This window comes from Pseudomonas halotolerans, assembly GCF_039581215.1.
GTDB lineage: Bacteria > Pseudomonadota > Gammaproteobacteria > Pseudomonadales > Pseudomonadaceae > Aquipseudomonas > Aquipseudomonas tehranensis.
Genome location: NZ_JBCNTJ010000006.1, coordinates 230686 through 288356, shown reverse-complemented (window position 1 = coordinate 288356; position 57671 = coordinate 230686). Strand labels below are relative to the sequence as shown.

The window sequence follows — 57671 nt, the reverse complement described above, 5'->3', positions numbered from 1 at the left end:
ACCTGGCCGGTGGGGCTGATGGAGCGCATGTTGCCCCGGCACATGCAGATCATTTACCTGATCAACGCCCAGCACATCGATTCGCTGCGGTCCAAGGGGGTGCACGATTTCGACGTGCTGCGCGCGGTGTCACTGATCGAAGAAGACAACGGCCGTCGGGTGCGCATGGGCAACCTCGCGTTCCTCGGCTCCCACAGCGTCAACGGTGTATCCGGGTTGCACACGCAACTGATGCGCAGCACGGTGTTCTCCGAACTGCACAAGCTCTATCCCGAACGGATCAACAACAAAACCAACGGCATCACGTTCCGCCGCTGGCTGTTTCAGGCCAACGCTGAACTGACCTCGATGATGGTCGATGCCCTGGGCCCGAGCGTGCTCGACAACCCCGAAGAACGCCTGATCGAGCTGGAGCCGTTCGCTGATCAGCCGGCGTTTCGCAAGCAGTTCGCCGAACAGCGCCTGCACAGTAAAAAGGCCTTGGCGCATCTGATTCACGAGCGCTTGGGTGTGGCCGTGAACCCGGCGGCGATGTTTGACGTGCAGGTCAAACGGATCCATGAATACAAGCGCCAGTTGCTTAACCTGATGCACACGGTGGCGCTGTACCAGGCGATCCGCGCCGAGCCGGAAGTGGACTGGGTGCCACGGGTGAAGATCTTCGCGGGCAAGGCTGCCGCCAGTTATCACCAGGCCAAGTTGATCATCAAGTTGACCAACGATATCGCCCGTGTGGTGAACAACGACCCGACCGTGCGCGGCCTGCTCAAAGTGGTGTTCCTGCCCAACTACAACGTCAGCCTGGCCGAGAGCATCATCCCGGCGGCGGACCTTTCCGAGCAGATCTCCACCGCCGGTTTTGAAGCGTCCGGCACCAGTAACATGAAGTTCGGTCTTAACGGCGCGCTGACCATAGGCACCATGGACGGCGCCAACGTGGAGATGCATGAGCGCGTGGGCGGTGAGCACATGTTCATCTTCGGCCTGACGGCTGAGCAGGTGGAGGCTCGCAAGCAGAATGGCGAGTTCAGCGCCGCGCCGGACATTGCCGCGTCCCATCGCCTCAACGATGTATTGCAGGCCATTCGCGGCGGGGTGTTTTCGCCGGACGATCCGATGCGTTACACCGGGCTTGTCGATTCGCTGGTGGACTACGATCGCTTTCTGGTCTGCGCCGACTTCGACTCTTACTGGGATGCCCAGGCCAGGGTTGAAGAGCGTTGGCACGACGCGCAGCACTGGTGGCGTTCGGCGGTGCTCAACACCGCGCGCATGGGCTGGTTTTCCTCCGACCGGACCATCCGTGAATACGCCACCGACATCTGGAAGGCCTTGGAGTAGCCGCAGCGGGAAATGTGAGCCAGGCCCAACGGTGGTTGGGCTGGGTCGATATACTAAGCGCCAGTTGCGCCGGGCTGTGTGACCGGCTTCAGCCATTGGAAGCACCTGTAACCTCATGTGGGAGCGGGCTTGCTCGCGAAGGCGGTGTGTCAGGCAATGTTGATGTTGTCGGGTACACCGCCTTCGCGAGCAAGCCCGCTCCCACAAGGTTTGTGTGGTTCCTCTAGACTGAACCAGGTACCGCTGCACCCCGGTTACGCCCGCAAAGGGCCGCTTAGGGATATCGACCATGCAATGGATTTTGACGCTGTTGGGCCTGGCACTCGGCTGGGTGGTGGATGAGTCGTTCGCCGATGCGCTGATAGGCGCGTTGCTGGGCCTTGGCATTGCCCAGGGGATGGGTCTGCGCCGCCTCGGTGTTCACGCCGCCGAACAGCAGAACCAGTTGCAAGCGGCCCAGCGCACCTTGAGCGCCCTGGAGCAGCGGCTGATCGTGCTTGAGCGCAGCACTGTCGCAGCCTCGAGCGAACCGGCGCCATCGCCCGAGACCGTCGTGGCCCACGCGCCAGAGTCCGACATCCGATCCGAACCGGAGCTGGTCTGGGAACTGCCACCTGACCTTGAAGCCCCTCCGGCGATGGCCGCACATGCCAGCCAGCCGTTGCCCGACGACGTATGGCGGCCTGCGCCGGCCGCCCCCCAACCCGTTCAACCGGAACCAGTTGCCCCTCGTGGTCCGAATCTGTTCGAGCGTGCCGTAGCGGGCGCGCGTAACTGGCTGTTGGGCGGTAATACCGTATTGCGGGTCGGGGTGGTGCTGTTGTTCCTCGGCCTGGCGTTTCTGCTGCGCTATGCCACTGAAGGCATGGTCGTGCCCATCGAGTTGCGTTATGCCGGCGTCGCAGCCAGTGCGTTGAGCCTGCTGGGTCTGGGCTGGTGGCTGCGCCAGCGCAATAGCAACTATGCGCTAATGTTGCAGGGCACCGGGATCGCGGTGCTGTACCTGACCGTGTTCGCCGCCATGCGTCTGCATCCGCTGCTCGATTCGACAGCGGCCTTGGGCTTGCTGGTGGCGGTCACGGTGTTCTCGGCGATTCTGGCAGTAACCCAAAATGCCCTCGGCCTTGCTGCGGTGGCGGCGTTGGGCGGGTTTGCCGCGCCGATTCTGACGTCCACCGGCAGCGGCAACCATGTTGCGCTGTTCAGCTACTTCATCTTGCTCAACGCCGGCATTCTGGCGATTGCCTGGTTCAAGGCTTGGCGTCTGCTCAACCTGATTGGTTTTGTCGGCACCTTTGGCATCGGTTTCACCTGGGGCTTGCGCTCTTACGGGCCAGAACTGCTCTGGAGCACCGAGCCGTTCCTGATGGTTTTCTTCCTGATGTATCTGGCGATTGGTTTGCTGTTCACCCGACGCAAGCTACTGGAAATGGGCGATGGCCCCGCGGACGAAAGCCGTGATGCGCTGTTGCGCTGGTCGGCGCGCAAGGGTGACTACGTGGACGGCACCCTGCTGTTCGGCCCGCCGCTGGTGGGGTTCGGTCTGCAGTTCGCGCTGGTGCAGCATGTGGCGTTCGCCGCTGCGTTCAGCGCCCTGGTCCTGGGCATGATCTACATGGGGCTGGCGTGGGTCTTGAGGGGCGGTCGCGCTATATTGCTGGCCGAAACCTGCCTGGCCCTGGGTGTGATTTTTGCCAGCCTGGCGATTCCCCTGGGCCTCGATGCTCGGTGGACCGCAGCGGCATGGGCTGTGGAAGGCGCGGGGATCTTCTGGCTGGGCCTGCGTCAGCAGCGGCCATTGGCGCGGGCTTTTGCCTTGCTGCTGCAACTGGGCTCGGCGCTGGCCTTTGTCAGCGAGTTGCGCGAGGGCGACAGCAGCCTGATCGATGGCGCGCCGCTGGGGGCGTTGATGCTCGGTGGCGCCTTGCTGTTCAGTTTCCACCAATTGCGCAAGACCGCGCCTGAGCACATCACCCGTTGGGAGCGACAAGGCCTGCCGGTGCTGACCGTGCTGGGGTTGAGCTGTCTCTATCTGCTGGCGCCGCTGTTCTTCTTCACTCACGGCACCGTCATCGCCTGGGCTCTGGCCGGTCTGGCGACGTTGTTCGCGGGCCTGCGTCTGCAATCGCGCAGCTTTCTGTTGACCGCATTGGCGGTGCAACTGCTGGGCGGCGCGGCGTTTCTTGCCGCCGGGTCGACGAGTGCCGAGGATCTGCGGCCCCTGGCCCACAGCGGGTTCTGGACGCCGCTGCTGCTGGGATTGGCGGCACTGGTGGGCGCATGGCGATTGCAGCGCGGTCATCCGTCGGCGGTGTTCCAGCCCTTGAGCATGCAGCGGTTGTCCGGGGTGCTGCTGATCTGGGGCGCCGGCTGGTGGGCGCTGGCGTGGGTCAGCGAAGTGCTGCGCTTTGCACCGCAGAACCTGCAAGGTCAGTGGATGCTGATCCTCGCGGCAATCAGCGTGGCGCTGTGGACATGGCTGGCGCTGCGTTTGAAATGGCCGGCAATGGGGTTGCTATGCACCGTGCTGATACCTGTGGCCGGCTGTGTGCTGGTCGCGACCGGGCACAGCCGTTATCACCCGGCGGCGGATTTCGGCTGGCTGGCGTGGCTGGCCGTGTTCACCGTGCATTTCCTTTCCCTCAAACGTCTGGAGCCGCTGCTGCCGGCCCGGGCGCGCAGCAGCGCCCATGTGCTCGGTTGCTGGCTGTTGATTGGCGTGCTGGCCCTGGAACTGCGTTACGGCCTGCTGTTGCTGTCCGAGCAATACAACGCCTGGCGCTGGCTGGGTTGGGCGATCCTGCCAAGCCTGTACCTGGTGTTGATGGCCGCGCCGCGGGCCTGGCCTTGGCCGGTCTCGGCCCAGTCGCGCGAGTATCGCATCTACGCCGCCGCACCCCTGGCCCTGTTGATGCTGGGCTGGTTCTGGCTGGCCAATACCTTCAGCGACGGCGCCGCAGAACCCTTGCCTTATGTGCCGTTGCTCAACCCGCTGGAACTGGGCTTGCTGTTTGCCTTGTTCGGCATCTACGTGTGGTCCCGCGGTGCAGTGGCGCAATTGGGCATCCGTTGGGTTCATGCCGGGCACGTCGTCCAGTTGATCGTCGGCGTGTCGCTGCTCGCGTTCTTTACCGCCGGGGTGATGCGCAGTGCCCACCATTGGATCGGTGTGCCCTTCGAGCTGGATGCGTTGCTCGAATCCATGTTTGTGCAGGCCGGGCTGTCCATCGTCTGGACCCTGATTGCCCTGGGCCTGATGATCGGCGGGCATCTGCGCCATCGTCGTGAGGTGTGGCTGATCGGTGCGGCGTTGATCGCCGTGGTGGTGGCCAAGCTGTTCTTTGTCGAATTGAGTAACCGTGGCGGCCTGGCGCGGATCGTGTCGTTTATCGCCGTGGGCGTATTGCTGTTGGTGGTGGGCTACTTCGCGCCGCTGCCGCCAAAACGCTCGGAAGGGGGCTCGCCGACCGAGCCACCTCTACCTGTCAGTGAGGGAGTGTCGTCTTGAGTCGCAAGTTGAGTCGTATCGGGCTGGGGGTGGTGGGGTTGTGGGTGGCCTTGTCGGTGACGGCCCAGGAACAGCCGGCGGACTTCGCCCATCAGGTGCCATTGGCCTTGAGCGGTGAGGGGCCTTGGTATCGCCTGGTGTTGCCCCTGGAGGTTCAGTTGCAAGCGCGGCAGACCGATCTGAGCGACCTGCGGGTATTCAACGCCGCCGGGCAGGCCCAAGCCTATGCCTTGGTTCGCGAGACGGCCCAGAGCCGGGAAAACCGCACCCTCACCGACGTGAAGTGGTTCCCGTTGTACAGCGCCGCCGATGACCACGAGCGCGCGCCGAGCGTCCGGGTGCGATCGAGCGCCAACGGCACGTTGGTGCAAGTGCAACCGTCCAGCCGGCTCGAGGCGGGGGAAGAGGCATTGCGTGGCTGGCTGCTGGATGCCAGCGCGATCAAGGCGCCCTTGCAACAGTTGACCCTCGACTGGAGCAGCGAGCACGACGGCTTCCAGCGCTTCACTATCGAAGCCAGTGACGACTTGCAACACTGGCAGGCGTGGGGCGAAGGCCAGGTGGCGCGGCTGACTTTTGCCGATGAGCGGGTCGAGCAGCATGAGGTGAACCTGCCGGGACAACCGGCGCGTTATCTGCGGTTGTTGTGGGAATCGCCGTCATCGGCGCCGGTGCTGACCTCGGCCCAGTTGCAAAGCTCCCGCTACGAAAGCGCGCCGCTGGTCTGGTCGCAGCCTTTGGCCGGCAGCACCACGAAGGCCGGCGAGTACACCTGGCAGTTGCCCACTGTGCTGAATGTCGAGCAAGTGCAGATCGAACTGAGCCAGGCCAACAGCCTGGCACCGGTGACCCTGGCCGGGCGCCGTGAAAGCAGCCAGCTGTGGCAATCGCAGGGCAGTGGCTTGCTGTATCGCTTGACCCAGAACGGCGAGGATGTGCTGCAAAACCAACTGCAACTGTCGGGGCAGGCCGTGCAGCAATTGAAGCTGACGGTGGACGAGCGGGGTGGCGGCCTCGGTGCCGAAGCGCCTGCCTTGCGTTTTGCCGTGCGCCCGACCCAAGTGGTGTTCCTGGCGCGGGGCGAGGGCCCCTACCGCCTGGGGCTGGGCAATGCGAGGGTGAAAGCGGCCAACCTGCCATTGGCCACGCTGGTGCCCGATTACAAACCGTCCCGTCTGGCGACGCTGGGGATGGCGAAGGCTAATGATGCGGCGATCTCGGCACCGGCTGCCGCAACGGGTCCTGCAACCATCGAGACCAACTGGAAGGAGATCGGCTTGTGGGCGGTGTTGCTGATCAGCGTACTGTTCCTTGGGGCGATGGCGTTCAGCTTGTTGCGCAAGCCACCGGTCAAGTCCTGAGCTGAGCACATCCTGTAGGAGCTGGCGAAGCCTGCGATCTTTTCCAGTCAATTGAATCTGGAGCGAAAGATCAAGATCAAAAGATCGCAGCTTCGCTTCGCTCGACAGCTCCTACGCAGGTGGGCAGGCCCGGATATGAACTCAATCCTTCATTCCCCGTCTCATAGGAGGAATTAAGTCCCGACTCGCGCTAAACTGCGCTGGTTTTTCCGCCCCCTATTCTTCGGAGCCGTCCATGTCCCGCGTTACCTTGAGTCGCTATTTGATTGAGCAGACCCGCAGCAACAACACCCCTGCCGATCTGCGCTTTTTGATCGAAGTGGTGGCGCGTGCGTGCAAGGAGATCAGCCATGCCGTATCCAAAGGCGCGCTGGGTGGTGTCCTGGGCAGCATGGGCACCGAAAACGTGCAGGGCGAAGTGCAGAAGAAGCTCGACGTACTGTCCAACGAAATCCTGCTCGAAGCCAACGAATGGGGTGGTCACCTGGCCGGCATGGCGTCCGAGGAAATGGACAATGCCTACCAGATCCCGGGCAAATACCCCAAGGGTGCCTATCTGTTGGTGTTCGACCCACTGGACGGTTCGTCGAACATCGATATCAACGCGCCGGTCGGTACTATCTTCTCGGTGCTGCGTTGCCCGAACGAATACCTGAGCCAGAACGAAGCCTTGAACGAAAAGGCTTTCCTGCAGCCAGGCACCGAGCAGGTAGCCGCCGGTTATGCCATCTACGGCCCGCAGACCATGCTGGTGCTGACCCTGGGTGACGGCGTCAAAGGCTTCACCCTGGACCGCGAGATGGGCAGCTTCGTACTGACCCACGAAGACATCACCATTCCTGAAACCACCCAGGAATTTGCCATCAACATGTCCAACCAGCGGCACTGGGAAGCCCCGGTACAGCGCTACGTCAACGAATTGCTGGCCGGCGAAGAAGGCCCGCTGAAAAAGAACTACAACATGCGTTGGGTCGCCGCGATGGTGGCGGACGTGCACCGCATCCTGACCCGTGGCGGTCTGTTCATGTACCCACGCGACAGCCGCGAGCCGTCCAAGCCGGGCAAACTGCGCCTGATGTACGAGGCCAATCCGATGTCGTTCCTGGTGGAGCAGGCCGGTGGCGCTTCCACCGACGGTCACCAGCGCATTCTCGACATTCAGCCTGAAGGCCTGCACCAGCGTGTGGCGGTGTTCCTGGGCTCGAAGGAAGAAGTCGCCCGCGCCACGGCCTACCACAAGGAATAAAGCATGGCCCAGCCCTGGCAGCCGTTGCTCGATTGGTGGTTTGGCTCAGCCAAGTCGCCGGACGAAATAGCCGCTGACAAGGGCAAACTGTGGTTCGGCAAACGCCATGATCGCCAAGCGCACGAGCGCTTTGGCGATCAGGTCGAGCAGGCACTGGCCGGCGAATTGACCGACTGGGCGCAACGCCCCGAAGGCTGGCTGGCCCTGGTGCTGCTACTCGATCAGCTGCCGCGGATGATCTTTCGCGACACCCCCAAGGCTTTTTCTGGTGACCTGCGTGCCCAAGCGTTGGTGGCCCAAGGCATGGCGGCGGGCTTCGACCGGCAACTCGAACCGATCCAGCGGGTGTTCATCTACCTGGTGCTCGAACATTGCGAAAACCTGGCGGTGCAGAACGAGGCCGTGTCGCGCTTCATCGACCTGGTCCGAGAGCAACCGGAGGCGGATCGGGCAGTGTTTGAAGACAACCTGGATTATGCCGAACGGCACCAGAAGGTCATTGCGCGGTTTGGACGCTTCCCCCATCGCAATGCGGTGTTGGGGCGCGAGTCCACGGCTGAGGAAATGGAGTTTTTGAACAGGCCTGGGTCCAGGTTCTGATCCTTTCGATGTAGCTGACGCCGCTATCGCGAGCAGGCTCGCTCCCACAGTTGACCGAGTTCCGTCAGAGAAACGCGATTAACTGTGGGAGCGAGCCTGCTCGCGATTGGGCCTTGATAGCACTAGATCCGAAAACTACCCACCAACTGCTTCAACCGCGCCGCCTGCTGTTCAAGGTCGGCACAGGCGCGCAAGGTGGCTTGCAGGTTTTCCACGCCTTCCTGGTTCAGCGTGTTGATTTCGGTGATGTCGACGTTGATCGATTCCACCACGGCGGTCTGTTCTTCGGTGGCAGTGGCCACGGACTGGTTCATGCCGTCGATTTCACCGATACGCTGGGTCACGCTGCCCAGGCGTTCACCGGCCTGGTTGGCGATGCCAACGCTGCTTTCGCTTTGGCGCTGGCTGTCGGTCATGGTCAGTACCGCTTCCCGGGCGCCGACTTGCAGTTCTTCGATCATCTTCTGCACTTGCTGCGCCGAATCCTGGGTGCGATGAGCCAGGTTGCGCACTTCATCGGCCACCACCGCGAAGCCGCGACCGGCTTCACCGGCCCGGGCGGCTTCGATGGCGGCGTTCAGGGCGAGCAGGTTGGTCTGCTGGGAAATGCTGGTGATCACCTCAAGGATCTGGCCGATGTTCACCGTGTTGCTGTTCAGGATTTCGATGTTGCCGCACGAATCGCTGATCTTGGCCGACAACTGCTGCATGGCGGTGATGGTTTTATCCACCACTTGTTGGCCGTCTTCGGCCAGGCTGCGGGCATCGCTGGAATGTTGCGAGGCGAGGGCGGCGTTCTGGGCGATTTCCTGGGCGGCGGCACCGAGCTGGTTGATCGCCGCGGCGACACTGCTGGTGCGCGAAGCCTGTTGATCGGAGTTGACCATCGATGAGTTGGACGCGCTGACCACGCGCAGCGCGACTTCGTTGACCAGCCCGGTGGCCGAGGCCACTTCGCGAATGGACGTGTGAATGCGCTCCACGAAACGGTTGAACGACGTGCCCAGGGCACCGAATTCGTCCTGGCCATGGATGGTCAGGCGGCGAGTCAAGTCGCCTTCGCCTTCGGCGATGTCATGCATGGCGCGGCCCATGGTCAGCAGCGGTTGCATCAGCACGCGGATCAGCATGCCCAGCAGGGCGATGATGAACACCACGGCAATCACCATGGCGATCAGCGCAGACGTACGGAATTCGCTGAGCATCGCCAGGGCAGTGTCCTTGTCGAGCACCAGCGCCACGTACCAGTCGGCCCCCGGTACGCCGTTGACCCGCGTGAAGGAGAGGTATTGGGTCTTGCCGTCGAGTTCGACTTCCTTCATGCCTGGGCTGATTTGCAGGGCGCCGTCAGGGTAGGCCTCGGCCAGGGTCTTGAGCACACGCTGGCTGTCGGGGTGGATCAGGATTTTGCCATCGGCGCTGACGATGAAGGCATGGCCGTGGCCGCCGAAGTTCAACGAGTTAATGATGGTGCTGACGCTCGACAGGTCGATGTCCGCACCGGCCACGCCGATCATCTGGTTCTGATGCTGTACCGGGGTGGCGACGGTTATCACCAGTTTGCCCGACGAGGCGGCGATGTAGGGTTCGGTGACGATGGTTTGTTGAGCGCTGTTGGCCGCCTTGTACCAGCCGCGGGCGCGGGGATCGTAGTCGGCCGCACGATTGCCGGCCGGTACCGAGAACATCACGCCGTCGGTGCCGCCGAAATAGCTGAGCTGGAAGTTGCCGGTGTAGGCCGGTAGACCCACGGCGCGCTTGAGGCTATCGGCACTGCTGCCGTCCACGGCAATCTGCTGGGCCAGCGATTGCAGTAATTGGGTGCGGCCTTCGACCCAGGTCTGAATGTTGCGGCTGGTCAGATTGCCGAGCTCCTGCATGGAGGTCTCGGTGCTGGCATGCAGGCCCTGGCGTTGACGGTAGTCGTTGAACAGGATGAAGCAGGCAAATGCAACGGCTACCACGAGCGCGGCAGCCAGCAGGATTTTGTGGCTGAATTTCATGTTTCTGGTCATTAAGAACGCTACCGCAGAGGAGCTGGTCAGGAGGGGGCGCCAATTTGCCATAACGCCTGGCATTGCGCTGCTCTTTTTATCGGCTCCAGAACGCTTTGAAACAGGCGTGCGCAGGCTAATCCCGACGAATAGCACGACGGCGTCACAAACGGGGTGATTCACCCATGAAACACCGGCCCAACGCCCAACAAATACTGGGTCTGTCGGGGAACCAGATAGGGGTTTTCTCTTCTAAGGTTCTGGTTGGCACCCTGCCACCCCCTTCCGTTCCAGGAGTTACACCATGTCGCTGCGATCTATCGCCCTGTTGTCCTTGTGCGTCTTGTTGACGGCATGCAGCAAGGTCAACCAGGAAAACTATTCGAAACTGTCGGCCGGCATGCCCAAGGCCGAAGTTGAAACGTTGCTGGGGAAACCGACCGATTGTTCGGGCGCGCTCGGCATGTCCAGTTGCACCTGGGGCGATCAGAAGAGCTTTATCAGCGTGCAATACGCCGGTGACAAAGTGTTAATGTTTTCCGGCCAAGGCCTGAAGTAAACCGGGGCCACCGGCCCGCGGGAGAAAAATAATGATGCGGTTATTGTTAGTGCTTTTTGCTGGCCTGGTATTGGCTGGCTGTGCCACTTCTGGCGAAGACCCGTTGGCGCCAAAGACTGTCAACAGTGTCGACCTCAAGCGTTACCAAGGGACCTGGTACGAGTTGGCCCGTCTACCGATGTACTTCCAGCGCAACTGCGCGCAATCCGAAGCCCACTACACACTTAAGCCTGACGGCAATGTGGATGTGTTCAACCGCTGCCTGACCTCGCACTGGCAGTGGGAAGAAGCCAGGGGCACCGCAACGCCTCAAGTGCCGGGCAAGACCGACAAGCTCTGGGTCGAGTTTGATAACTGGTTTTCGCGGATCGTGCCGGGTGTGGCGAAGGGGCAATACTGGGTCCTGTATGTCAGCGATGATTACAAGACCGCCATCGTCGGTGACCCGAGCCGCCGTTACATGTGGTTGCTGTCCCGAACCCCGACGGTCAATGGTGTGGTGCGCGAAGAACTGCTGAGCAAGGCGCGTCAGCAGGGCTACGACACAACACGGTTGATCTGGCGTGCGTCGGATCGGCAGATGGCCAAGACTTCGGATTGATAGTCACCGGGATCAAATGTGGGAGCGAGCCTGCTCGCGATGAGGTCGTCACATTCAACACAATTGTTGACTGATAGACCGCCATCGCGAGCAGGCTCGCTCCCACAGGTTTTTGTGGTCAACCCAACAGTTCGCGCAATACCTGGGTAAACGCCTGGGCGCTTTCTTCTTCCCCGGCGTGATGCCCGTCCCGCACAACCCACTGTCCGCCGACCATCACATCCCGCACCTGACGATCCCCGCCGGCAAACAGCCAGCGATTGAGAATCCCATCGCCGTCGGCGGTGGCCAGGTAAGGATCGTTGCCATCGAGCACCAGCCAGTCGGCGCGCTTGCCAACTTCGAGGGCGCCGACCGGTTGTCCCAACGCCTGGGCTCCACCTTGCAGCGCAGCATCGAACAAGGTGCGCCCGACCATCGGTTGATCCGCCCGATACAAGCGGTTGCGCCGCTGGTCTCGCAGGCGCTGGCCGTATTCCAGCCAACGCAGCTCTTCCACCACGCTCAACGACACATGGCTGTCGGAACCGATCCCAAGACGTCCGCCCTGAGCGAGGAACTCTACGGCCGGGAAAATCCCGTCGCCCAGGTTGGCTTCGGTGGTCAGGCACAGGCCGGCAATCGCCTGGCTCCTGGCCATGAGGCTGACTTCGTGAGCATTGGCGTGGGTGGCGTGGACCAGACACCAGCGCTGATCGACCTCGGCGTTTTCGTACAGCCATTGCAGGGGGCGGGCACCGCTCCAGCTCAGGCAGTCGTCGACTTCTTTTTGCTGTTCGGCAATGTGGATGTGCACCGGGCAATGGCGGTCGCTGGCGGCCAGCACTTCCTGGATTTGCCCGGGCGTCACGGCGCGCAGGGAGTGGAAACACAAACCCAGCGCTTGGGTCGGTTGCCCGGCCAGGATCGGCCGCAAGCGTGCCTGAAGTTTCAAGTAGTTTTCGCTGCTGTTGATGAATCGACGTTGCCCGTCATTGGGGGCCTGGCCGCCGAAACCGGAATGGCTGTAGAGCACCGGCAGCAGGGTCAGGCCGATGCCGGCGGCGCTGGCGGCCTGGCTGATGCGCAGGGCCAGTTCCGCCGGGTCGGCGTAAGGCGTGCCGTCGGTGTCGTGGTGTACATAATGAAATTCGGCGACCGAGGTGTAACCGGCCTTGAGCATTTCGATGTACAGCTGTCGGGCGATGATGCCGAGCTGATCGGGGCTGATTTTTCCGACGAGGCGGTACATCAGGTCACGCCAGGTCCAGAAACTGTCGTTGGGGTTGCCCGCCACTTCCGCCAGCCCGGCCATGGCCCGCTGGAAGGCGTGAGAGTGCAGGTTCGGCATGCCGGGCAACAGGGGCCCGCCCAGCCGTTCGGCGCCGTCTGCCTGGGAGTCGGCCTGGATATGAGTCAAGACGCCGCTGGCGTCGACGTCAAAACGTACATCATGGGCCCATCCACTAGGCAGCAGTGCGCGTTCGGCAAAGAAGGCGGACATGGTTCAACCTCATCGTGCGTAATTTGTATATACATATACAGACGTTTGCCTGCCCGGTAAACTCCGGCAAGCTAGCACCCTTCTTTTGCAGAACAAGGAACCGCCGTGCCGACTCCGCCTGCCAAACCGCCGCTGGCCGCAAACATGGGTGACAGTCCGGCGCCCTTGTACGCCCGCGTGAAACAGATGATCACCCAGCAGATCGACAGTGGAAACTGGCCGCCGCATTACCGCGTGCCGTCGGAAAGCGAACTGGTCAGCCAATTGGGTTTCAGCCGCATGACCATCAACCGTGCCCTGCGTGAGATGACCGCCGACGGCTTGTTGGTGCGCATGCAAGGCGTCGGCACCTTCGTGGCTGAGCCCAAGAGCCAGTCAGCATTGTTCGAAGTGCATAACATTGCCGACGAGATCGCCTCCCGGGGCCATCGCCATACGTGCAAAGTCATCACCCTGGAAGAAGAGGCCGCCGGTTCCGAGCGCGCCCTGGCCTTGGACATGCGCGAAGGTCAGAAGGTGTTCCACTCGCTGATCGTGCATTTCGAAAACGACATCCCCGTGCAAATCGAGGACCGTTTCGTCAATGCCCTGGTGGCCCCGGACTACCTCAAGCAGGATTTCACCCTGCAAACGCCCTACGCCTACCTCAACCAGGTGGCGCCGCTGACCGAAGGCGAGCACGTGGTTGAAGCGATTCTCGCTGAAGCGAGCGAGTGCAAGCTGCTGCAGATCGAGCGGGGCGAGCCGTGCCTGTTGATTCGCCGCCGCACTTGGTCGGGGCGTCAGCCGGTAACCGCCGCGCGCCTGATTCACCCCGGTTCCCGTCATCGTCTGGAAGGTCGGTTTCATAAATGAGTGACTTGAAGGTTTTACGCGCCGCGGATTACCCACGTATGCCGTGGAAAAACGGCGGTGGCAGCACCGAAGAAATTACCCGAGACGCTGGCACCGGCCTGGACGGTTTCGGCTGGCGTCTGTCGATTGCCGATATTGCTGAGTCGGGCGGTTTTTCCACGTTCGCCGGTTACGAACGCGTCATCAGCGTCTTGCAAGGTGACGGCATGAGCCTGAGCGTCGATGGCCAGGTCACGCGGCCGCTGCATCCGTTGGACCCCTTTGCGTTCAACGGCGAAAGCCATGTGCATTGCACGTTGCTCGGCGGACCGATTCGCGACTTCAACCTGATCTATGCGCCGCAGCGTTACCGCGCACGGGTGCAATGGATGGGGGGCCAGCAGCGGTTTTTCAGCGAGGCGGGGACAGTGCTGGTGTTCAGCGCGGCCCCGGGGTTGGCGATCAAGATCGGTGAGTCCGCCGTTGGCCTGGGCCTCTACGACTGCTTGCAACTGAGCGGTAACACCGAGCTGCTGGACATCTCCACCCACGGCCAATGCTGCGTGATTGAGCTGACTGCCCATTGATTTCCGGCTAACACACTCTTGTGGCGAGGGCGCTTGCTCCCGCTCGAGTGCGTAGCGCCCGTCGCTTCTTGGGGGCCGTCGCGGCCCAGTGGGAGCAAGCTCCCTCGCCACAAAAAGCCTCGCCCTCGCTGTTCCCTCTTCGCGCACCAACTTGTTACCAAACGCCCCAGTGTGGCGCAGAACCACGCTTTCATGACCTGCCTGACTCCTTCCAGAATCCCCCTTCAGAAATTTCATCTGGCTCGAAAACCGCTCAAAACGGGGCTTTCAGCCATTCCAAACGTCCTTCTGAAATATAGCCTCAATAAGTTGGCCGCTCGATTGCATATGCTTGTACATACAAGTAAAGACGTATGCGTATGAGTCCCCCATGCTCAACGTAACGTGCCTGGAAATCGCGCCCATTGCCTGGGCTGGTCTGGATTGATCGCTGAGGAGTTTTTGCTGTGACCGACGCTACCCGCAAACCCGAAAAATACCGTGACGTTGAAATCCGCGCCCCTCGCGGTAACACGCTGACCGCCAAGAGCTGGCTGACTGAAGCGCCGCTGCGCATGCTGATGAACAACCTCGACCCGGAAGTGGCCGAGAACCCCAAGGAACTGGTGGTCTACGGTGGCATCGGCCGCGCGGCGCGCAATTGGGAGTGCTACGACAAGATCGTCGAAAGCCTGACCAACCTGAACGACGACGAAACCCTGCTGGTGCAATCCGGCAAGCCGGTGGGCGTGTTCAAGACCCACAGCAACGCTCCTCGCGTGTTGATTGCCAACTCCAACCTGGTGCCGCACTGGGCCAGTTGGGAACACTTCAATGAACTGGATGCCAAGGGCCTGGCCATGTACGGCCAGATGACCGCCGGCAGCTGGATCTACATCGGCAGCCAGGGCATCGTTCAAGGCACCTACGAGACCTTCGTCGAGGCTGGTCGCCAGCATTACAACGCCAACCTCAAGGGGCGCTGGGTCCTCACGGCCGGCCTGGGCGGCATGGGCGGTGCGCAGCCGTTGGCCGCGACCCTGGCCGGTGCTTGCTCGCTGAACATCGAATGCCAGCAGGTGAGCATCGATTTCCGCCTCAAGACTCGTTATGTCGACGAACAGGCCACTGATCTGGACGACGCTCTGGCCCGTATCGAGAAATACACCGCAGAAGGCAAGGCGATCTCCATTGCGCTGTGTGGCAACGCCGCCGAAATCCTGCCGGAAATGGTCCGGCGTGGTGTGCGCCCGGACATGGTCACCGACCAGACCAGCGCCCACGACCCGCTCAATGGTTACCTGCCGGCCGGCTGGACCTGGGACGAATACCGCGCCCGCGCCAAGACTGAACCGGCTGCCGTGGTCAAAGCAGCCAAGCAATCGATGGCTGTCCATGTCAAAGCCATGCTGGCCTTCCAGAAAATGGGCGTGCCGACCTTCGACTACGGTAACAACATCCGCCAGATGGCCCAGGAAGAGGGTGTCGAAAATGCCTTCGATTTCCCAGGGTTCGTGCCGGCGTATATCCGTCCGCTGTTCTGCCGTGGCATCGGCCCGTTCCGCTGGGCGGCGCTGTCGGGTGACCCGCAGGACATCTACAAGACTGACGCCAAGGTCAAGGAACTGATCCCCGACGACGCCCACCTTCACAACTGGCTGGACATGGCCCGCGAGCGCATCAGCTTCCAGGGGCTACCGGCGCGTATCTGCTGGGTCGGCCTGGGCCAGCGTGCCAAGCTGGGCCTGGCGTTCAACGAAATGGTGCGCAGCGGCGAATTGTCGGCGCCTATCGTGATCGGCCGCGACCACCTGGACTCCGGTTCCGTGGCCAGCCCCAACCGCGAAACCGAAGCCATGCAGGATGGCTCCGATGCCGTGTCCGATTGGCCGTTGCTCAACGCCTTGCTCAACACCGCCAGCGGCGCGACCTGGGTTTCACTGCATCATGGCGGCGGCGTCGGCATGGGCTTCTCCCAGCATTCGGGCATGGTGATTGTCTGCGACGGCACCGACGAAGCGGCCGAGCGCATTGCCCGTGTGCTGCACAACGATCCGGGCACCGGCGTGATGCGTCATGCCGATGCGGGTTACCAGATCGCCATCGATTGCGCGAAAGAGCAGGGGCTGAACCTACCGATGATCACTGGCAAGTAACGCAAATTCCCCTGTGGGAGCGGGCTTGCTCGCGAAGGCGGCTTTATATCCAACACATGTGTTGAATGACACACCGCTTTCGCGAGCAAGCCCGCTCCCACAGGGAAGCTGCGGCGCAATTGAATTCCAGAACAATCCACAGAGGTTGAACCATGGCCGTCACCCGCACACGCGCAAGTAGCAAGCCGTTGATCGAGAAACGCTCGATCGACTACATCCCGGAAGCGGAGAGACACGGCCGATTGTTGAGCCAGTTCACCCTCTGGATGGGTGCCAACCTGCAAATCACTGCCATTGTCACCGGCGCATTGGCGGTGGTGCTGGGCGGTGATGTGTTCTGGTCGTTGATCGGTTTGCTGATCGGCCAACTGCTCGGCGGTGGTGTCATGGCGTTGCATGCCGCGCAAGGGCCCAAGCTTGGCCTGCCGCAGATGATCTCCAGCCGGGTGCAGTTTGGTGTGTACGGCGCGGCCATCCCGATCGTGCTGGTGTGCCTGATGTACCTGGGTTTCACCGCAACGGGAACCGTGCTTTCCGGCCAGGCGCTGGGCCAGTTGTTTGGCGTCAGCGACAGCGTCGGCATTCTTATTTTCGCCAGTGCCATCGTGCTGGTCACGGTGCTCGGCTATCGGGTGATTCACTTCATTGGCCGTGTTGCCAGCGTCATTGGTGTGATCGCCTTTGTTTACCTGTTCGCTCGCCTGATGAGCCAGACGGACGTTGGCGCACTCCTGCAAATCCGCCATTTCAGCTGGAGCAGTTTCCTGCTTGCGGTGTCGCTCGCGGCTTCCTGGCAGATCGCCTTCGGCCCCTACGTAGCGGACTATTCGCGTTACCTGCCGAGCAAGACTTCCTCGGTGAAAACCTTTTTTGCCGCAGGCGCAGGTTCAGTCATCGGCGCGCAGGTGGCGATGATCCTCGGCGTGTTTGCCGCTGCCTCGGCCAATGGGCAGTTCGCGGGTCACGAAGTGGCCTACATCGTTGGCCTGGGGGGTACCGGTGCCACCGCTGCGCTCCTGTACTTCAGCATCGCGTTCGGCAAGGTCACTATCTCTACGCTGAACTCCTACGGCAGCTTCATGTGCATTGCGACCATCATCAGCGGTTTTCGTGGTCACCTGAACGTCACGCGCTTGCAGCGTCTGGGTTTCGTGCTGGTCATTGTCGGCGCGGCGACCCTGATCGCGCTGCTCGGTCAGCACTCGTTCCTCGGTGCGTTCAAGTCGTTCATCCTGTTCTTGCTGGCGTTCTTTACGCCTTGGAGCGCGATCAATCTGGTGGACTACTACTGCATCACTCGCGAGCGCTATGACGTGCCGGCGCTGGCCGACCCGAACGGTCGCTACGGTCGTTGGAATGCCCTTGGTATCAGCGTCTATGTCTTCGGTGTACTGGTTCAACTGCCGTTCATCGCCACCAAGTTCTATACCGGTCCGCTGGTGGAAGCCATGGGTGGTGTGGATATTTCCTGGATCATCGGCCTGGTGGTCCCGGCGGGGCTGTATTACGTCGCCGCCAGGAAGTGGCACAGCGCAGTACCCGATCAATTGATCCTGCCGATCGAGCAGGACGCGGTTGACGCACAACCGAGCAGGGCGGGTCGCATCCAAGCGGCCTGATGGGATGTTGACAGGGCTGGATGCCTCTTGACTGCCGTAAGCCAATTCACTGATTAGGAGCGTCACATAATGAAATCGAACAAGACCCTGCTGACCACATTGCTTTGCATGGGCTTGCTGGCCAGTGCCGGCGTCACACAAGCGGCGGGTTGGTGCGAGTCGGGCAAGCCGGTGAAATTCGCCGGCCTGAACTGGGAAAGCGGCATGTTGCTGACCGACGTCATGCAAGTGGTGCTGGAAAAAGGCTACGGCTGCAAGACCGACAGTCTGCCAGGCAACTCCATCACCATGGAGAACGCCTTGAGCAGCAACGATATTCAGGTGTTCGCCGAAGAATGGGTCGGTCGCAGTGAAGTCTGGAACAAGGCCGAGAAGGCCGGCAAGGTCGTCGGCGTCGGCGCCCCGGTGGTGGGTGCTATCGAAGGCTGGTACGTGCCGCGCTATGTGATCGAGGGCGACGCCAAGCGCAAGCTCGAACCCAAGGCGCCGGGCCTGAAGAACATCGCTGACCTGGGCCAATACGCCGCTGTGTTCAAGGATCAGGAAGAGCCGTCCAAGGGCCGCTTCTACAACTGCCCGGCCGGCTGGACCTGTGAGCTGGACAACAGCGAAATGCTCAAAAGCTATGGCCTGGAAAAAACCTACACCAACTTCCGCCCCGGCACCGGGCCGGCCCTGGATGCGGCGGTGCTGTCGAGCTACAAGCGCGGCGAGCCGATCCTGTTCTACTACTGGTCGCCAACCCCGCTCATGGGCCAGGTGGACCTGGTGAAACTGGAAGAAAAACCGGGCGTGGACAAAAGTGTGACCATCAAGGTGGGCCTGTCCAAGACCTTCCACGACGAAGCGCCTGAACTGGTGGCAGTGCTGGAAAAGGTCAACCTGCCTATCGATATCCTGAACCAGAACCTGGGCCGCATGGCCAAAGAGCGGATCGAGTCGCCGAAACTGGCGAAGATCTTCCTGAAGGAACATCCTGAAGTCTGGCACGCCTGGGTCAGCGAAGACGCTGCCAGGAAAATCGACGCGGCTCTGTAGGTCGAGTACTTCCCGGCCAACCGAGGGCTGGCCGGGACGTTCACCGCATCCATTTGATCGAGAGTCTCTTATGTTTCCCGAAAGCTTTACCTTCTCCATCGCCAACTGGGTCAACAGTTGGGTCGACTCCCTGGTGACCAACTACGGTGATGTGTTCCGGCACATCTCCGACACCTTGCTGTGGGCCATCGTCAACCTCGAAGGCCTACTGCGCATGGCGCCCTGGTGGCTGATGCTGGCCATCGTCGGCGGCATTGCCTGGCACGCCACCCGCAAGGTTGCGACCACGGCGGTGATTGTCGGCTTGCTGTTCCTGGTGGGCGCGGTGGGCCTGTGGGACAAACTGATGCAGACCCTCGCCCTGATGCTGGTGGCGACATTTATTTCGGTGTTGATCGGCATTCCGCTGGGTATCCTCTCGGCTCGCAGCAATCGCCTGCGTTCGGTGCTGATGCCGTTGCTGGACATCATGCAGACCATGCCGAGCTTCGTGTACCTGATTCCGGTATTGATGCTGTTTGGCCTGGGCAAGGTCCCGGCGATTTTCGCCACGGTGATCTACGCCGCGCCACCCCTGATTCGCCTGACCGACCTGGGCATTCGCCAGGTGGACGGTGAAGTGATGGAAGCCATCAATGCCTTCGGCGCCAATCGCTGGCAACAGCTGTTCGGCGTGCAACTGCCCCTGGCCCTGCCTAGCATCATGGCCGGGATCAACCAGACCACCATGATGGCCCTGTCGATGGTGGTCATCGCTTCGATGATCGGTGCCCGTGGCTTGGGTGAAGATGTCCTGGTGGGCATCCAGACCCTCAACGTCGGGCGCGGCCTGGAAGCCGGGCTGGCGATCGTGATTCTCGCCGTGGTCATCGACCGCATTACCCAGGCCTATGGTCGTCCTCGGCATGAGGTGAGCAAATGAGCAACGCAGCCATCAGCAAGATCGAAGTCAAGAATGTCTTCAAGATTTTCGGCAATCGTTCCAAGGAAGCCCTGGAGCTGATCCGCCAGCATAAGACCAAGGACCAGGTGCTGGCCGAAACCGGTTGCGTGGTGGGCGTGAACGACCTGTCGCTGAGCATTGGCACTGGCGAGATCTTCGTGATCATGGGCCTGTCCGGTTCCGGCAAGTCCACCTTGGTGCGGCACTTCAACCGGCTGATCGACCCTACCAGTGGCGCGATCCTGGTGGACGGTGAAGACATCCTGCAGTTGGACATGGACGCCCTGCGCGAATTTCGCCGGCACAAGATCAGCATGGTGTTCCAGAGCTTCGGCCTGCTGCCCCACAAGAGCGTGCTGGACAACGTCGCCTACGGATTGAAAGTGCGCGGCGAGAGTAAAGAGGTGTGCGCCGAGCGGGCGCTGCACTGGATCAACACCGTGGGCCTCAAGGGCTACGAGAACAAGTACCCGCACCAGCTGTCCGGCGGCATGCGCCAGCGCGTGGGCCTGGCTCGTGCCTTGGCGGCGGACACTGACATCATCCTGATGGACGAAGCCTTCAGCGCCCTCGACCCGCTGATCCGTGCCGAAATGCAGGACCAGTTGCTGGAGCTGCAAAAGACCCTGCACAAGACCATCGTGTTCATCACCCACGACCTCGACGAAGCCGTGCGCATCGGCAACCGCATCGCGATCCTCAAGGACGGCAAGCTGATCCAGGTCGGCACCCCCCGAGAGATCCTGCACTCGCCGGCGGATGAGTATGTCGACCGGTTTGTGCAGCGCAGGGCTGCGGTGGTGTAAGGCCGGACGTCGTTGTGGCGAGGGAGCTTGCTCCCGCTGGGTGGCGCAGCCGCCCCAAAAATCTTGTGAGCGCTGCGCACTCAAGCGGGAGCAAGCTCCCTCGCCACGAGGGCCATGCCTTAAGCCAGGTGTGATGCTGAGATGAATTTTTCATGAGGTTGAAGATGTCCCAGGCTGAAAAAATCGTTATCGCCGACGCGCCGTTGCGTTGGCAGGATGTGGTCGCCGTCGCCCGCTTCGGTGCCGAGCTTGAGCTGTCGGCCGAGGCCTGGGCGCGGATCGACAATGCCCAGGCCATCGTCCAGCGCATCGTCGAAAGCGGCGAGCGCGCCTATGGCGTCAACACCGGCCTGGGTGCCTTGTGCAATGTCTCGCTCAAGGACGAACAGCTCAGCCAATTGTCGCGCAACACACTGCTCAGCCATGCCTGTGGCGTTGGCGCGCCGCTGGCCGATGAACAGACCCGGGCGATTGTCTGCGCGGCCATCCTCAACTACAGCCAGGGCAAGTCCGGCATTCATCGCCGGGTGGTCGAAGCCCTGCTGGCGCTGCTCAATCGTGGCATCACCCCGCAAGTGCCCTCCCAGGGTTCGGTGGGCTACCTGACCCACATGGCCCATATCAGCATCGCGTTGTTGGGGGTTGGCAATGTCAGCTATCGCGGGCAAGTCGTGTCGGCGCAACAGGCCTTGGCTGCCGAAGGCTTGCAACCGGTGCAACTGGGGGCCAAGGACGGTTTGTGCCTGGTCAACGGCACGCCGTGCATGACCGGCCTCAGTTGCCTGGCCTTGGCCGATGCAACACGCCTGCTGCAATGGGCCGACGTGATCGGCGCCATGAGTTTCGAGGCCCAGCGCGGACAGATCGCCGCGTTCGATGCCCAGATCATCGCCCTCAAGCCGCACCCCGGCATGCAACAGGTTGGCGTCAACTTGCGAGCGTTGCTGGACGGCAGCGAAGTCATCGCGTCGAGCCTGGGCATTCGCACCCAGGATGCCTTGAGCATCCGCTCGATTCCCCAGGTTCACGGCGCCGCTCGGGATCAGTTGGCGCATGCCCGGCAACAGATCGAAACCGAACTCAACGCCACCACCGATAACCCGCTGTTGCTGGGCACGCCGGAAAACTTCCGGGTCATGTCCCAGGCCAATCCCCACGGCCAGTCGGTGGCCTTGGCGGCGGATCTGCTGGCGATTGCCATGGCCGAAATCGGCTCTATCGCCGAGCGCCGTCTCGATCGCTTGATCAACCCCCACGTCAGCGGCTTGCCGGCGTTCCTGGTGGCCAACCCCGGGGTGAACTCGGGGATGATGATCGTGCAATACGTCGCGGCCTCGCTGTGTGCGGAAAATCGTCAACTGGCGCAACCGGCGGTGCTCGACAACTTCGTCACCTCGGGCCTGCAGGAAGATCACCTGAGCATGGGCACCAACGCCGCCCTGAAGCTGCACCGGGCGCTGGAAAACTGCACGCAGATCCTTGCCATCGAGTACCTGCTGGCCGCCCAGGCTTTTGAATTCCTCAAGACGCAACGCTTCGGTGCCGGCACCGACGTTGCCTGGAAATTGCTGCGCGAGCATGTGCCGGCCTACGATCAGGATCGCTGGCTGGCGCCGGACATCGCCAGCGCCGCCGCCCTGCTTAAAGATCCAGCCGTGCTGCACGACGCTTTACCGAATTTGAACTGATCAAAAAACCGCCAACGTGCCAAGGCACCGACTGCCCATAAAGCATCGCCCAAAAAGCGACGGTGACGGATAACGGAACATTCCGGAGCGATTGGCGGGTGAATAAAAACACTCTCAAAAGGAGCAAGAAATGACTGCCTTAAACCTGATTCCCGGCCAATTGAGCCTGGCTCAATTGCGTGACATCTATCAGCAACCCGTGACCCTGAGCCTCGACGCCAGCGCGTCGGCGCAGATCGAGGCCAGCGTTGCCTGCGTTGAGCAGATCCTGGCCGAGAACCGTACCGCCTACGGCATCAACACTGGTTTTGGTCTGCTGGCCTCGACCCGCATCGCCAGTGAAGACCTGGAAAACCTGCAACGCTCCCTGGTGCTGTCCCATGCCGCCGGCGTGGGCGAGCCGATCAGCGATGCGCTGGTGCGGTTGGTGATGGTGCTCAAGGTCAATAGTCTGAGCCGGGGCTTTTCCGGTATCCGCAGGCAGGTGATCGATGCGCTGATTGCCCTGATCAATGCTGAGGTCTATCCGCATATTCCGCTTAAAGGTTCGGTCGGTGCGTCCGGCGATCTGGCGCCGCTGGCCCACATGTCCCTGGTGCTGCTGGGCGAAGGCAAGGCCCGTTACAAAGGCGAATGGCTGCCGGCTGTGGAGGCGCTGAAAGTGGCCGGCCTGGCGCCATTGACGCTGGCGGCGAAAGAAGGTTTGGCGCTGCTCAACGGCACTCAAGTGTCCACCGCGTTTGCCTTGCGTGGTCTGTTCGAAGGTGAAGATCTGTTCGCTGCGGCCCTGTCCCTGGGCAGCCTGACGGTGGAAGCCGTGCTCGGTTCCCGCTCGCCATTCGATGCGCGTATTCACGCCGCGCGCGGCCAGAAAGGTCAGATCGATGCCGCCGCCGCTTATCGCGATCTGCTGGGCGAGCGCAGCGAAGTCTCCGCGTCCCACCAGAATTGCGACAAGGTCCAGGACCCGTACTCCCTGCGCTGTCAGCCACAAGTGATGGGCGCCTGCCTGACCCAGTTCCGCCAGGCCGCTGAGGTGCTGGTGATCGAAGCCAACGCCGTGTCGGACAACCCGCTGGTATTCGCCGCCGAGGGCGACGTGATTTCCGGTGGCAACTTCCACGCCGAACCGGTGGCCATGGCCGCTGACAACATGGCCCTGGCGATCGCCGAAATCGGTTCCCTGAGTGAGCGGCGTATTTCGCTGATGATGGACAAGCACATGTCGCAACTGCCGCCATTTCTGGTGGCCAATGGCGGGGTGAACTCCGGCTTCATGATCGCCCAGGTCACGGCCGCCGCTTTGGCCAGTGAGAACAAGGCGTTGTCCCATCCCCATTCGGTGGACAGCCTGCCGACTTCGGCCAACCAGGAAGACCATGTGTCCATGGCCCCCGCCGCCGGTAAGCGGCTGTGGGAAATGGCCGAGAACACCCGGGGGATTTTGGCGGTGGAATGGTTGGCGGCGTGCCAGGGGCTGGATCTGCGCGGTGGTTTGAAGACCTCCGCGAAGCTGGAACAGGCTCGCAGCCTGTTGCGCGCAGAAGTGCCGTTCTATGAAAAAGACCGGTTCTTCGCGCCGGACATCAATGCGGCCAGTGAGTTGCTGGCCAGTCGTTGCCTGAACGAGCTGGTCACGGCGCAGTTGCTGCCGAGCCTGTAAGGACCTCATCGCGAGCAGGTACAGATGATGTTTGATCAGCTTCGATACCTGTGGGAGCGGGCTTGCTCGCGAAAGCGGTGGGTCAGTTTGCATCAATGTCGAATGTGCCGCCGTCTTCGCGAGCAAGCCCGCTCCCACAGGGGCTGCGCAGTCCTTGTGGGAGCGAGCCTGCTCGCGATTCGATCTTCAGTAATTCGAGGAAACCGGGATGAAAACCCTCTGGCAAAACTGCCACGCCGCCACCATGGCCCAGGGCGTCTACTCGATCATCGAGGACGCCGCCATCGTCACCCACGGCGAGCTCATTCAATGGATCGGCCCGCGCGCCGAGCTACCGGCCGGTGACTACCCGGCCGTCAACAATCTCAACGGCGCCTGGGTCACTCCGGGGCTGATCGACTGCCACACCCACACGGTGTTCGGCGGTAACCGCAGCGGTGAATTTGAACAGCGTCTGCAGGGCGTCAGTTATGCCGAGATTGCAGCGGCCGGCGGCGGTATTGCCAGCACCGTGCGCGCTACCCGCGCCGCCAGTGAAGACGAGCTGTTCACCAGCGCCGCCAAACGCCTGAAAAGCCTGATGCGTGACGGCGTGACCACGGTGGAAATCAAGTCCGGCTACGGCCTGGACCTGGCCAGCGAACGCAAGATCCTGCGGGTTATCCGTCGTCTCGGTGAACAACTGCCGGTCAGCGTGCGTAGCACCTGCCTGGCGGCCCACGCCTTGCCGCCGGAATACGCTGACCGTGCCGATGACTACATCGAGCACATCTGCACCGAAATGCTTCCGGCCCTGGCCGCCGAAGGGTTGGTGGATGCGGTGGATGCCTTTTGTGAGTACCTGGCATTTTCCCCGGCACAGGTCGAACGGGTGTTTATCACTGCCCAACAACTGGGCCTGCCGGTGAAGCTGCACGCCGAACAATTGTCGTCGCTGCACGGTTCCAGCCTGGCGGCTCGTTATCAGGCGCTGTCGGCCGATCATCTGGAATTCATGACCGAGGACGACGCCAGGGCCATGGCCGAATCCGGCACGGTGGCGGTGCTGCTGCCGGGGGCGTTTTATTTCCTGCGCGAAACCCAGTTGCCGCCCATGGACGCGCTGCGCAAGCATGGCGTGAAGATCGCCGTGGCCAGCGACCTCAACCCTGGCACGTCGCCAGCGCTGTCGTTGCGCTTGATGTTGAACATGGCCTGCACCTGCTTTCGCATGACCCCTGAAGAGGCCCTGGCTGGGGCGACCCTTCATGCGGCCAGGGCCCTGGGCATGGCCGACACCCACGGTTCGCTGGAGATCGGCAAAGTGGCGGATTTTGTCGCCTGGCACATCGACCGCCCGGCTGACCTGTCGTACTGGCTCGGTGGCGATCTGGAAAAACGCGTCGTGCGTCACGGCGTGGAAATCGATTAAGGAGAACGGTTGTGGAGAAGGTCCTGAATTTCAAGCAAGGGCGCGTGCCGCTATTGATCAGCATGCCCCACGCCGGCCTGCGTCTGACCCCGGCGGTGCAGGCGGGTTTGATCCCCGAGGCCCAAAGCCTGCCGGACACCGACTGGCATATTCCTAAGCTTTACGAGTTCGCCGCCGACCTGGGCGCCAGCACCCTGGCCGCTGAGTATTCACGGTTCGTGATCGATCTGAACCGCCCCGACGATGACAAGCCGATGTACGTCGGCGCCACCACCGGTTTGTATCCTTCGATCCTGTTCGATGGCATACCGTTGTTTCGCCAGGGGCTGGAGCCGTCCGCCGCGGAGCGGGCGACTTATCTGCAACAGATCTGGGTGCCTTACCACCAGGCCCTGCGACAGGAACTGGCGCGGCTCAAGGCCGAATTCGGCTATGCCTTGTTGTTCGACGCCCACTCGATCCGCTCGGTGATCCCACACCTGTTCGACGGCAAGTTACCGGACTTCAACCTCGGTACCTTCAACGGCGCCAGTTGTGCCCCGGCGCTGGCCCACCAGCTCGAAGCCATCTGCGCCCGCCACGGCGAGTTCACCCACGTCCTCAACGGGCGCTTCAAGGGCGGACACATCACCCGGCACTATGGCAACCCGGCCGAGGACATCCACGCGGTGCAACTGGAACTGTGCCAGAGCACCTACATGGAAGAGTTCGAACCGTTCAACTACCGTGCGGATCTGGCGGAACCGACCCAGGTGGTGCTCAGGGAGTTGCTGGAAGGCTTGTTGGCGTGGGGGCGGCAGGCCTACAAACAATAAACTCTTGCGCGATTCCTCTGTGGCGAGGGGATTTATCCCCGCTGGGTCGCGAAGCGGCCCCACAAATGGATGATCTACACCGGCTCTACAAGGTGCCTTCAGGTTTTGGGACTGCTGCGCAGTCCAGCGGGGATAAATCCCCTCGCCACAGGATTGTGTTTGCCTTGAGTCTCGCAGAGGAACGGTCGCCACCGTGCAAAACCGAGTCGCCACAGGTCACCTTCACCCCGTCGACGCTGCGTAATGTTCCGGTCACGGTGCACGAAGACACCGGCCTACAATAATCCGCTGCCGCACGAGACCTCCCCGATGAAAAGACTGTTCAAACGCTGTCTGTCGATCCTCTGCGGTACCGCCATCTTGAGCAGCGGGGCAATGGCCGCAGAGCCTGCGTCCTGCCAGACCGTGCGCATGGGCGTGGTCAACTGGACCGACGTGATCGCCACCAGTGGCATGGCTGATGTGTTGCTCACGGGGCTGGGTTATGAAAGCAAACAGACCAGCGCCGTGCAGCAGATCATCTTCGCCGGCATCCGTGACAAGCGCCTCGATATTTTCCTGGGCTACTGGAAACCGGCGATGGACAACAACATCGCTCCGTTCCTGGCGGCCAACCAGGTGAGGGTTCTCGACCAGCCGAGCCTGGCCGATGCCCAGGCCACGCTGGCGGTGCCGGACTACGTGGCTGCAGCGGGCCTCAAGACTTTCGCTGACATCGCCCGCTTCAAGGATCAGCTCGGCGGGAAAATCTACGGCATCGAGCCGGGCAGCGGCGCCAACACCACCATCAAGACCATGATTGAAACCAATCACTTTGGCCTCAAGGACTTCAAGCTGATCGAGTCCGGGGAGGCCGGGATGCTGGCCGCGGTGCAACGGGCGGTGAACCGCAAGGAGTTCGTGGTGTTCGTCGGCTGGACCCCGCACCCGATGAACATCAATATGAACATCACTTACCTGACAGGCAGCGAAGACGTCTACGGCCCGAACGAAGGCGCCGCGACGGTCTCCACCGTGACCGCGCCGGACTACGCCCAGCGCTGCCCGAATGTGAGCCGGTTGCTGGATAACCTGACATTTACCGCGGCTCAGGAAAGCCAGCTGATGGTGCCGATCATGGCGCGCAAGACGCCTCAGGAAGTTGCTCGACAATGGTTGCGCGAGCATCCTGAGGATTTGCAGCGGTGGCTGGCAGGTGTCACCAGCTTCGACGGCAAGGATGGCGTGGCGGCGGTGCAGGCCAGTCTCAAAAAATGATGGTTACCTATTGTGGCGAGGGGATTTATCCCCGTTGGGGGGCGAAGCGCCCCCAAACGATTAGCAGTCTGCCTGGCGCACCGCGGCATCAACATTAAGGGCTGCTTCGCAGCCCAGCGGGGATAAATCCCCTCGCCACAGGTTGCGCACCACCCAAGGATATATTTGGTTGTCACCTACCATGGCTTATCCACTCTCCAAGGCAATGTCCGCCTTCATCGACAAAACCCTGAGCTTCAACAGCCCGGACACCAGCCTCTCCAGCCAGCGCCAGGCCTACAGCCAAATGTGCCAGGCGTTCACCCCGCCGTGCCCGGAAGCGCTGGCAGTCAAGGATTTCGAGCTGGCCGGCGTGGCCGTGCGGGCTTATTGCCCCCGAAGCGCGCCGCCGTCCGAAGGCTGGCCATGCATCCTTTATCTGCACGGTGGTGGCTGGGTAGTGGGCGATCTGGACTCCCACGACTTCATCTGCATGGAACTGGCCGCGACCCTCGGCGTGCTGGTGCTGGCGGTGGATTATCGGCTGGCGCCGGAGCATCCGTTCCCGGCCGGTTTCCAAGATTGCATCGCCGTGTGGCGCCATCTGGCGGTCGCTCCTTTCGTCATCGACCCTCGCCGTCGAATGGTGGTCGGTGACAGCGCCGGAGGCAACCTTGCCGCCGCGGTATGCCTGGCCTTGCGCGATGCCGGGCAAGCGCTGCCACGGGCGCAGGTACTGATTTACCCGGCCCTCGGTGGCTGCGCGCACCTGCCTTCACGCCATGAATGTGCCGACGCGCCGCTGTTGAGCAGCCGCGACCTGGATGAGTACCGCGCGCTCTACCTGGGTGGCGTGCAACCCTCCTGCTACGCCATGCCGTTGCTCGCCGATGACCTGGGCGGCCTGCCGCCAGCGCTGGTCGTCGTGGCGCAATGGGACCCGTTGCGCGACGACGGTGTCCTTTATAGCGAGCGGCTGAACATCGCCGGGGTGAGCTCTTCCTTGTATGTCGGCGAGGGCCTGGTCCATGGTTGCCTGCGGGGCCGAGGGCTGGTGCCGGAGGTCGATCAGATGTATCGCACACTGCTGGCGTATGTGGCTGACACGCTTTGACTGCGCAGGGGACATGCTCATTCGGGTAATTCGGGTTTATGATGCCGGACGGCAGATTAAATAGAAGTCCCCCCAGGGATGACTCGACCCCTTACGGAGCGCGCAATGCAGACTTTGTACCCGCAGATCAAACCTCATGCCCGGCACGATCTGGCTGTCGATGACACCCACACGCTCTATGTCGATGAAAGCGGTTCCCCGGAAGGCCTGCCGGTGGTGTTCATTCACGGTGGCCCGGGCGCCGGTTGCGATGCGCAGAGCCGCCGCTACTTCGATCCGAACCTGTACCGCATCGTCACCTTCGACCAGCGCGGCTGTGGCCGCTCCACCCCTCATGCCAGCCTTGAAAACAACACCACCTGGGACCTGGTCGAAGACCTGGAGCGCATCCGCAAACATCTGGGCATCGAAAAATGGGTGCTGTTTGGCGGCTCCTGGGGCTCGACCCTGGCCTTGGCTTACGCCCAGACTCATCCCGAGCGGGTACACGGTCTGATTCTGCGTGGGATCTTTCTCTGCCGTCCGCAGGAAATCGAGTGGTTCTACCAGGCCGGCGCCAGTCGCCTGTTCCCCGATTACTGGCAGGACTACATCGCGCCGATCCCTCTGGACGAACGCGATGACCTGCTCGGCGCCTTCCACAAACGCCTGACGGGCAATGACCAGATCGCCCAGATGCACGCGGCCAAGGCCTGGTCCACCTGGGAGGGCCGCACCGCGACCCTGCGCCCGAACCCGCTGGTGGTTGATCGCTTCTCCGAGCCGCAGCGTGCGTTGTCGATTGCCCGGATCGAATGCCACTACTTCACCAACAATGCTTTCCTCGAGCCCAACCAGTTGATCCGCGACATGGGCAAGATCGCCCATCTGCCGGGCGTCATCGTGCATGGTCGCTACGACGTGATCTGCCCGCTGGACAATGCCTGGGAGCTGCACCAGAACTGGCCCAACAGCGAGCTGCAGGTTATTCGCGATGCCGGTCACGCCGCCTCGGAGCCGGGCATCACCGACGCGCTGGTGCGCGCCGCCGCACAAATGGCCCGGCGCCTGCTTGACCTGCCGCCCGAAGAAGCATGAAGGGGTTGTTGCAACGGGTTCGCGGCGCTCGCGTCGAGGTCGCGGGAGAGGTCGTTGGGGCCGTGGATCAGGGCTTGCTGGTCCTGGTGGCCATCGAGCCCGACGACACCCAGGCCAGCGCCGACAAATTGCTGCACAAATTGTTGAACTATCGGGTGTTCAGCGACACCGAAGGCAAAATGAACCTGTCCCTGATGGATGTCGGTGGCGGGCTGTTGCTGGTGTCGCAATTCACGCTGGCGGCGGACACCCAAAGTGGCTTGCGCCCAAGCTTTTCCAGCGCCGCGCCGCCGGCTTTGGGCGAAACATTATTCAACTATCTGGTCCGTCAGGCGAAACAGGTGCATGGCACTGTGGCATCAGGTAGATTCGGCGCCGACATGCAGGTGCATCTGGTCAACGACGGCCCGGTAACCTTCCTGTTACAGGTCTGAAAGCGTTTGAAACATCTTTTCGGTTCTGTTTCGAGGCAAAACAGGGAGTTTTCTCGATAAATACTTTGTTACCCCTGATGCGTTGTCACGCGGGCTACTAGATAATCGCGCGCTACGGGGGACCAGCGTTCGCTGGTCCATTTGACTTAGGTAGAGACTTGTCCTGGGCCGTTTGGGGAATCATTTTGTCCCATCGGAGTCGGAACAATGCTCGCCAACTTGGCAAGAGTGGCCTGCAGGTGCGGTTTTTCAATGCCGTTACCGTGCAGATACTTTATCTGGCCGTTGGTTTTTTGATCTGTTTTCGGCGAGGGTTGCTCGTGATTGTTAGTCCCTGTAATGCACCAAAAATGACTGCCAAACGGTTTAGAAACGCTCTGGTAGCGGGCTCGGCCCTGCTGTGTCTGTTCGGCGCGGGCCAACTGTGGGCATTCAGCCTGGATGATGTATCGGCGAAAGCTCAAGAACTGGCCGGGCAAAAATTCGAAGCCCCGCGCAGCAATCTGCCGAACGAATTCCGCGAAATGAAATTCGCCGACTATCAAAAAATCCGTTTCCGCACCGAAAAAGCCGAGTGGGCCGACCAGAAGACGCCGTTCAGGCTGTCCTTCTATCACCAAGGCATGCATTTCGACACACCGGTGAAGATCAACGAGATCACTGCGACCACCGTCGATGAGATCAAGTACGACCCGACGCGCTTCGATTTCGGCGACGTCCAGTTCGATCCAAAATCCACTGAGAAACTGGGCTACGCGGGTTTCCGTGTGCTGTACCCGATCAACAAGGCCGACAAGCAAGACGAAATCATGACCATGCTGGGCGCGAGTTATTTCCGCGTCATCGGCAAGGGTCAGGTTTATGGCTTGTCCGCCCGTGGCCTGGCCATCGACACCGCACTGCCGTCCGGGGAAGAGTTTCCGCGCTTTCGCGAGTTCTGGATCCAGCGTCCGAGGCCGACCGATAAGCATCTGGTGATCTTCGCCCTGCTGGATTCGCCACGGGCTACCGGCGCCTATCGCATGATCCTGCGTCCGGGCACCGACACCGTCGTCGACGTGAAGTCGCGCGTGTTCCTGCGAGATCGCGTCACCAAGCTGGGCATTGCTCCGTTGACCAGCATGTTCCTGTTCGGCGCCAACCAGCCGTCCAAGATCCTGAACTATCGTCGAGAGCTGCACGACTCCAGCGGCCTGTCGATCCATGCCGGCAACGGCGAGTGGATCTGGCGCCCGTTGAACAACCCGAAACACCTGGCCGTAAGCAACTTCTCGGTGGAAAACCCGCGTGGTTTCGGCCTGCTGCAGCGCGGTCGTGACTTCAGCCACTACGAAGACCTCGATGACCGCTACGACAAGCGTCCAAGTGCCTGGATCGAACCGAAAGGCGATTGGGGCAAGGGCTCCGTCGACCTGGTTGAAATTCCGACCGCTGACGAAACCAACGACAACATCGTGGCGTTCTGGAGCCCGGAAAAACTGCCTGAGCCGGGACAGCCGCTGGACTTCGCCTACCGTCTGCACTGGACCCTCGACGAAGCCAACCTGCATTCGCCGGACAGCGCCTGGGTCAAGCAGACCCTGCGTTCGACCGGTGACGTGAAGCAGTCCAACCTGATCCGTCAGCCGGACGGCAGCGTGGCTTATCTGGTGGATTTCGAAGGTCCTTCCCTGCAAGCCCTGCCGGAAGACGCCGAAGTGCGTAGTCAGGTGAGCGTCGGTGAAAACGGTGAGATCGTCGAGAATAATGTGCGCTACAACCCTGAAACCAAGGGCTGGCGCCTGACCCTGCGACTGAAGATCAAAGACCCGAAACAGTCCACTGAAATGCGCGCCGCGCTGGTGCGTCCGCTGGTTCCGGTTGAAGCGCCGGCGGCGTCCCATGCGGTAACCACGACCCTTGCCAAGGCTGACAAGGTCGCCAGGCAGCAGAGCGATAAAGAAACCGCCAAAGAAAAAGAGCAGGAAAAAGAAACCAAGGCCGATAACGCGTCCACTGCCGCTGAGTCGACCCCAACCCCGCAGGAACCGGAGCCGACTGAACAAGTCCTGACCGAGACCTGGAGCTATCAGTTGCCAGCCGATGAGTAATACTCCAGTACAGCCAGAGACACTCAGCGAGTACCTGGCCCATTTACCGATGACCGACGCGCAGCGTGCCGAGTTGGCAGGCTGCAAGTCCTTCAGCCAGTTGCACGAGCGCTTGTCGTCGTCGACCTTCGATGCACCCACCGAGGCGGCGCAAGCCTCGGTGGGCCGTCGGCTGACCCTGAGCACTGCCGAAGAACTCGAAGACGCCGAAATGCTGGCGCTCGACGCCAGCGGGCGTGTCTGCCTCAAAGCCACGCCGCCGATTCGTCGGACCAAGGTTGTTCCGGAGCCGTGGCGCACCAATATCCTGGTGCGCGCCTGGCGTCGTCTGACAGGTCGCACCAACCCGCCAAAGCCGCCCAAGGATGAGCGCGTTTTGCCGCACGCTCGCTGGCGCACCGTGGGTTCGATCCGTCGCTATATCCTGCTGATATTGATGCTCGGCCAGACCATCGTCGCCGGCTGGTACATGAAGGGCATCATGCCGTACCAGGGCTGGTCGTTGGTGGACCTGGACGAAGTCCTGCACCAGCCGCTGTTGCAGACCGCCACCCAGGTACTGCCTTATGCATTGCAGACCAGCATCCTGATTCTGTTCGGGATCCTGTTCTGCTGGGTATCGGCCGGTTTCTGGACGGCGCTGATGGGGTTTCTCGAGCTGCTCACCGGGCACGACAAGTACCGCATCTCCGGTGCAAGTGCCGGCAACGAGCCGATTCCCAAGGACGCCCGCACCGCGTTGGTGATGCCGATCTGCAACGAGGACGTGCCGCGCGTGTTCGCCGGTTTGCGCGCCACGTTCGAGTCGGTGGCGGCCACCGGGGACCTGGATCGTTTCGACTTCTTCGTACTCAGCGACAGTAACGAAACCGATATCTGCGTCGCCGAGCAACAGGCCTGGCTGGATGTCTGCCGTGAGGCCTCAGGCTTCGGCAAGATTTTCTATCGTCGTCGTCGCCGTCGTGTAAAACGCAAGAGCGGTAACCTCGACGACTTCTGCCGTCGCTGGGGCAGTGACTACAAGTACATGGTCGTGCTCGACGCCGACAGCGTCATGAGCGGCGAGTGCCTGACCAGCCTGGTGCGCCTGATGGAAGCCACGCCGGATGCCGGCATCATCCAGACCGCGCCACGCGCCTCGGGCATGGACACGCTGTATGCGCGCATGCAGCAGTTCGCTACCCGGGTGTACGGTCCGCTGTTCACCGCCGGCCTGCACTTCTGGCAATTGGGGGAATCCCATTACTGGGGCCACAACGCAATCATCCGCATGAAGCCGTTCATCGAGCACTGCGCCCTGGCGCCGTTGCCCGGTAAAGGGGCGTTCGCCGGTGCCATCCTGTCCCACGACTTCGTTGAAGCCGCGCTGATGCGCCGGGCCGGCTGGGGCGTCTGGATTGCCTACGACTTGCCGGGCAGCTACGAAGAGTTGCCGCCGAACCTGTTGGACGAGCTCAAGCGTGACCGCCGCTGGTGCCACGGTAACCTGATGAACTTCCGGCTGTTCCTGGTCAAGGGCATGCACCCGGTGCACCGCGCGGTATTCCTGACCGGCGTGATGTCCTACCTGTCGGCACCGCTGTGGTTCTTCTTCCTGGTGCTATCCACCGCGTTGCTGGCGGTGAACACGCTGATGGAGCCGCAATACTTCCTCGAGCCACGCCAGTTGTATCCGTTGTGGCCGCAGTGGCATCCGGAAAAAGCCATCGCGCTGTTCTCCACCACCATCGTGTTGCTGTTCCTGCCCAAGCTGCTGAGCATCATCCTGATCTGGGCCAAAGGCGCGAAAGAGTTCGGTGGCAAGTTCAAGGTAACGATGTCGATGCTGCTGGAGATGCTGTTCTCCATGCTGCTGGCGCCGGTGCGGATGATTTTCCACACGCGCTTCGTGCTCGCCGCCTTCCTGGGTTGGGCCGCTACCTGGAACTCGCCCAAACGTGACGACGACTCCACGCCCTGGAGCGAAGCCGTCAAGCGCCACGGCCCGCAAACCTTGCTGGGCTTCTTTTGGGCCTTGCTGGTGATCTGGCTGAACCCGAGCTTTTTGTGGTGGCTGGTGCCGATCGTCGGTTCGCTGATGCTGTCGATTCCGGTGTCGGTGATCTCCAGCCGTGTGGGCCTGGGTTTGAAGTCTCGCGATGAAAGCCTGTTCCTGATCCCTGAGGAATACGCACCGCCACAGGAACTGCTGTCGACCGACCAGTACACCCATGAAAACCGTTGGCATGCGTTGAACGACGGTTTCATCCGCGCGGTGGTCGATCCGCAACAGAACGCCCTGGCCTTTGCACTGGCCACATCGCGTCACGGCCAGGCCGAGCCGATCGAATGGCTGCGAATCGAACGTGTTCGTCACGCCCTCAAGGTTGGTCCGGCGGGTCTGAACAACAGCGAGCGACTGGCGCTGCTGAGCGATCCGGTGGCCTTGTCCCGCCTGCATGAGCAGGTCTGGAGCGAGGGACATGCCGAATGGCTGGCGGCGTGGCGCGAATCGGTCAAGGCCGATCCTCATGCGCCGCTGCTGCCGCTTCAGCCCATAAGCGTACAGCCTCAACTGGCCTGATACACAAAAAGCCCCGCTTCTGGAAGGAAGCGGGGCTTTTTGTTGGGTGCAATTTGAGTTTTTGAACACAGTCCGTGGCAAGGTCAGGATTGTGTATTGACGTTGTCCAAGGCTCGGTTTGCCAATATGCCACTCAGCTCGATCAGTTGCAGAATGCCAAGGGCAACATGGCGCCGTGAGCCTTTCAGGTCGAACGCAAGGTCGCTGATCATGGCGTCGGCTGATGCCAGGTTTTCGCTGAGATTGGCCAAAAGGCTTTCGGTGTCGATGCCGTCGACGACGGTGAATAGCTGGCTTGGTGGCTGTTTGTCTTTGGGTGTGATTTGTTTGGGTTTTAGGTAGTAATCGAGCGTGCGATCAGTGGCTTCTTGAAGTTTCTTGGGATCGGTTTCTGGTTCTGGCGGGTTGGGTGTGACCTTGTACATGGTTGACGCTCCTTGATTGATGGAGCCGCCAGACATCGCTGCTAAACGAAAAGGGTGGCGGCAGTACGCGGGTTAGCAGACCAGGAATCAAGGAACCCGGCGCACCGAAGTGCCCCACGCACAGCCGCCATAGAGCGGACCTGCGTGCCTTGATATTGTGCCGAGCTGCTAAACCCGATCGCTGAACTGACAGCGACCCGCAAACATTAGAACCCAGGGCCAAGGCGCACAAGCCGGCGGATTCTGGCGTAGTTGTAGGCAATGGTGCAAGGCTCCGTAGCCTTGGGATGACGGCATGTAGGAATAGGCCATGGCCCAGCGCGGCTATCCCGGCATCCATGCCGGGATGCCCACTGCGCAATACCTGCGTTCGGCCAGCGTGGTTAACGGGGCGCCGAGATCAACGTCCACCGCGAGGCGGCCTGATAGCCGACCTGCCTCTTCCGGTTGTACCCCGATCCAACCGTGGGAGCGGGCTTGCTCGCGATGAAGCCGTGATCTCCAACATCTGTATCGACGGTGACAACGCCTTCGCGAGCAAGCCCGCTCCCACAGGAGGAACGCGGTCCCCATCAAGAACCAGGTTGGCTATCAGGCCGCCTCGCGGTGGACGTTGATCTGGGGCTGTGCTTTTTGGACAGGTAATCAGCGATGAACATCACTTTAAGGTCCATAGGTTTCAGCTCTCTCCAGGGCATGGTCAGATCCTCGCGAAATCGACCATGCCAGTTAAAAACTGTTACCTATGTGCGTGAACTGATTTGTAACCCATGTGGGTGAGTCATACCCCAAGTTAAACCCGGAACCGCCCCACCAACGTCTGCAAATGAACCCCCAACCGCGCCAGCTCAGCACTCGAAGCGGCCGTCTCTTCACTGGACGACGCCGTCTGCTCCGACACATCGCGCACATTCAGCACGCTGCGGTTGATCTCTTCGGCCACGGCACTCTGTTGCTCGGCTGCAGCGGCGATCTGCTGGTTCATCGACTGAATGGCCGAGACCGTGCGGGTGATGTTTTCCAGTGATCCACCCGCGCGACGGGTCAGTTCGACGCTGTTATCGGTCAGACTGCGGCTGTTGTCCATGATGGTCGCGACCTGTTCGGTGCCCGACTGCAGGCCGACGATCAGTTCTTCGATTTCTTCGGTGGACTTCTGGGTGCGCTGGGCCAGGCTGCGGACCTCGTCGGCCACCACCGCGAAACCCCGTCCGGCTTCGCCCGCACGGGCCGCTTCGATGGCCGCGTTGAGGGCCAGCAGGTTGGTTTGCTGGGCCACGGACTTGATCACGTCCAGCACGCTGCCGATCTTGTCGCTCTCACGCTTGAGGTCGCCCATCGCTGCGGTAGAGTTGCCCACTTCGAGGGCCAGGCGTTCGATCTGGGCGATGGCTTCACCGACGACTTTTTCACCTTCGCGAGCTTGCTGGTCAGCCGCAACGGCTGCTTCTGAAGCCTCCTCGGCATTGCGCGCCACTTCCTGCACGGTGGCGGTCATTTCGTGCATGGCGGTGGCAACCTGGTCGGTTTCGACTTTCTGGCTGTTGACCCCGGCGCTGGTCTGTTCGGTCACGGCCGAAAGTTGTTCGGCGGCGCTGGCGATTTGCGTAACGCCGTCGCTGATGCCGCCGATCAATTGCCGCAGGCCCACGGTCATGCTCTGCATGGCGCGCTGTAGCTGGCCCAGTTCGTCGCGCCGCTCGGAGGTGAGGTTGTGGGTCAGGTCACCCGCGGCAACGCGCTCGGCGACTTTGAGGGTCTGGTCCAGTGGGCCGACGATCTGCCGGGTGATGACCAATGCGGCGATCACGCCGAACAACATGGCCAGCACGGCAGCGGATACCAGGACTGTCTTGGCCTTGGCGGCGTCGTGGTCGCGCACGGCGGTCTGGGACACGGTCAGGCTTTTGCTGGACTCCAGCAATACTTCGCCTTGCTCGGTCATGCGCTTGAGCGCAGCGGCGGTATCAAGCTGGGAGTCGCGGAACTGGCCGACTGCGGCACGGTAGGCGTTGATCGAATCGCTGGCCTGCTGCAGGTTGGCGGAATGCTCCTCAGGCAACTGGGCCGGCAGGCGAGCGAGCAGTTTGAGGGCGTCGGTAACGGCGTCAAGAGCCGGTTGCTGGGCTTCGCTCTTGCCGCTGTAGGTGTAGCCACGAACCTGGTAACGCGCTTGCTGGATCGCCTTGCTCAGGGAAACCACGTTGTTGAACTGAGCGATGTCCTCGCTTTGCAGCATCGCTTTTTCAACTTCGGCGACGCGGGCCACGGCATTGTCGGCACTGGCGCCGAGTTTGCTGCGGGCATCTTCGCGGCTGACGGTGGCATTGGCCATCTCGGCGAAGGCGCTCTTGTACTCGGCCACTGCGGCCAGTTGTTTGTCGATCAGCGCCACGTCGGCTGGTTGCTCGATCATCTGGCGGGCGGCAGTCAGGCCCGCCTCGAGTTTGGCGAGCAGATCGTTGACTTCCTGCGGACCGTTCTCGCCCCGCGTGGTGTAGTAGTCCAGGCGCGCCAGGCGCAGGTCCTTGCTCAATTCGTTCAGGCTGGAAATGTAGCCCAGCTTGTCGCCGCGGCTGATCACATTGCCCAGGCCGCTCCAGCCGGTGAAAGCGATCATCAAGGTTAGAAATAGCACCAGACCGAAGCCGAAGCCGAGTTTGCGATTGACGCTTACGTTTCCCAGACTCTGGGTAAGCATTCGGAACATGCTGATTTCTCCCTTGCTGCATTGAATTGGTTTTATGGGAGCTGTATCGGCTGGTTGGGAGGGATCTGTAGAAAATAGCCGTCGCGTGGTCAGCGTGCGAGGGAGCAGGCTCCCGCTCGGCTGCAGGAGCTGTCGAGTGCAGCGAGGCTGCGATCTTGTTCCGGACCGTTGAGTCGCCAGCGAACGATTAAAATCAAAAAATCGTCCGAACGCGGCCCAAGGCTTCGCCAGCTCCTACAGTCCCCTCGCCACAGGGGTCAGAACAACCGTGCGAGCAGCACGGTGACGGCGGTTTCGACGCGCAGGATACGTTCGCCCAGCTGTACCGGTTGCAGCCCGGCCTTGGCCAGCAGGTCGATCTCGTAGGGAATCCAGCCGCCTTCCGGGCCAATGGCCAGGGTTACGGGGCCTTCCGGAACTCGAGGGCAGGGAGGATGGTTTCCAGGATGACCGACCAGGCCGAGGGTGCCTTTCGCGAGGGCCGGGAGACGGTCTTCAACGAAGGGCTTGAAGCGCTTTTCGATGACGATCTCTGGCAGCACGCTGTCGCGCGCCTGCTCCAGCCCCAGGATCAGTTGTTCGCGAATGGCCTCGGGCTCCAGGAACGGGGTCTGCCAGAAGCTCTTTTCCACGCGGTAGCTGTTGACCAGCACCACGCGCGGCACGCCCATGGTGGCGACGGTCTGGAACACCCGCCGGAGCATCTTCGGTCGAGGCAGAGCCAGCACCAGTGTCAGCGGCAGCTTGGCCGGTGCAGGTTGGTCGAGTGTCACGTGCAGTTCGGCTTCGCGGGCTTCCAGGCGCAGCACCTGAGCGGTGCCCATCAGCCCGCCGATGCGCCCGACCCGCAGGCTGTCACCGACGGCGCTGCGGTGCACTTGCTGCATATGAGTCAAGCGGCGATCGCTGAGCACGACGCGGTCGGGCCCGATGAAGTCGGCCTCTTCAAGCAGCAGCAGGTTCACGCTTGGGTCGCTGGAGGCTGGTCGTTATGGTCGTCGACCGGCTGATCGTCTGTTTCTTCCCGGCGTTTGCGCACCAGGCCGCCGAACAGGATGCCGACCTCAAACAACAGCCACATCGGCACGGCCAGCAGGGTCTGGGAGAAGATGTCCGGTGGGGTCAGGATCATGCCGACCACGAAGCAGCCGATGATCACATACGGGCGGATTTTCTTCAGGTAGGCAACGTCGACGACGCCGATCCACACCAGCAGCACCACCGCCACCGGGATCTCGAACGCCACGCCGAAGGCGAAGAACAGCGTCATGACGAAATCCAGGTAGCTGGCGATGTCGGTCATCATTTCCACGCCCGCGGGAGTGGCGGCGGCAAAGAACTTGAAGATCAACGGAAATACGAAGAAGTAAGCGAAAGCCATGCCGGTGTAGAACAGCACGATGCTGGACACCAGCAGCGGCACGGCGATGCGTTTTTCATGCTTGTACAGGCCTGGCGCGATGAAGCCCCAGATCTGGTGCAGGATCACCGGGATCGCCAGAAACAACGAGACCATCATTGTCAGCTTGAGCGGCGTCAGGAACGGTGACGACACCTCGGTGGCGATCATCGTCGCACCTTCCGGCAGGTACTGGCGCAGCGGCGTAGAAACAAAGGTGTAAATCTGTTGGGTGAAGGCAAACAGCCCGGCGAAGATGACGAAAATCGCTGCCACGCAACGCAGCAGGCGCGTGCGCAACTCGGTCAGGTGCGATACCAGCGGCATTGGCTGGTCGTTTTCAGGAATATCGCTCATGGGGCTCGCGGCGGCAAAGTAGGGTCGTTAGGAACGGCTGGTGCTGCCACTGTCGGGGCGGGCTCCACGGGTTTTGCAGGTTCGGATGTCACAGGGGGCGTGTCATCCACTGGCGCCTGGGGGGCAATCGTCGGCTCGACCGCCGGCTGAACCGGTGTCGGCTCCTGCTGGGTCGGGGTGAAGATTTTTCGCGCTTCCTGCTCCAAAGACAGAATGTGTTCGTTGTGCAGTTGCCGACGAATATCGTCGGCCCCGATTTCACGTTCAACTTCCTGTTTGATCGCATTGAAGCTGCGCTTGAGTCGCCCGACCCAAAGGCCGGCGGTACGCGCAGCGCCCGGCAACCGCTCGGGGCCCAGCACCAGCAGGGCAACGAGGCCGACGAGCAGCAGTTCAGTGAAGCTGATCCCAAACATTAGTCAGTGCTCACGAGTCTTTGCGGGTCGGCTCTTCGACTTTCTGTGCCTGCACATCGATGGTGTGCGGAGCATTCACAGGTTGAGTGGCCTGTGGGTGTACCGGTTGGGTCGGCTGCGCCGGTTGAGCGGGCGTTGCCGCCGGGTCGGCCGGTTTTTCGTCGTCGTTCATGGCCTTGCGAAAGCCCTTGATCGACTCGCCAACGTCAGTGCCCAGGTTCTTGAGTTTCTTGGTGCCGAACACCAGTACCACGACCACCAGAATGACGACCCAGTGTTTCCAGTCAAAAATACCCATGTGGCTATTCCTCTTGTAAGTTGATCAGGCGGACGGACGCGAGGCTTTCTCGACGTGCCCGGACAGACCGAAGCGACGGTCCAGTTCATCCAATACAGCCTGCGGGTGCTGCCCCAGTTGGGCAAGCATGACCAGGCTATGGAACCACAGGTCGGCGGTCTCGTAGATCACGTCACTGCAGTCGCCGCTGATGGCGGCGTCCTTGGCGGCGATGATGGTCTCGACCGACTCTTCACCGACCTTTTCCAGAATCTTGTTCAAACCCTTGTGGTACAGGCTGGCGACATAGGAGCTGTCGGCCGCGGCGCCTTTGCGCTCTTCCAGCACCTGGGCCAGGCGGGTCAGGGTGTCACTCATGGGAATGTCCTGAATAAATGGCGTGCGGGTCCTTGAGCACCGGGTCGACGGTTTTCCAGTCGCCGTTCTCGAAGACGCGATAAAAGCAGCTTTGACGGCCAGTGTGGCAAGCAATCTCTCCGACTTGCTCGACCATCAGGATGATGACGTCGCCGTCGCAGTCCAGGCGCATCTCGTGCAGATGCTGCACGTGCCCGGACTCCTCACCCTTGCGCCACAGCTTGCCACGGGAACGTGACCAATAGATGGCGCGGTTCTCGGCAGCGGTCAGGGCCAGCGCTTCGCGGTTCATCCAGGCCATCATCAGCACGCGCCCGGTCTTGTGATCCTGGGCGATGGCCGGCACCAGGCCGTCCGCGTCCCATTTGATCTCGTCCTGCCAGTTTTTCATCTTGGGTCCTGGAGCAGCGGCAAGCTTTGAGCTTCAAGCTGCAAGTAAAAGCAATTCTGTGTTGTGTTGCGTTGATAGGTTCAACCCATGAACTTGCGGCTTGCAGCTTATCGCTTGTGGCTGATTCCTGCTATCGACGTACGACCAGATACAAACCAACGATGACCATGACCCCGGCGGGCCAGTGACCCAGCTGGCTCAGCGGGCCCCCGCTCGCCAGCACTGCACCACCCCCCAGGTGAGCGGCGCCGAGCAGGCGCAGGAACCAGTCGTCCTTGCGCTGCTTCCACGGTGGCGCGGGGTCGTGGGCGTGAGGTTGGGACATGCGTTCGAGCAGGTCGCGGGTCATGTTGGCCAGGTGCGGGATCTGCTCGAACTGGCTCTGCACGTTGCCCAGCAGGGTCTTGGGGCTCACGCGTTCGCGCATCCAGCGTTCGAGGAAGGGCTGGGCGGTGTTCCACAGGTCCAGGTCCGGGTACAACTGGCGACCGAGGCCTTCGATGTTCAGCAAGGTTTTCTGCAACAGTACCAGCTGCGGCTGGACCTCCATGTTGAAGCGACGCGCGGTCTGGAACAGGCGCATCAGCACCTGGCCGAATGAAATATCTTTTAACGGTTTTTCGAAGATCGGTTCGCATACCGTGCGGATCGCCGCTTCGAATTCGTTGAGCTTGGTCTCCGCCGGCACCCAGCCAGAGTCGATGTGCAGTTGCGCGACGCGGCGGTAGTCGCGCTTGAAGAAGGCGAACAGGTTGCGGGCCAGGTAGTCTTGGTCTTCAGGGGTCAGGCTGCCGACGATGCCGCAGTCGATGGCAATGTATTGCGGGCTCCACGGTTGCACGGTGCTGACGAAGATGTTGCCCGGGTGCATGTCGGCGTGGAAGAAGCTGTCGCGGAACACTTGGGTGAAGAAAATTTCCACGCCGCGTTCGGCCAGCAGTTTCATGTCGGTGCGCTGGTCGGCCAGGGTTTCCAGGTCGGTCACCTGGATGCCGTAGATGCGCTCCATCACCAACACTTTCGGACGACACCAGTCCCAATAGACTTGCGGCACGTAGAGCAGCGGCGAGCCTTCGAAGTTACGCCGCAGTTGGCTGGCGTTGGCAGCCTCGCGCAGCAGGTCGAGTTCGTCATAGATGGTTTTTTCGTAGTCCTGGACCACGTCCACCGGGTGCAACAGGCGCGCATCGGCCGACAGCCGCTCGGCGGCCCGGGCGAGGATGAACAGCCACGCCAGGTCCTGGGCAATGATCGGCTTGAGACCCGGGCGGATAACTTTCACCACCACTTCTTCGCCGCTTTTGAGCTGCGCAGCGTGAACCTGGGCCACGGAGGCCGAGGCCAACGGCTCGACGTCGAAACGGCTGAACACTTCGCTGATCTTCTTGCCCAGTTGCTCTTCGATCAGGGCCACCGACACCTTTGAATCGAACGGCGGCACGCGGTCTTGAAGCTTCATCAATTCATCGGCGATGTCTTCGGGCAGCAGATCGCGACGGGTCGAGAGGATCTGCCCGAACTTGATGAAGATCGGTCCCAGGTCCTGCAAGGCCAGGCGCAGGCGTGCACCGCGACTCAGGTCCAGCGTCCGCCGGGGAAACCAGCGCCACGGCAGCACGAAGCGTAGCGCCAGCAAAAACCAGGGCAGCGGCAGGGCGAACAGCAGGTCATCGAGGCGGTAACGAATCACGACGCGCTGGATGCGCAACAAACGGCGGACGGCAAGCAGCTTCATGCGTTATCGCTTGGTTTCAAGGGAGCGGGAAAGGCGCTCGAAACGCGCCTCGAGACGTTCCAGGTCAAGTTTGATCTGGTCCAGTTCTTTAAAGCGGGCTTCGGCTTCGCGTTGGCCTACGAGCGTACGCGATTCCTCGGCCAGGTATTCACTCAGATTCTGCCCCAGGCTGGCGAAGCCCTGGCGATACCAGCGAGTGCGGCTGCGCAGATGGCCACTGAGCAGTTGGGTGGCCACCGGGCCGAGCCAGCGGGACACTTCATATTCCCAGTCCAGCTCCAGGTCCTGGAGAATCGCCGCCAGTTCCAGCAGTACGCCGCTGTCGCCGTCGAGTTCCACGTCAGGGCCGTGCAACACGGCGGTCTTGTCCCTGCTCAGGGCCAGGTTCAGCAGGCTCGATGCCGGGGCGCGCAGGGTGCAGTGTGCCTCGGCTTCCCAGTGTGCGGCGAGCATCAGGCCTTCGTCGCTGGGCAGGATGAACAGCTGCAACGCCGGGCTGCGGCAGTCCACGGCAATCACCTTGCCGCTCAAGTGCGCCAGACGCGCAAGCGCCGTACTGTCCAGGCGCAGGACGCGATTGACGCCGAGTTCGACGCTGGCGAGCAGGCCGGTGAGCAGCATCAGGGCTTGATACCGCGGTGCAGTGCGACGATGCCCGACGTCATGTTGTGGTAGGTCACGCGATCGAAGCCGGCTTCGACCATCATCGACTTCAGGGTTTCCTGGTCCGGGTGCATGCGGATCGATTCGGCCAGGTAGCGATAGCTTTCCGAGTCGTTGGTGATCAGCTTGCCCATCAGCGGCATGAAGGCGAACGAATAGGCGTCGTAGGCCTTGGACATCAGTGCGTTGGTCGGCTTGGAGAATTCCAGCACCAGCAGGCGGCCGCCGGGCTTGAGTACGCGTAGCATCGAGCGCAGGGCGTCTTCCTTGTGGGTGACGTTGCGCAGGCCGAAGGCGATGGTGACGCAGTCGAAATGGTTGTCAGGGAAGGGCAGCTTCTCGGCGTCGGCCTGGACGAACTCGACATTGCCGGCCACACCCAGGTCCAGCAGGCGGTCACGACCGACTTTGAGCATGGACTCGTTGATGTCGGCGAGTACCACCTGACCGGTCGGCCCGACAATGTGGGAGAACTTCTTCGTCAGGTCGCCCGTGCCGCCGGCGATGTCCAGCACCCGATTGCCGCTGCGCACACCCGACAGTTCGATCGCGAAACGCTTCCACAGACGGTGCATGCCACCCGAGAGCAGATCGTTCATCAAGTCATATTTGGCGGCTACCGAGTGGAAAACCTCAGCGACTTTTTCCGCCTTCTGGCTTTCCGGCACGTTCTTGAAGCCGAAGTGGGTGGTGGGTTCGGCATCGCTGCCTTTGCGCTGATCAGTCATATCGCTGTCACCAAAAAAGAATGCGGGACATTCTAATCCCGGTGGAGGGCTTTGTCTTGGCAAGCCTGAAGGTAAGATGAGCGACCGCCGGGACGTTTTGACGCAGCCAGGGTCAGAAACGTGCAGGCAAGTCCCGATAAAACAGGAGTCATCAGATGGCCCGTATAACAGTTGAGCGTGCCCACGGCCTGGGCAAGGAAGCGGCCCGCGCGAAAGCCGACCAGTTGGCGCAGAAACTGTCCGACAGCTATGGCCTGGAGCCGCAGTGGTCGGGCGACACGCTGAAGCTCAAGCGCTCCGGGGTCAAAGGCGAGGTGCATGTGGGCGAGGACTCGATCCGCGTCGATGTGGAACTGGGCCTGTTGATGTCGGCCATGAGCGGCACGATCAAGACGGAAATTGAAAAGGCGCTGGATAAGGCGTTGGCCTGAACTTAAAAAGATCGCAGCCTGCGGCAGCTCCTACAGATGTACTCATTCCAATGTAGGAGCTGCCGCAGGCTGCGATCTTTCCCCAAGGCACCGCCGATTCATGTCAGTTGTTAGGGTGCCGTTTCTAATTATTGTCACTACTTTGTGCCTGAGCCCGACCGTGTACGGGCAGTTCCTCAAACCTGTTATCGAGTGAGGTGCACCATGGCCAAAGTTATTTTGAAGAAAAAAACCGACGTTGAATCTTCCACGCTCAGCGACGTGAAAACGTACGCGCGCAAGATCTGGCTGGCGGGCCTGGGCGCCTACACCAAGGTCGGCCAGGAAGGCAGCGAGTACTTCCAGGAGTTGGTAAAAGCCGGTGAAGTTATTGAAACCAAAGGCAAAAAGAACATTGCCGGGAAACTTGAAGCGGCCAACAGCGAACTGATTGAAGCCAAGTCGGACGTCAATACTTTCAAGGCGCGGGTTGAAGTACAACTCGATAAAGTCGAGAAGGTCTTCGACGCCCGTGTTGCAAGTGCCTTGAATCGTATCGGCATTCCGTCTAAACATGACGTTGAGGCACTCTCTGCTAAGCTCGATGAGCTGACGGCATTGCTTGAACGTGTCGCGCGTAAACATTAAGGAGAACGGGATGGCTGGCAAAAAGAACACCGAAAAAGAAGGCAGCTCGTGGGCCGGGAAGATTGAAAAGTACTCCCGCAAAATCTGGCTTGCTGGTTTAGGCGTGTACTCGAAGATTGACACTGACGGCAGCAAACTCTTCGAGTCCCTGGTTAAGGACGGCGAGAAGGCCGAAAAACTCACCAAGACGGCGGTTGGCAAACAAGTCGATGCCGCCAAGGACTCTGCCGAGTCCGCCAAGTCGCGAATAGGCGGCGTGAAAGATCGGGCGATGGGCAAATGGGACGAACTGGAAGGGGCTTTCGACAAGCGCCTGAACAGCGCGATCTCTCGCCTGGGCGTGCCGAGCCGCAATGAAGTCAAGGCGCTGCACAGCAAGGTCGACACCCTGACCAAGCAGATCGAAAAACTCACTGGCGCCAAGGTCACGCCAGTGGCGACCAAAACCGCCGCCGCCAAGCCCGCCACCAAAGCGGCAGCCAAGCCATTGGTCAAGGCCGCAGCGAAAACCGTCGCCAAGCCTGCGGCAAAAGCAGCGGCCAAACCTGCGGCGAAAACCGCAGCAGCCAAACCTGCCACCAAGGCAGCGGCCAAGCCGGTAGCCGCCAAGCCAGCGACCAAAGCAGCGGCCAAGCCCGCTGCTAAAACCGCGGCGGCCAAACCTGCTGCCAAGCCTGCGGCAAAAGCGGCGAGCAAACCCGCTGCGGCGAAAAAGCCCGCCGTGAAAAAACCGGCCGCGCCAAAAGCTGCCGCACCCAAGGCGCCAACGGCTGCCGCCAAACCGGCCACCCCTACGAGCCCCGCGAACTCCGCTTCGGCTCCGACTCCGGCCGCTACGCCGACCACCGCGCCGGCTCCATCGACGTCTACCACCCAGTCCTGATTTTGGAGGACATGCAAAAACGCCCGGCCTGAGAAGGTCGGGCGTTTTTGTTCAAGCGGTATTTCAAGGCACCACATATCCAATTGTGGGAGCGGGCTTGCTCGCGAAAGCGGTAGGTCATTCACTATTGATGTCGGCTGATCCACCGCTTTCGCGAGCAAGCCCGCTCCCACAGGTGGTTATTCGTGCTCTTCCAGATAGCGCAACGCCAGTTGCTCGGTCGCAACCTTTGCCGCCGGCGGCAGATGCGGCGCTACCAGCATCATGATCTGATAGACCACCAGCCGAACCTCACCCTCGCGGTCGAGGATGCGCTGATAGTCCAGCGAAAACAGCAGTGTCATGGTGATCTGTTCCACCAGTTGCCCCAAAGCCTGGGTGTCGCTGACCAGCATCCCCTGGGCCTTGAGCTGCGCCAGCAACGACGCCAGGGTTCGCTTCAGGGCATTGAGCAACTGGCGGATGCCCTTGGCCAGTTTCGGCAGGCGTCCGGCCAGGTTCGACAGGTCCTGAAACAGAAAACGGTATTGGGCCAGGCGTTCGACGATCAGGTGCAGGAACAGCCAATAATCTTCCGGCGCCAATTGTACATCCGCCGGTGGGTCCAGCAGCGGTGCCAGTTCGCCCTGGAAGCGCTCGAACAATCCGAGGATCAGGGGCTCCTTACCATGAAAGTGGTAATAGAGGTTGCCTGGGCTGATGCCCATTTCGTTGGCGATCTCCATGGTGGAAACGTTCGGTTCGCCCTTTTCGTTGAACAACTGCAGGGCGCATTCAAGAATGCGGTCGCGGGTTTTCATCCGGTCTTCTTAGTGATGGAAATCGTGCCACGGGCCAGAGCCTGGCCGTGGCGTGAACCTTCAGCGCACGCGCACATAGGTTCCCGGCGCCGCGTCCAGGGGCGGGTAGTTTGCGTTGCCCAGGGTCATCTGTGTTTCGCGTTGGGCGCCGGAGCGTTCCTGGACCCATCCCAGCCACGGGGCCCACCAACTGCCCTCGACGTGCTTGGCGTCGTAATACCAGGCTCGCGGGTCGCTGCTCAGTTTCGGGTTTTCAACGTAATTGGCCTTGGGGTTGCCCGGCGGGTTGAGGATGCTCTGGACGTGGCCGCTGTTGGACAGCACAAAGCGTCGTTCACCCCCCAGCAGCAACGTGGAGCGATAAACCGCATCCCATGGCGTGATGTGGTCATTGATGCCCGCCACGCTGAAGCTGTCGACCGTCACTTTGCGCAGGTCGATCGGCGTGCCGCAGACTTCCAGGCCGCCGGGGTGGGTCAGGGGGTTGTGCTTGAAAAAGTCCAGCAGGTCGCCGTGGAAAGCTGCCGGCAGTCGGGTGCAGTCGTTGTTCCAGTAGAGGATGTCGAACGCTGGTGGCTCCTTGCCCAGCAGGTAGTTATTGATGAAGTAAGTCCAGATCAGGTCGTTGGGGCGCATCCAGGCAAACACCCGGGCCATGTCGCGGCCATCAAGGATGCCTTTCTGGTAGGAACGGCGCTTGGCGGCTTCCAGGGTTTGTTCGTCCGTGAACAGCGTGGCGGGGCTGTCTATCTGGCTGTCCATCAGGCTCACCAGGTACGTGGCGCTGGCAACCCGGCGCAGTTGGCGCTTGGCTTGCAGATGGCCTTGCAGGGCCGCGATGGTCATGCCGCCGGCGCAGGCCCCCATCAGGTTGACCTCACGGGCGCCAGTGATCGCCCGGCAGACGTTCATGGCTTCTTCCGTCGCCTCGACATAGCTGGACAGGCCCCATTCGCGGTGACGCACGTCGGGGTTGCGCCAACTGATGATGAACACCTGCAAACCGTTTTTCAGGGCGTACTGGACGAAGCTGTTGGAGGGGCTCAGGTCGAAGATGTAGAACTTGTTGATCTGCGGCGGCACGATCAGCAACGGCTTGGCATATTGCTTTTCGCTCATGGACTTGTACTGGATCAGCTCGAGCATTTCATTGCGAAACACCACCGCGCCTGGTGTGGTCGCCAGGGTCTTGCCGACCTCGAAGGCATGGGGTGTGACTTGCCGCGGCAACCCGTCGTTGTGCAGCAGGTCGTCCACCAGGTGGCTGATGCCCCGAAGCAGGCTGGTACCGCCGGAGTTGAACAGCTCTTTGACCGCCAGCGGGTTGAGCAAGGTATTGGAAGGCGATACGGCGTCGTTGAGCAGGGCGAAAGCGAAGTGTGCCCGGGCACGGTCATCCGGACTCATGTCGCATTCGTCGATCCAGCTCCTCATCTGTTTCTGCCAGCTCAGGTAGGCCTGCAGGCTACGACGATAGAACGGATTGAGCTGCCAGGTGGGATCGGCGAAGCGCTTGTCGTTGGGGTTGGTGGGGTGCAGGGTTTCCCCGAGCAGCACGCGGCCCAACTGGCTGCCCAGTTTCAACGCATGCCGGGCGCTGTGCACCGGATTGCGCAAGCCGTGTGCGGCGACGCTGCGCAGGGTGGACAGCAGGTCCCTGCCCCGCAGGCCGGTGACCGCACTTTGTGCGTTGATGAAGTTGGCAGGGGCGGGCATGGAACCCTTCGCCGGTTTGTCGCGCATGAGTCAACTCCTTCGTCATCAGGCTAAAAACAAACACACCGAACCAGACAACATAGTCGCTGTTTCGGGTTGCTGCGCGCTCCGGCGTCCTGCCAGGCGCTTTTGGGCGGTATCAGCCGCCCAGCGGAGCGGGGTGCGGGTGCATGACCGCGCGCTGACGTTCTTCCTCCAGAAACTTCATGATGATCGGTGCCACCGCCTCGGCCCGAGTGATCAGGAACAGATGACCGTCGTCGATGATGTGCAATTGGGCGTTGGGGATGCGCCAGGCCAGCATGCGCATGTTGATCAACGGGATCAGTGGATCGTCGTCACCGGCCAGCACCAGGGTCGGCTGGTGGATCTTGTGCAGCCAGTGGATGCTGGTCCAGCCCAGGCCGGCGAACAGTTGCCAGTAATAACCCAGTTTGCCGGCCGAACGAACCTTGGCCGCATGACTGGCCGCCAGGCTGGGATCGCGGCGGAACGAGCCACCGTAGATCAGCGGGGCGATGCGCATCACATGGGACGGCTGCACGTAGCGCCGGGGGCTTGCCATCATCCACAGCACTTTCGGTTTGCCCGGCACCATCACCGCGCCGGCGGCGGTGGCCGCCAGCACCAGCTTCTTGCAGCGCTCCGGGTAGTCATGGGCAAATTGCTGGGCCAGGGCGCCGCCCCAGGACACGCCGATCACGTTGACCTGCCCGTAATCGAGGTAATCGAGCATCCGCGCGGTGAGTTTTGCCAGGCCGGGAAAGCGATACGGCCGGCTGGGCGTCGACGAGCCACCGACGCCGGGGACGTCAAAGGCGATGACTTCCAGGTCCGGGTCCAGGGCCTCGATGAACGGGAACACCAGCTCAAGGTTGGCGCCGATGCCGTTGAAAATCAGCAGGGGCGTCAAATGAGGCTTGCCGGGACGTACCGCGGTGCGCAAGGTCTGGCCATCCAGATCGACGGTACGGAAGATGTACGGTTGCGGCATGCTTCAAGCCCTGTGGGTTGGGTCGCTGTCTTTCATTTTTCCCCCGATCCCTGTGGGAGCGAGCCTGCTCGCGATGAGGCCGTTGCATTCAACATCACTGTTGCCTGATGCACCGCTATCGCGAGCGGGCTCGCTCCCACATTGGATCTGCTGTGAACGCAAGTTTGCGTTCACCAGCGGCGTGGGCCTTGCATTAATGTCGGCTGTTGACGTGCTTTCGTGAGTAACCTCACGGCCGCAACAGACGAGTTGCATCAGTTACCGCTCATGCACATACGTGCCCGGCGCGGCTTCGCCCGCCGGATAGGTCTTGTTGCCCAGGATGGTCGGGGCCTTTTTCAGTTTGCCCGAGCGCTCTGCCTGCCACGCCTGCCAATGCAACCACCAGGAATCGGTGTGCTTGGTGGAATTCTCCTGCCAGTCCTCGGCCTTGGCCGGCATGTCCTCGCTGGTCATGTAGCGCGACTTGGGGTTGCCCGGCGGGTTGAGAATACTTTGGATGTGACCGCTGCTCGACAATACGAACTCCACCTTGCCACCAAACAGCTGCGCGGATTTGTAGCAGGACTTCCAGGGGGTGATGTGGTCGTTGGTACCGGCCAGGGAGAAGATGTCGGCGGTGACCTGCTTGAGGTCGATCGGTGTACCGCACACTTCCAGTGCATTGGGCCGGATCAGCGGGTTGTTCTTGAACATCTCGATGAGGTCGCCGTGGAACGCCGCCGGTAGCCGGGTGGTGTCGTTGTTCCAGAACAGGATGTCGAACACGGGCGGCTCGTTGCCCAGCAGATAGTTGTTGACCCAGTAGTTCCAGATCAGGTCGTTGGGGCGCATCCAGGCGAAGACCTTGGCCATGTCGCGACCTTCAAGCACGCCGGCCTGGTAGGAGTGACGCTTGGCCGCCTCCAGGGTCTGCTCGTCGACGAACAGCGCTACGTCGGTGTCCAGGGTGGTGTCGAGCACGCTCACCAGCAGGGTCAGGGCATTGACCTTCTTCTCGCCCAGGGCGGCGTAATGGCCCAGCAGTGCGGTGCAGGTAATGCCGCCCGAGCAGGCGCCGAGCATGTTCACATCCTTGCTGCCGGTGATGGCCGTGACCACGTCCACCGCTTCCTTGAGCGCTTCGATGTAGGTCGACAGGCCCCACTCGCGCTGCTCCTTGGTGGGGTTGCGCCAGCTGACAATGAACGTCTGCACATTGCTGCGCAGGCAGAAGCGCGCCAGGCTCTTGTCCGGGCTCAGGTCGAAGACATAGAACTTGTTGATCTGCGGCGGCACCACCAGCAGCGGGCGCTCGTGAACCTGTTCGGTGATGGGCCGGTACTGGATCAACTCCAGCACGTCATTGCGAAACACCACGGCGCCTTCCGTCACGCCAAGGCTCTTGCCGACTTCGAAGGCGCCCATGTCGACCTGACTTGGCATCCCGCCGTTGTTCACCAGGTCCTTGGCCAGATGGGACAGGCCATCCAGCAGGCTCTTGCCGCCGGTTTCGAAAAAGCGTTTGACCGCCGCCGGGTTGGCTGCCGAATTGGTCGGGGCCATGGCTTCGGTCATCAGGTTGATCACGAAATGACCGCGACTGATGTCCTGGGGCGAGAGGCTGCTGTCGTCGATCCAGGCGTGCAGCTCCTTGCGCCACGCCAGATAGGTTTGCAGATAGCGCTTATAGAGCGGGTTCTGGCTCCAGGCTGGGTCGTTGAAGCGGCGGTCATCGCCCGCAGGTTGCAGCTCGGATCTGCCGAACAGGACGTTCTTGAGTTCGACGCCGAAATGGGCGACGTGCTTGACGCTGTGCAGCGGTTGTTTGATGGCCTGGGTCAGCACCATTCGGGCAGAGGCCAGCAGATCTTTTCTGCGCAAGCCGACGACAGGATTCAACCCCAGGGTATTTTCCGAGGCCTGGTACTTCAGGTCATCGTTGTTCTTGTTGCTCATCTACGACGCTCCATTGTCCTTCAGACGAGTACCTGGGCCATGCCAGAAAGCCCATAGCCAATGCCAGGTACGCTGCTCGGGTTACCGTTGATTCCGCATCGAGGCAATGAGGAAACGTGTGCAAGGAACTCGGCGATTCCTTTGCAGGGAACTTGCCAGCTCCATTGGTTACCCGAGTTTAATTTTTTTCGCAAGCAGGCCAGTCATTGACGTTGCCGCGGGGGCATTCAAGCAGATGAGTCTAGAAAATTCGCCCTAAAGCGCCAGCCCTTGAGTTAGAGCATCAGCTTGACGACCGACTCGTTCGGGTCGCGGGTTTTTCCGGCCGCCTTGAGTTCAGCAAGATAATCGTTCCACAGGTCCTCCTGGCGTACCGCCAACTGGTACAGGTAGTCCCAGGTGAACAGTCCGCTGTCGTGGCCGTCGTCGAAGGTCAATTTCAGTGCGTACTGGCCGGCCGGTTCGATCTTGGTCAGGCCGACGCCGATTTTTCCATATTGCAGGATCGGTTTGCCGTGGCCCTGGACCTCGGCGGACGGCGAGTGCACCCGGAGGAATTCGGCGGGCAGGTGATATTCCTCGTCCGGCGCGTATTTGAGCGTCAGGGTCTTGGAGGCTTTGTGCAGGTTGATGGCGCTGGGGAGTTTGGTCATGGCTTGTGATCTGTCTCTGAAGGACGCCTTGATCGATAAAACGACACAGTCGAATGTGGGAGCGGGCTTGCTCGCGAATGCGCAGTGTCAGTCACAGCAATGTTGACTGTTACACCGCATTCGCGAGCAAGCCCGCTCCCACAGGTCTGCGTTCGCCTGTAATTGCTACTTACAGGATATACCGCGACAGGTCTTCGTTCTCTGCCAGTTCACCCAGGTGGCTGTTGACGTACTCGGCATCGATGAGGATCGGTGCTTCGTTGTGGGCGCTGGCCAGGTCGCCGGCGCTGAACGACACCTCTTCGAGCAGGCGTTCGAGCAGCGTGTGCAGGCGACGGGCACCGATGTTCTCGGTCTTCTCGTTAACCTGCCAGGCGATCTGCGCCAGGCGCTTGATGCCCTCTGGGGCGAACTCGATGTTTAGGCCTTCGGTCTTGAGCAGGGCGCAATACTGTTCGGTCAGGGACGCGTGGGGTTCGCTCAGAATGCGTTCGAAGTCTTCCGGCGTCAGGGCCTTGAGCTCGACACGGATCGGCAGGCGACCCTGCAGCTCGGGCACCAGGTCACTGGGCTTGCTCAGGTGGAACGCACCGGAGGCGATGAACAGGATGTGGTCGGTCTTGACCATGCCCAGCTTGGTGTTGACCGTGCAGCCTTCGATCAGCGGCAGCAGGTCGCGTTGCACGCCTTCGCGGGACACGTCGGCGCCGCCGACATTGCCGCGCTTGGCGACCTTGTCGATTTCGTCGATGAACACGATGCCGTGCTGCTCGACCGCTTCCAGGGCCTTGGCCTTCAGTTCTTCTTCGTTGACCAGGCGGCTGGCTTCTTCATCGCGAACCAGTTTCAGCGCTTCCTTGACCTTGAGCTTGCGGTTTTTCTTCTTGCCCTTGCCCATGTTGGCGAACAGGCTTTGCAGCTGGTTGGTCATTTCTTCCATGCCAGGCGGCGCAGAGATGTCGACGCCGGCCATTTCGGCCACTTCGATCTCGATTTCCTTGTCGTCCAGCTGGCCTTCGCGCAGGCGCTTGCGGAACAGCTGGCGGGTGTTGGAATCCTGGGTCGCAGCAGACTCGGCGTTGAAGCCCATGCGCGCCGGCGGCAGCAGTGCGTCGAGGATGCGCTCTTCGGCGGCATCTTCGGCACGGTGGCGGACCTTGGTGATTTCCTGTTCGCGCAGCAGCTTGATGGCGGCATCGGCCAGGTCACGGATGATCGACTCGACGTCGCGACCGACATAACCGACTTCGGTGAACTTGGTGGCTTCGACCTTGATGAACGGCGCGTTGGCCAGTTTGGCCAGGCGCCGGGCGATCTCGGTTTTACCGACACCCGTCGGGCCGATCATCAGGATGTTCTTGGGGGTCACTTCGACGCGCAGCTCTTCAGGCAGCTGCATCCGACGCCAGCGGTTACGCAGGGCGATGGCGACGGCGCGCTTGGCATCGTCCTGGCCGATGATATGACGGTTGAGTTCGTGGACGATTTCGCGGGGAGTCATGGACATAATTATTGGCGGTCCTCAAGCAAGAATAAGCTGTGGCTTATTCCGCGAGATCCTGCTCCTCAATGGTTTGGGTGTGGTTGGTGAAGACACAGATGTCGCCGGCGATGCCCAGGGCGGTCTCGACGATTTCGCGGGCCGACAGATCGGTCTTTTTCAACAGGGCACTGGCCGCGGCCTGGGCGTAGGCGCCACCGGAACCCATGGCGATCAGGCCGTCCTCGGGCTCAACGACATCACCGTTACCGGTGATGATCAGCGAGGCGTCCTTGTTGGCGACCGCGAGCATGGCTTCGAGGCGACTCAGGGAGCGGTCGGTGCGCCATTCCTTGGCCAGCTCCACGGCGGCACGCACCAGATGGCCCTGATGTTTCTCAAGCTGGCCTTCAAAACGTTCGAACAGGGTAAAGGCATCGGCAGTGGCCCCGGCGAAGCCGGCAATGACTTGGCCGTGGTACAGGCGGCGGACTTTCTTCGCGTTGCCTTTCATCACGGTGTTGCCCAGTGAAACCTGGCCGTCGCCGCCCATGACGACTTTGCCATGACGGCGGACTGAAACGATGGTGGTCAAGGGAAGAGTCTCCACGCAGCGGGGCGAAAATGCCCGGATGGAACTCATATGGGGGTGGCGTGGGGTTTTTCAACTGCGGGGTGGGAGAGGGGACGAGTGGTGCGAGGCGCGTAGGAGCTGTCGAGCGAAGCGAGGCTGCGATCTTTTGATCTTCCCTTGAGACTCAATGGTCTGGGAAAAGATCGCAAGATCGCAGCCTCGCTCCGCTCGACAGCTCCTACAGGCCCAGCGGGAGCAAGCTCCCTCGCCACAAAAGCCCCACAGCCACAGGTGTCCTTGACGAGATCAGCGACTCTGGCGCTGTTGTAACAACAGGTTGCTGAAACCGCTGCCGGCCAGTTGTTTTTGGGCCTTTGTCAGCTCTTCGCGGTTGCTGAACGGGCCGACCAGCACCCGATACCAGGTTTCTTCCTTCACCGTGCCGGACTCCACCGCCACGGACTGGCCCAGCAGAATGATCTGCGCCCGTACCTTGTCGGCGTCGGCTTCCTTGCGGAACGAGCCGGCCTGCAGGAAGAACTTCGTCACCGGCGCGGCTTTCTGTACGGGCGGTGCCGGCGGCGGCGTGATGCCGGCCAGGGCTGCCTGAGCGCGAGCGGTGTCGATCTTCGCCGCTTCGGCCGGAGTGACCGGCGTGGTGGGGACCTGTGGCGTCGGCAGGGTTTTCTCCGGCACGGCATCGGGCGGCACGATGACTTCCGATTCCGGCAGCAGGGTGTAGAAGTCGTACTTGGGCTTGACCGGTTGCGTCGGGCTCGGCGGGGTCTTGTTGGCCTCGGCGATGCGCGTGGCTTTCTGTTGCTCTTGGCGCACGCGCTTGACGTCATCGCCCTGGCCCGGCTCCAGTTTCATCAGAAACACAATGAAAGCGCCGACGGTCAGGCCGATAGCCATCCACAACCAGCCGGGAATCGGCTGTTTGGCGGGGGGTTGGTAACGACTGGCGCCGCGTTTGGGTGCAGGTTTTTTCTTGGCGGCCAACTTACATGCGCTCCAGCGTTTCCAGGCCCAGCAGTTCCAGGCCTTGCTTGAGGGTGCGCCCGGTCAGTGCGGCGAGGCGCAGGCGGCTCTGCATTTGCTCTGGGGTTTGTGCGTTGAGGATCGGGCAGTTCTCGTAGAAGCTGGAGAACAGGCCGGCCACATCGTACAGGTACGCGCACAGGGTGTGGGGGGTGCCTTTGTCAGCGACGTTGTTCAGCACTTCACCGAACTGCGCCAGTTTCGCCGCCAGCTCGTGTTCTTGAGCGGCTTCAAGGACGATCTGCCCGTCCACCTCTTCGAAGCCCTTGCCGAGCTTGCGGAACACCCCGGCCACGCGGGTGTAGGCGTACAACAGGTACGGCGCGGTGTTGCCCTCGAAATTGAGCATCAGGTCGAAGTTGAAGCTGTAGTCGCTGGTGCGGTGCTTGGACAGGTCGGCGTATTTCACCGCGTCGATGCCCACGACCTTGGCGATCTGGCGCAGTTCGTCCTCGGCCAGGTCCGGGTTCTTGCCCTTGACCAGGGTGTAGGCGCGGTCCTGGGCTTCGCTCAGCAGGTCGATGAGCTTGACCGTGCCGCCGTCGCGAGTCTTGAACGGCCGGCCGTCGGCGCCGTTCATGGTGCCGAAGCCCATGTGCTCCATCTCCATCGGATGGGTCACGAAACCGGCCAGGCGCGCCACTTCGAACACTTGCTGGAAGTGCAGGGCCTGACGCTGGTCGACAAAATACAGGACCCGGTCCGCCTTGAGCACGCGGTTGCGGTAGCGCACGGCCGCCAGATCAGTGGTGGCGTAGAGGTAGCCGCCGTCAGCCTTGACGATGATCACCGGCAGCGGCTCACCGTCAGCGGTCTTGAACTGCTCGAGGAACACGCACTGGGCGCCGTTGCTTTCCACCAGCATGCCCTTGGCCTTCAAGTCGTTGACCACGTTGATCAGGTCGTCGTTGTAGGCGCTTTCGCCCATCACGTCAGCCATGGTCAATTTGACGTTCAGCAATTCGTAGATTTTCTGGCAGTGGGACAGAGAGATGTCCTTGAACTTGGTCCACAGCGCCAGGCACTCGGCATCGCCGGCCTGCAGCTTGACCACCAGGCCGCGGGCGCGGTCAGCGAATTCGGGCGACTCGTCGAAGCGTTGCTTGGCGGCGCGGTAGAAGTTCTCCAGGTCCGACAGTTCGTCGCTGGTGATCGGATTTTCCTGCAAATAGGCCATGAGCATGCCGAACTGGGTGCCCCAGTCGCCGACATGGTTCTGGCGGATCACCGTGTCGCCGAGAAACTCCAGGACCCGTGCCACGCCGTCGCCGATGATGGTCGAGCGCAGGTGGCCGACGTGCATTTCCTTGGCGAGGTTGGGGGCCGACAGGTCAACCACGGTGCGTTGCAACGGGCCGGCCTTGCGCACGCCGATACGTTCGTCAGCCAGGGCCGCGTCCAGACGCGAGGCCAGGGCCTGGGTGTTCTGGAAGAAATTGATGAAGCCAGGGCCGGCAATGTCAGCCTTGCTGACGTTTTCGTCAGCCGGCAGCGCGGCGATGATTTTTTCGGCCAGATCCCGCGGTTTCATGCCGGCCGGTTTGGCGAGCATCATCGCGATGTTGCTGGCGAAGTCGCCGTGGGTCTTGTCACGGGTATTTTCGACCTGAATCGCCGGCGACAGGCCTTCTGGCAGCACACCTTCTGTGACGAGTTGGGCGATGGCTTGCTGGATGAGCTGGCGGATGGTGTCTTTCATGGTCTTCTCTTTCAACCGCAGGCGCGGCGGCGCTTCGATGCGCTGGTGGAAAAACTGGGCATTATCCGTGGCCCGGACGAGCTTGCCAACTGTAGCGGGTCGGTTGGGGCTGAGTGGTGATTATTCTTGGTGGCTTGGATGCACTCGGTCTACCTGTGGGAGCGGGCTTGCTCGCGAAAGCGGCGGCACAGCCAACATCACCAGAACTGACCCACCGCCTTCGCGAGCAAGCCCGCTCCCACAGGGGACAAAGCTTGCGATCTGCTCAATCAATACAAATCCACCGGGTCCACATCCAGTGACCAGCGCACCGCCCGCCCGCTGGGCATCTGCTCCAGCGCCAGCAACCAGGCACTTAATAGCCGATGCAACGGTGCCCGGGCATTGGCCTGTAACAGCAATTGAGCCCTATAACGGCCTGCCCGACGTTCCATCGGAGCCGGCACCGGGCCCAAGAGTTCGATTCCGGTGAGGTTCTGTTGCCCCAGCAAGCGCTCGGCTTCGCTGCAGGCTTCGTCAAGGAACGCTTCGGCCTGCCCTGGCTTATGGGCTTCGGCCCGCAACAGCGCCAGGTGAGCAAACGGCGGCAGGCCGGCGCTGCGACGTTCGC

General features: G+C 61.5%; 49 protein-coding genes and 2 pseudogenes (2 of these 51 only partly in view). 27 read left to right on the top strand and 24 right to left on the bottom strand.

Annotation, left to right across the window (positions count from 1 at the left end):
• The 5 genes from AAIS01_RS11335 to AAIS01_RS11315 all read left to right on the top strand — a co-directional run.
• Window positions 1–1341: the 3' portion of a glycogen/starch/alpha-glucan phosphorylase gene (locus AAIS01_RS11335; protein WP_343469036.1), read on the top strand. The gene continues 1110 nt to the left of window position 1, outside the view; only the last 1341 of its 2451 coding nucleotides appear in the window; the start codon falls outside the window, past its left edge; the stop codon is at window positions 1339–1341.
• 289 nt (window positions 1342–1630) lie between these two features.
• A complete protein-coding gene (locus AAIS01_RS11330; RefSeq protein WP_343469035.1) occupies window positions 1631–4849 on the top strand; it encodes a DUF2339 domain-containing protein in 3219 nt (1072 codons plus the stop codon).
• Complete coding sequence (locus AAIS01_RS11325) at window positions 4846–6210, top strand: DUF3999 domain-containing protein (protein WP_343469034.1); 1365 nt, start codon at window positions 4846–4848, stop codon at window positions 6208–6210. The genes AAIS01_RS11330 and AAIS01_RS11325 overlap by 4 nt, the downstream gene beginning before the upstream one ends.
• Before the next feature lie 235 nt (window positions 6211–6445).
• Entirely contained in the window at window positions 6446–7456 is a 1011-nt protein-coding gene (locus AAIS01_RS11320; RefSeq protein ID WP_025211364.1) for a class 1 fructose-bisphosphatase, read from the top strand.
• Window positions 7457–7459: 3 nt separating this feature from the next.
• Entirely contained in the window at window positions 7460–8056 is a 597-nt protein-coding gene (locus AAIS01_RS11315; RefSeq protein WP_343469033.1) for a DUF924 family protein, read from the top strand.
• A gap of 122 nt (window positions 8057–8178) precedes the next feature.
• On the opposite strand, the gene AAIS01_RS11310 is transcribed toward AAIS01_RS11315, so the two are convergent.
• Entirely contained in the window at window positions 8179–10071 is a 1893-nt protein-coding gene (locus tag AAIS01_RS11310) for a methyl-accepting chemotaxis protein (RefSeq protein WP_343469032.1), read from the bottom strand.
• A gap of 283 nt (window positions 10072–10354) precedes the next feature.
• Here AAIS01_RS11310 and AAIS01_RS11305 point away from each other — a divergent pair, with 283 nt between their 5' ends.
• Entirely contained in the window at window positions 10355–10609 is a 255-nt protein-coding gene (locus AAIS01_RS11305; RefSeq protein ID WP_025211369.1) for a hypothetical protein, read from the top strand.
• Between the two features lie 31 nt (window positions 10610–10640).
• A complete protein-coding gene (locus AAIS01_RS11300; RefSeq protein ID WP_343469031.1) occupies window positions 10641–11210 on the top strand; it encodes a lipocalin family protein in 570 nt (189 codons plus the stop codon).
• Between the two features lie 118 nt (window positions 11211–11328).
• On the opposite strand, the gene AAIS01_RS11295 is transcribed toward AAIS01_RS11300, so the two are convergent.
• Complete coding sequence (locus AAIS01_RS11295) at window positions 11329–12693, bottom strand: formimidoylglutamate deiminase (RefSeq protein ID WP_343469030.1); 1365 nt, start codon at window positions 12691–12693, stop codon at window positions 11329–11331.
• 144 nt (window positions 12694–12837) lie between these two features.
• Between AAIS01_RS11295 and hutC the strand changes: the two genes are divergently transcribed.
• From hutC to mdoH, 17 genes are all read left to right on the top strand, one after another.
• The gene (hutC, locus tag AAIS01_RS11290; RefSeq protein WP_171061303.1) at window positions 12838–13548 is read left to right on the top strand and encodes a histidine utilization transcriptional repressor HutC; all 711 of its coding nucleotides are present in this window, start codon (window positions 12838–12840) and stop codon (window positions 13546–13548) included.
• Window positions 13545–14114: a HutD/Ves family protein gene (locus tag AAIS01_RS11285; protein WP_343469029.1), complete on the top strand. Its 570-nt coding sequence runs from the start codon at window positions 13545–13547 to the stop codon at window positions 14112–14114. Before hutC ends, AAIS01_RS11285 begins: the two co-directional genes overlap by 4 nt.
• A 446-nt stretch (window positions 14115–14560) precedes the next feature.
• Window positions 14561–16249, top strand: coding sequence for a urocanate hydratase (hutU, locus tag AAIS01_RS11280; protein ID WP_343469028.1), 1689 nt, complete (start codon window positions 14561–14563; stop codon window positions 16247–16249).
• 152 nt (window positions 16250–16401) lie between these two features.
• Window positions 16402–17868 carry a purine-cytosine permease family protein gene (locus AAIS01_RS11275; RefSeq protein ID WP_092455837.1) on the top strand — a complete coding sequence of 489 codons (1467 nt, stop codon included), beginning with the start codon at window positions 16402–16404 and terminating at the stop codon, window positions 17866–17868.
• A gap of 69 nt (window positions 17869–17937) precedes the next feature.
• A complete protein-coding gene (locus AAIS01_RS11270) occupies window positions 17938–18906 on the top strand; it encodes an ABC transporter substrate-binding protein (protein WP_343469027.1) in 969 nt (322 codons plus the stop codon).
• 70 nt (window positions 18907–18976) lie between these two features.
• Window positions 18977–19828, top strand: coding sequence for an ABC transporter permease (locus tag AAIS01_RS11265; protein ID WP_214912567.1), 852 nt, complete (start codon window positions 18977–18979; stop codon window positions 19826–19828).
• Entirely contained in the window at window positions 19825–20655 is an 831-nt protein-coding gene (locus AAIS01_RS11260) for a quaternary amine ABC transporter ATP-binding protein (protein WP_343469026.1), read from the top strand. The genes AAIS01_RS11265 and AAIS01_RS11260 overlap by 4 nt, the downstream gene beginning before the upstream one ends.
• A 164-nt stretch (window positions 20656–20819) precedes the next feature.
• On the top strand, window positions 20820–22343 hold the full coding sequence (gene hutH / locus AAIS01_RS11255) for a histidine ammonia-lyase (protein WP_343469025.1): 1524 nt from the start codon (window positions 20820–20822) through the stop codon (window positions 22341–22343).
• Between the two features lie 130 nt (window positions 22344–22473).
• On the top strand, window positions 22474–24006 hold the full coding sequence (gene hutH / locus AAIS01_RS11250; protein ID WP_343469024.1) for a histidine ammonia-lyase: 1533 nt from the start codon (window positions 22474–22476) through the stop codon (window positions 24004–24006).
• A 208-nt stretch (window positions 24007–24214) separates the two neighbouring features.
• Window positions 24215–25417 carry an imidazolonepropionase gene (hutI, locus tag AAIS01_RS11245; RefSeq protein WP_343469023.1) on the top strand — a complete coding sequence of 401 codons (1203 nt, stop codon included), beginning with the start codon at window positions 24215–24217 and terminating at the stop codon, window positions 25415–25417.
• 11 nt (window positions 25418–25428) lie between these two features.
• Complete coding sequence (hutG, locus tag AAIS01_RS11240; protein WP_343469022.1) at window positions 25429–26232, top strand: N-formylglutamate deformylase; 804 nt, start codon at window positions 25429–25431, stop codon at window positions 26230–26232.
• A 309-nt stretch (window positions 26233–26541) separates the two neighbouring features.
• Window positions 26542–27489 carry a choline ABC transporter substrate-binding protein gene (locus AAIS01_RS11235; RefSeq protein WP_343469021.1) on the top strand — a complete coding sequence of 316 codons (948 nt, stop codon included), beginning with the start codon at window positions 26542–26544 and terminating at the stop codon, window positions 27487–27489.
• Window positions 27490–27670: 181 nt separating this feature from the next.
• A complete protein-coding gene (locus AAIS01_RS11230) occupies window positions 27671–28582 on the top strand; it encodes an alpha/beta hydrolase (RefSeq protein WP_343469020.1) in 912 nt (303 codons plus the stop codon).
• Window positions 28583–28687: 105 nt separating this feature from the next.
• On the top strand, window positions 28688–29659 hold the full coding sequence (gene pip / locus AAIS01_RS11225; protein ID WP_092401505.1) for a prolyl aminopeptidase: 972 nt from the start codon (window positions 28688–28690) through the stop codon (window positions 29657–29659).
• Window positions 29656–30093, top strand: a complete 438-nt coding sequence (gene dtd / locus AAIS01_RS11220) for a D-aminoacyl-tRNA deacylase (RefSeq protein ID WP_343469019.1) — start codon at window positions 29656–29658, stop codon at window positions 30091–30093. Before pip ends, dtd begins: the two co-directional genes overlap by 4 nt.
• 350 nt (window positions 30094–30443) lie before the next feature.
• Window positions 30444–32183 (top strand): glucan biosynthesis protein G, encoded by a 1740-nt coding sequence (locus AAIS01_RS11215; protein WP_343469018.1) that lies wholly within the window; start codon window positions 30444–30446, stop codon window positions 32181–32183.
• Window positions 32176–34746: a glucans biosynthesis glucosyltransferase MdoH gene (gene mdoH, locus AAIS01_RS11210; protein WP_343469017.1), complete on the top strand. Its 2571-nt coding sequence runs from the start codon at window positions 32176–32178 to the stop codon at window positions 34744–34746. Before AAIS01_RS11215 ends, mdoH begins: the two co-directional genes overlap by 8 nt.
• A gap of 83 nt (window positions 34747–34829) precedes the next feature.
• On the opposite strand, the gene AAIS01_RS11205 is transcribed toward mdoH, so the two are convergent.
• The 12 genes and pseudogenes from AAIS01_RS11205 to ubiE all read right to left on the bottom strand — a co-directional run bounded on the left by AAIS01_RS11205 (window position 34830) and on the right by ubiE (window position 44225).
• On the bottom strand, window positions 34830–35171 hold the full coding sequence (locus tag AAIS01_RS11205; protein WP_343469015.1) for a DUF6124 family protein: 342 nt from the start codon (window positions 35169–35171) through the stop codon (window positions 34830–34832).
• A 635-nt stretch (window positions 35172–35806) separates the two neighbouring features.
• A pseudogene (locus AAIS01_RS11200) lies at window positions 35807–35869 on the bottom strand (helix-turn-helix domain-containing protein); the annotation flags it as partial.
• A 95-nt stretch (window positions 35870–35964) separates the two neighbouring features.
• Window positions 35965–37872 (bottom strand): methyl-accepting chemotaxis protein, encoded by a 1908-nt coding sequence (locus tag AAIS01_RS11195; RefSeq protein ID WP_431191921.1) that lies wholly within the window; start codon window positions 37870–37872, stop codon window positions 35965–35967.
• 266 nt (window positions 37873–38138) lie between these two features.
• Window positions 38139–38846: a 16S rRNA (uracil(1498)-N(3))-methyltransferase gene (locus tag AAIS01_RS11190; protein WP_343469012.1), complete on the bottom strand. Its 708-nt coding sequence runs from the start codon at window positions 38844–38846 to the stop codon at window positions 38139–38141.
• Window positions 38843–39637 carry a twin-arginine translocase subunit TatC gene (gene tatC / locus AAIS01_RS11185; RefSeq protein WP_343469011.1) on the bottom strand — a complete coding sequence of 265 codons (795 nt, stop codon included), beginning with the start codon at window positions 39635–39637 and terminating at the stop codon, window positions 38843–38845. The genes AAIS01_RS11190 and tatC overlap by 4 nt, the downstream gene beginning before the upstream one ends.
• Window positions 39634–40053 (bottom strand): Sec-independent protein translocase protein TatB, encoded by a 420-nt coding sequence (gene tatB / locus AAIS01_RS11180; RefSeq protein ID WP_343469009.1) that lies wholly within the window; start codon window positions 40051–40053, stop codon window positions 39634–39636. The genes tatC and tatB overlap by 4 nt, the downstream gene beginning before the upstream one ends.
• Before the next feature lie 10 nt (window positions 40054–40063).
• A complete protein-coding gene (locus AAIS01_RS11175) occupies window positions 40064–40351 on the bottom strand; it encodes a twin-arginine translocase TatA/TatE family subunit (RefSeq protein ID WP_256229419.1) in 288 nt (95 codons plus the stop codon).
• A 24-nt stretch (window positions 40352–40375) separates the two neighbouring features.
• A complete protein-coding gene (locus tag AAIS01_RS11170) occupies window positions 40376–40708 on the bottom strand; it encodes a phosphoribosyl-ATP diphosphatase (protein WP_003186671.1) in 333 nt (110 codons plus the stop codon).
• Entirely contained in the window at window positions 40701–41099 is a 399-nt protein-coding gene (gene hisI / locus AAIS01_RS11165; protein WP_003186669.1) for a phosphoribosyl-AMP cyclohydrolase, read from the bottom strand. The genes AAIS01_RS11170 and hisI overlap by 8 nt, the downstream gene beginning before the upstream one ends.
• Before the next feature lie 130 nt (window positions 41100–41229).
• Window positions 41230–42834, bottom strand: a complete 1605-nt coding sequence (gene ubiB, locus AAIS01_RS11160) for a ubiquinone biosynthesis regulatory protein kinase UbiB (RefSeq protein WP_343469008.1) — start codon at window positions 42832–42834, stop codon at window positions 41230–41232.
• Window positions 42831–43455: pseudogene (locus AAIS01_RS11155) on the bottom strand (ubiquinone biosynthesis accessory factor UbiJ). The gene ubiB and the pseudogene AAIS01_RS11155 overlap by 4 nt, the downstream one beginning before the upstream one ends.
• Window positions 43455–44225 carry a bifunctional demethylmenaquinone methyltransferase/2-methoxy-6-polyprenyl-1,4-benzoquinol methylase UbiE gene (gene ubiE, locus AAIS01_RS11150; RefSeq protein ID WP_047225985.1) on the bottom strand — a complete coding sequence of 257 codons (771 nt, stop codon included), beginning with the start codon at window positions 44223–44225 and terminating at the stop codon, window positions 43455–43457. Before ubiE ends, AAIS01_RS11155 begins: the two are co-directional and overlap by 1 nt.
• Window positions 44226–44380: 155 nt before the next feature.
• Here ubiE and AAIS01_RS11145 point away from each other — a divergent pair, with 155 nt between their 5' ends.
• From AAIS01_RS11145 to AAIS01_RS11135, 3 genes are all read left to right on the top strand, one after another.
• Window positions 44381–44656: a polyhydroxyalkanoic acid system family protein gene (locus AAIS01_RS11145; RefSeq protein ID WP_092395494.1), complete on the top strand. Its 276-nt coding sequence runs from the start codon at window positions 44381–44383 to the stop codon at window positions 44654–44656.
• A gap of 204 nt (window positions 44657–44860) precedes the next feature.
• Window positions 44861–45283 carry a phasin family protein gene (locus AAIS01_RS11140; RefSeq protein WP_343469006.1) on the top strand — a complete coding sequence of 141 codons (423 nt, stop codon included), beginning with the start codon at window positions 44861–44863 and terminating at the stop codon, window positions 45281–45283.
• Between the two features lie 10 nt (window positions 45284–45293).
• Entirely contained in the window at window positions 45294–46166 is an 873-nt protein-coding gene (locus tag AAIS01_RS11135; RefSeq protein WP_343469005.1) for a phasin family protein, read from the top strand.
• A gap of 179 nt (window positions 46167–46345) precedes the next feature.
• Here the strand turns inward: AAIS01_RS11135 and AAIS01_RS11130 are convergent, their stop codons facing one another.
• The 10 genes from AAIS01_RS11130 to AAIS01_RS11085 form a co-directional block, all read right to left on the bottom strand.
• The gene (locus AAIS01_RS11130; protein ID WP_343469004.1) at window positions 46346–46966 is read right to left on the bottom strand and encodes a TetR/AcrR family transcriptional regulator; all 621 of its coding nucleotides are present in this window, start codon (window positions 46964–46966) and stop codon (window positions 46346–46348) included.
• 60 nt (window positions 46967–47026) lie between these two features.
• Window positions 47027–48709 (bottom strand): class II poly(R)-hydroxyalkanoic acid synthase, encoded by a 1683-nt coding sequence (phaC, locus tag AAIS01_RS11125; RefSeq protein WP_343469002.1) that lies wholly within the window; start codon window positions 48707–48709, stop codon window positions 47027–47029.
• 112 nt (window positions 48710–48821) lie between these two features.
• The gene (phaZ, locus tag AAIS01_RS11120) at window positions 48822–49676 is read right to left on the bottom strand and encodes a poly(3-hydroxyalkanoate) depolymerase (RefSeq protein ID WP_343469001.1); all 855 of its coding nucleotides are present in this window, start codon (window positions 49674–49676) and stop codon (window positions 48822–48824) included.
• Between the two features lie 258 nt (window positions 49677–49934).
• Complete coding sequence (gene phaC, locus AAIS01_RS11115) at window positions 49935–51614, bottom strand: class II poly(R)-hydroxyalkanoic acid synthase (protein WP_343469000.1); 1680 nt, start codon at window positions 51612–51614, stop codon at window positions 49935–49937.
• A gap of 275 nt (window positions 51615–51889) precedes the next feature.
• A complete protein-coding gene (locus tag AAIS01_RS11110) occupies window positions 51890–52267 on the bottom strand; it encodes a gamma-butyrobetaine hydroxylase family protein (RefSeq protein ID WP_343468999.1) in 378 nt (125 codons plus the stop codon).
• A 169-nt stretch (window positions 52268–52436) separates the two neighbouring features.
• A complete protein-coding gene (hslU, locus tag AAIS01_RS11105; protein WP_092395508.1) occupies window positions 52437–53774 on the bottom strand; it encodes an ATP-dependent protease ATPase subunit HslU in 1338 nt (445 codons plus the stop codon).
• A gap of 37 nt (window positions 53775–53811) precedes the next feature.
• Entirely contained in the window at window positions 53812–54342 is a 531-nt protein-coding gene (hslV, locus tag AAIS01_RS11100) for an ATP-dependent protease subunit HslV (protein WP_003186641.1), read from the bottom strand.
• 285 nt (window positions 54343–54627) lie between these two features.
• Window positions 54628–55323, bottom strand: coding sequence for an SPOR domain-containing protein (locus AAIS01_RS11095; RefSeq protein ID WP_047225975.1), 696 nt, complete (start codon window positions 55321–55323; stop codon window positions 54628–54630).
• A gap of 1 nt (window position 55324) precedes the next feature.
• The gene (argS, locus tag AAIS01_RS11090; RefSeq protein ID WP_343468998.1) at window positions 55325–57061 is read right to left on the bottom strand and encodes an arginine--tRNA ligase; all 1737 of its coding nucleotides are present in this window, start codon (window positions 57059–57061) and stop codon (window positions 55325–55327) included.
• A gap of 269 nt (window positions 57062–57330) precedes the next feature.
• Window positions 57331–57671: the end of a primosomal protein N' gene (locus AAIS01_RS11085; RefSeq protein ID WP_343468997.1), read on the bottom strand. Its footprint extends 1879 nt past the window's final position; only the last 341 of its 2220 coding nucleotides appear in the window; its start codon lies off the right edge, out of view; the stop codon is at window positions 57331–57333.

Coding starts and splice junctions, on each gene's coding strand:
- AAIS01_RS11330 (WP_343469035.1), top strand. CDS start 1,631: ATGCAATGGATTTTGACGCTGTTGGGCCTGGCACTCGGCTGGGTGGTG.
- AAIS01_RS11320 (WP_025211364.1), top strand. CDS start 6,446: ATGTCCCGCGTTACCTTGAGTCGCTATTTGATTGAGCAGACCCGCAGC.
- AAIS01_RS11315 (WP_343469033.1), top strand. CDS start 7,460: ATGGCCCAGCCCTGGCAGCCGTTGCTCGATTGGTGGTTTGGCTCAGCC.
- AAIS01_RS11310 (WP_343469032.1), bottom strand. CDS start 10,071: ATGACCAGAAACATGAAATTCAGCCACAAAATCCTGCTGGCTGCCGCG.
- AAIS01_RS11305 (WP_025211369.1), top strand. CDS start 10,355: ATGTCGCTGCGATCTATCGCCCTGTTGTCCTTGTGCGTCTTGTTGACG.
- AAIS01_RS11300 (WP_343469031.1), top strand. CDS start 10,641: ATGATGCGGTTATTGTTAGTGCTTTTTGCTGGCCTGGTATTGGCTGGC.
- AAIS01_RS11295 (WP_343469030.1), bottom strand. CDS start 12,693: ATGTCCGCCTTCTTTGCCGAACGCGCACTGCTGCCTAGTGGATGGGCC.
- hutC (WP_171061303.1), top strand. CDS start 12,838: ATGGGTGACAGTCCGGCGCCCTTGTACGCCCGCGTGAAACAGATGATC.
- AAIS01_RS11285 (WP_343469029.1), top strand. CDS start 13,545: ATGAGTGACTTGAAGGTTTTACGCGCCGCGGATTACCCACGTATGCCG.
- AAIS01_RS11275 (WP_092455837.1), top strand. CDS start 16,402: ATGGCCGTCACCCGCACACGCGCAAGTAGCAAGCCGTTGATCGAGAAA.
- AAIS01_RS11270 (WP_343469027.1), top strand. CDS start 17,938: ATGAAATCGAACAAGACCCTGCTGACCACATTGCTTTGCATGGGCTTG.
- AAIS01_RS11265 (WP_214912567.1), top strand. CDS start 18,977: ATGTTTCCCGAAAGCTTTACCTTCTCCATCGCCAACTGGGTCAACAGT.
- AAIS01_RS11260 (WP_343469026.1), top strand. CDS start 19,825: ATGAGCAACGCAGCCATCAGCAAGATCGAAGTCAAGAATGTCTTCAAG.
- hutH (WP_343469025.1), top strand. CDS start 20,820: ATGTCCCAGGCTGAAAAAATCGTTATCGCCGACGCGCCGTTGCGTTGG.
- hutH (WP_343469024.1), top strand. CDS start 22,474: ATGACTGCCTTAAACCTGATTCCCGGCCAATTGAGCCTGGCTCAATTG.
- hutI (WP_343469023.1), top strand. CDS start 24,215: ATGAAAACCCTCTGGCAAAACTGCCACGCCGCCACCATGGCCCAGGGC.
- AAIS01_RS11235 (WP_343469021.1), top strand. CDS start 26,542: ATGAAAAGACTGTTCAAACGCTGTCTGTCGATCCTCTGCGGTACCGCC.
- AAIS01_RS11230 (WP_343469020.1), top strand. CDS start 27,671: ATGGCTTATCCACTCTCCAAGGCAATGTCCGCCTTCATCGACAAAACC.
- pip (WP_092401505.1), top strand. CDS start 28,688: ATGCAGACTTTGTACCCGCAGATCAAACCTCATGCCCGGCACGATCTG.
- dtd (WP_343469019.1), top strand. CDS start 29,656: ATGAAGGGGTTGTTGCAACGGGTTCGCGGCGCTCGCGTCGAGGTCGCG.
- AAIS01_RS11215 (WP_343469018.1), top strand. CDS start 30,444: ATGACTGCCAAACGGTTTAGAAACGCTCTGGTAGCGGGCTCGGCCCTG.
- mdoH (WP_343469017.1), top strand. CDS start 32,176: ATGAGTAATACTCCAGTACAGCCAGAGACACTCAGCGAGTACCTGGCC.
- AAIS01_RS11205 (WP_343469015.1), bottom strand. CDS start 35,171: ATGTACAAGGTCACACCCAACCCGCCAGAACCAGAAACCGATCCCAAG.
- AAIS01_RS11195 (WP_431191921.1), bottom strand. CDS start 37,872: ATGCTTACCCAGAGTCTGGGAAACGTAAGCGTCAATCGCAAACTCGGC.
- tatC (WP_343469011.1), bottom strand. CDS start 39,637: ATGAGCGATATTCCTGAAAACGACCAGCCAATGCCGCTGGTATCGCAC.
- tatB (WP_343469009.1), bottom strand. CDS start 40,053: ATGTTTGGGATCAGCTTCACTGAACTGCTGCTCGTCGGCCTCGTTGCC.
- AAIS01_RS11175 (WP_256229419.1), bottom strand. CDS start 40,351: ATGGGTATTTTTGACTGGAAACACTGGGTCGTCATTCTGGTGGTCGTG.
- AAIS01_RS11170 (WP_003186671.1), bottom strand. CDS start 40,708: ATGAGTGACACCCTGACCCGCCTGGCCCAGGTGCTGGAAGAGCGCAAA.
- hisI (WP_003186669.1), bottom strand. CDS start 41,099: ATGAAAAACTGGCAGGACGAGATCAAATGGGACGCGGACGGCCTGGTG.
- ubiB (WP_343469008.1), bottom strand. CDS start 42,834: ATGAAGCTGCTTGCCGTCCGCCGTTTGTTGCGCATCCAGCGCGTCGTG.
- ubiE (WP_047225985.1), bottom strand. CDS start 44,225: ATGACTGATCAGCGCAAAGGCAGCGATGCCGAACCCACCACCCACTTC.
- AAIS01_RS11145 (WP_092395494.1), top strand. CDS start 44,381: ATGGCCCGTATAACAGTTGAGCGTGCCCACGGCCTGGGCAAGGAAGCG.
- AAIS01_RS11140 (WP_343469006.1), top strand. CDS start 44,861: ATGGCCAAAGTTATTTTGAAGAAAAAAACCGACGTTGAATCTTCCACG.
- AAIS01_RS11135 (WP_343469005.1), top strand. CDS start 45,294: ATGGCTGGCAAAAAGAACACCGAAAAAGAAGGCAGCTCGTGGGCCGGG.
- AAIS01_RS11130 (WP_343469004.1), bottom strand. CDS start 46,966: ATGAAAACCCGCGACCGCATTCTTGAATGCGCCCTGCAGTTGTTCAAC.
- phaC (WP_343469002.1), bottom strand. CDS start 48,709: ATGCGCGACAAACCGGCGAAGGGTTCCATGCCCGCCCCTGCCAACTTC.
- phaZ (WP_343469001.1), bottom strand. CDS start 49,676: ATGCCGCAACCGTACATCTTCCGTACCGTCGATCTGGATGGCCAGACC.
- phaC (WP_343469000.1), bottom strand. CDS start 51,614: ATGAGCAACAAGAACAACGATGACCTGAAGTACCAGGCCTCGGAAAAT.
- AAIS01_RS11110 (WP_343468999.1), bottom strand. CDS start 52,267: ATGACCAAACTCCCCAGCGCCATCAACCTGCACAAAGCCTCCAAGACC.
- hslU (WP_092395508.1), bottom strand. CDS start 53,774: ATGTCCATGACTCCCCGCGAAATCGTCCACGAACTCAACCGTCATATC.
- argS (WP_343468998.1), bottom strand. CDS start 57,061: ATGAAAGACACCATCCGCCAGCTCATCCAGCAAGCCATCGCCCAACTC.